The sequence below is a fragment of the Peribacillus sp. NPDC097295 genome, assembly GCF_044761665.1.
Classification (GTDB): Bacteria; Bacillota; Bacilli; order Bacillales; family DSM-1321; genus Peribacillus.
Genome location: NZ_JBIWCW010000003.1, coordinates 24974 through 82644 on the forward strand (window position 1 = coordinate 24974; position 57671 = coordinate 82644).

The window sequence follows — 57671 nt, forward strand, 5'->3', positions numbered from 1 at the left end:
CGACAGGCTCAACAGGGGCCACAGGAGCGACAGGTCCAACAGGGGCCACGGGAATCACCGGATCAACAGGAATAACAGGTGCCACGGGAGTCACGGGAGCGACAGGAGTAACAGGGCTAACCGGAGCCACGGGAATTACAGGACCAACGGGTGCAACAGGAGTAACGGGATCAACAGGAGCGACAGGCTCAACAGGGGCCACAGGAGCGACAGGTCCAACAGGGGCCACGGGAATCACCGGATCAACAGGAATAACAGGTGCCACGGGAGTCACGGGCCCAACAGGGTCAACCGGAGCCACGGGAGCGACAGGAGTAACGGGTGCAACAGGAGCAACAGGGCTAACCGGGCTAACGGGAGCGACAGGAGCGACAGGATCAACAGGAGCAACGGGAGCAACAGGAGCAACAGGAGTAACCGGGCTAACGGGAGTAACCGGGCTAACAGGAGTAACGGGATCAACGGGATCAACGGGAGCGACAGGAGCGACAGGTGCAACAGGAGTAACGGGATCAACAGGAATAACGGGAGCGACAGGATCAACAGGATCAACAGGAGCGACAGGTCCAACAGGGGCCACGGGAATCACCGGATCAACAGGAATAACAGGAGCCACGGGGGGAACCGGGTCAACAGGAGTAACGGGAATTACAGGTCCAACAGGGGCCACGGGAATCACCGGATCAACAGGAATAACAGGTGCTACGGGAGTCACGGGGGCAACCGGGTCAACAGGATCAACGGGAGCGACAGGAGCAACAGGAGTAACAGGGCTAACCGGAGCCACGGGAATTACAGGACCAACGGGTGCAACAGGAGTAACGGGATCAACGGGAGTAACAGGAGCGACAGGATCAACGGGAGCGACAGGAGTAACGGGATCAACGGGAGTAACAGGAGCGACAGGATCAACGGGAGCGACAGGAGTAACCGGGCTAACGGGAGCAACAGGAGCAACAGGAGTAACCGGGCTAACAGGAGTAACCGGGCTAACGGGAGTAACAGGGCTAACAGGAGTAACGGGATCAACGGGAGCAACGGGAGCGACAGGAGCGACAGGAGCAACAGGAATAACAGGTGCCACGGGAGTCACGGGTGCAACCGGGTCAACAGGAGTAACGGGAGTAACGGGAGTAACGGGAGTAACGGGAATTACAGGTCCAACAGGAGCGACAGGCTCAACAGGGGCCACGGGAATCACGGGATCAACAGGTGCCACGGGAGTCACGGGTGCAACCGGGTCAACAGGGGCCACGGGTGCAACCGGCCCAACCGGAACGAGCGTAACGGCTAACTCTATGTATGCGTCAAATACGATAGGAAGTACGATTGTCGTTTTACTGACTGGTACAAGTATCCCACTTCCGAGCAACCAAAGTTTAGCCACGTTTACAGCTAATGGTGCGAACACTACTTTTACAGTTCCGGTGACAGGGCGCTATTATTTGACCTATCAAATTAATACAACACTTGCCCTGCTATTGAATTCCCGATTGCTGTTAAACGGCTCGACAGCCATTCCAAGTTCGATCATATCTCCGGTAGCCTCTATCTCTAGTTATAATAATGATGTATTTGCAAATTTAAACGCAGGCGATACGATTACCCTTCAGTTTTTTGGTGTGGTGGGGACTGCAGTCTTAGCTGGGGGAGGATCTTTAGGGGCTTCATTAACAATCATTCGTTTAAATTGATTGAAGTTTTAACTGACTATTTTAAAAACCACCGGATGAATATCACTAAACAATTTTAAGACTTTTGTTATTCAATGGATTTTTCATTATTGAATATAAATAATAATTGAATTGCATTAAAAAATATGTGGAGTATTATCGGATTGATAATACTCTCGGTTTTTATATAACAAAAACCTAATAGTAAACCATAAAAGAATATTAAAATAAAATCGAAAAAATTGAATTGGAAATGAAGAATAGCAAATATAAATGTACTTACAAATAGGGCTATCCAAATGCTTCCTAAGTTCATATCCCCCAGAATGATTTTCCTACATACAATCTCTTCGATAATCGGAGCAAAGAGAAGAATATTAACAATTTGAGAGATGGGGTATTGTTTAAGTATATCAAACAATTCACTTTCCGAAGAAGTGAATTTGCTTAAGAAAAGGTTCTCTATAATCAGCAAGGATAAAACTAATATTATGAAAAAGAACATCCATGAATAACTAATAGTAAAGTCAGTAGAATCAAGATTATTGCTATAAAATAGATAAATTATAAATATTAGGATAGCCGTGCTATCTCTTATGAACCTTAACCAATCTTCAGGTAAGTTTGCATCTTTCAGACTAAACCCGATAGTTCTAAACATTATTCGAACGATTATTTGTATGAATAAAAAAACAACCAGGAGAATTAAACCAGACTTTATATTCAAAGTATCCATTGAAAAGGCTCCTAAAACTGTTTGAGATTATTTGCGTTTAAAACACTGCGAAAAAAATGATAGTTTCATCAAATATATTACTTAAAACGAATAATGAAAATCATTAAAATGCCTATACTATAAACTTTATCTTCTATATTATAACATATTTTGTTAAATATGTTATAATATAGAAGATAAGTAGTTAGTGAGAAAATACCCACAATTGATTTGGAGGGATTATATGAAGAAACTTAGCTTGTTTGGTTTGCTTTTTATTCTTACTCTTTTAATCTCTGCTTGTGGAACCAATACCACAACAGAAGAAAAAGAGAAAGGGAACAGTTCTGGAACGGAAGAAAAAGATGAAAAGGTTTACAAGGTGGGTGTGGACACAACCTATCCCCCATTTGAATTTAAAGAAGGAAACGATTATAAGGGCATTGATATAGATTTGATCAATGCGATTGCGAAAGATCAAGGATTTACCATTGTACTTTCCCCAATGGACTTTGGCGGAATCATCCCGGCGCTGCAAGCGAATCAGCTTGATGTGGCCATAGCTGGAATGAGCATTACCGATGAAAGAAAAAAGGTAGTGGATTTCTCGGAACCATATTTTGATGCCGGATTGACGGTGGTCGTCAATAAGGATAATACGACCGTTAAATCTGTTGATGACCTTAAAGGAAAGACTGTAGCCGTGAAAAAAGGAACGACGGGTGCCAAATATGCACAAGATAACGCTAAGAAACTAGGAATCAAAGTCGTTCAATTCAATGATAGTCCAGCTATGTTTCAAGAAGTGTCTAACGGAAATGCAGAGGCCCTTATCGAAGATTACCCGGTTATCTCCTATGCAATCACTCAGAAGGAATTAGGCCTACAAATAGTGGGAGATCGTTTGAATGGGGATCAGTATGGCATTGCCGTATTGAAAGGAAAGAACCAGGAGTTGCTGGAACAAATTAATAAAGGACTTGCCAACCTGAAAGAAAATGGAACATACGATGAAATCTTAAAAACGTATCTTGGTGAATAAAGGAAGGGAAGGCGCGCTTATAGCGCGCCTTCTTTTTGAAAGGGGACGAAAATCAGAGTGGATATCATTGTTTCAGCATTGCCCTATTTATTAGAAGGACTGCAAGTAACGCTTTATATATTTGTGTGCGCCATTATACTAGGTTTCTTAATCGGTTTAGTCGTGGCGATGTTGCGCCTGGCACCTTTCAAGATATTGAATTGGATTGCAAAGATTTATGTGGATGCGATTCGAGGGACTCCGTTTATCGTCCAGTTGTTTTTTATCTACTTCGGAATAAATTCCCTACAGTTCATTTCCCTGAACAATACAACCGCTGGAATCATCACCGTTGCAATCAATGCCGGGGCATACTTTGCCGAAATCATAAGGGCGGGCATTCAATCCATTGATAAGGGACAAACGGAGGCAGCGAGATCAATCGGTTTTACAAGTGCCCAAACGATGCGCTTCATCATTCTCCCACAGGCGTTTAGAAGAATGCTCCCGACGATTACCAATCAATCGATCATCAGTTTAAAAGATACCTCCCTTTTATCGATCATAGGCATAGCGGATTTGACCCAGCAAGGTCAGATACAGGCATCGGCAACATTTGAAGCCTTCAAGATTTGGCTGACTGTCGGCGTGGTCTATTTTATCGTCATCTATCTGTTGACCTTGCTCGCTAATTTCATAGAAAGGAGGGTTCAGTTACGATGAGCATGATCACGGTGAAAAACTTGAAAAAATCCTTCGGCCACGTGGAAGTCCTGAAAGATATCAATGCTGTTGTGAAGGAAAAGGAAGTGATTTGCGTAATCGGTCCGTCTGGTTCCGGGAAGAGTACGTTTCTGCGTTGTTTAAATCTTCTCGAGGATGTCACAGGTGGTGACGTCATCATAAATGGACACGAGATAACAAATAAAAAAACAAAAATCAATATTAATAAAGTCAGGCAAGAGGTTGGGATGGTATTTCAACATTTTAACCTCTTCCCGCATAAAACCGTTTTGGAGAACATTACATTGGGGCCCATTAAAATAAAGGATATCGAGAAAGGAAAGGCGGAAGAATTCGCCTATGCATTACTGGATAAGGTAGGGCTTAGAGAGAAAGCGAAAAGTTATCCCGGAGAGCTATCAGGCGGGCAAAAACAACGGGTGGCCATTGCGAGGGCACTGGCCATGAATCCCATAATCATGTTATTCGACGAACCGACCTCCGCACTTGACCCTGAAATGGTGGGGGATGTTTTAGAAGTGATGAAACAGCTGGCCAAAGAAGGGATGACCATGGTTGTGGTCACCCACGAAATGGGCTTTGCCCGGGAAGTGGGGGACCGGGTCCTATTCATGGACGGTGGGTATATCGTCGAAGAGAATGCACCAGAAGAACTTTTTGGTAACCCTCAACATGAGCGAACCCAGTCATTCTTAAGTAAAGTGCTTTAAAGAATATCGTCTAGGCGTTGATTATTTTTAAAAAGGCAACTCACCATTATAGGGAGTTGTCTGTTTTGCGTTTGAGCAAGAAATCAAAATCAGTTAGATCCCGCATGACCAGACAGATTATGAGGTTTTTCCCCTTATTATTTTAGATTTTCATTATTTTAAGCTATACTTTATAGTAGAAAAGTAAAAAATGATGAAGGAAAAAAGTCCATTGCAAGATGAAGAGGAGAATGAAAACTACATAGGAACGATGAAATTAGTTTGAAATGAGGGAAGTACATGTATGAACCAAAGAAAAAAAGTAAAAAAATGAAGGTCTTTTCGAAAGTATTATTTATAGTGATCGGGGCGCTTATCGCCGCATATGGACTAGAAGCCGTATTGATTCCAAATAATGTGTCGGACGGAGGGGTAACGGGTATAAGCATCGTCGGTTCGCAAGTGTTTGAACTACCGTTGGGACTTCTTATCGGAATCCTCAACATCCCATTTGTTTGGTTGGGCTATAAGCAAATTGGTAAAAGCTTCGCTATGTATTCCGTTATCGGTATTGTCTCATTAGCGGTAGGCACGGTCCTTATGCACCGTGTACCGACAATCATTGAAGGGGATACATTGCTCGTTACCGTTGTCGGGGGTATTATCTTAGGACTTGGTATGGGTTTAGCATTGCGTAACGGTGGGGCATTGGATGGCATCGATATGTTAGCCGTCTTACTTTCTAAAAAATTGCCTTTCGGGACGAGTGACCTCATTCTATTCTTGAATTCATTCGTGTTTATCATAGTTTCAACGGTATTCGGGCTACAAGGGGCCATTCTATCGGCAATCGCATACTTTATTGCGTCCAAAGTCATCCATATCGTCGAAGAAGGTTTGAGTGGTTCCAAAACTTTTAAAATCATTACAAAACAACCAGAATTAATGGTTGAGACCATCCGCGATCGCTTAGGTCGTGGCGCAACATATAATGATGCCTACGGCGGTTATTCGAATGAACTATTCAAGGAAATCACTTGCATCATTAACCGTTTGGAAGAAAGTAAAATGAAAGAAATCATTCATGAAATCGATCCTAATGCTTTCGTGACTGTATATGACGTAGCGGAAGTTAAAGGTGGCAGTTTCAAGAAGAAAGATATTCATTAAGGTTCATGGCTGTCAAGAAAAGTTATGAAATGCGTTAAGAAAGATGACCTCCGTATATGGGGTGTCATCTTTTTTTATTCTATCTTTGTGGAAAAACAAGATTAAATCTCTTTGATAGTGTTAAAACGATGTTTCAAATCATACACTCTTCTTAATTAGATAGTTTACTTAAGAGGGGTGAGAAAGTATGAACTTCGAGATGCAAATGGCGAGAATGTTGGCTGAAAATATAGATGACTTTGTAAAGTTTGTTCATAGACAGTATGACGATATAAATAGTTGCTTTACGCTAAATCGCGATAAATTGTATCAGTTGAAGCTACTCATCGAAGAATACAAGTTTCAAATGGTAGCCGATGAGCTTCAAAGAATAAACCGTTTTACCTGGGATGAAACGTACACATATTTATTGGTTGATAGATTTAGGGAAGGGATGGCCATTATCGATGAATATGTAGAAAACAACTATCACGATTTATTCATTTTTACGGCTAGAATATATACATTAAATAACTTCAGCTTATCAATTAATAGGAAGGAATCATTCAAGACTGAAGAATCATCTGGATAGGGAATGGGGATCAAGGTATGAGCATGTTAGTCAAGTAAACAGTGATCCCAATCAATCATTAAGAAAGGACCGAAAGCTCCATAGCATTCGGTCCTTTCTTAATTAAGTGTTTTGGGTAAAGTGATTTTCACTTCCGTTCCTTTGCCTACTTCACTTTTAAAATCTATGATACCTTGGTGCAGCTGGATAATTCGTCTGTTGATCATTAGGCCTAAACCTGTTCCTTTTTCTTTAGTCGTATAAAAAGGTTCAAATATTTTTTTTAATCTCTCGTTTGTCATTCCTGAACCTTTATCCGTGATTTGGATTAAATAGTGTTTTTCAGAAATGTCTTTCAGGGAGATTTTTATGTCTTCACTATTTTGTTCGGTTGCTTCTAAGGCGTTTTGAATAAGGTTTTGCAAAACCTTCGTGATGAGGCTTCGATCGCACTCCGCCCTAATCAATGTATCATCATCAAACTCAATGCTAATACCCTTTAAAGCAAACTCTTTTTCCATGCTTTCTATAACATTAGAGATGATAGAGTTTATAGAATATACCTTAATTTCCACCGTTTTATCAGGTTGTGCTATAAACATGAATTTATCGATAATATCATTGATTCGATCTAATTCATCCATCATGATACCCAGATAACTTTGCATTGGATCATCATTTGCACGTTCCTTAAGGATTTGGGTGAACCCGATTAGGGAAGTTAATGGATTCCTGATTTCATGAGCGATTCCAGCAGCCAACTCACCTACTACCGATAATTTCTCTAATTCTTGAATTTTTGCTTCGTTTCTTTTTTGATCCGTAATATCAAAGGCTGTCCCAATCACCTCTACGACTTCACCGTCATGTTCGATCGGATTAAGCGAGGCAACATAGTGAACGTCATCGATATTCCCTTCGTACGTAACATTGTCCCCATCCCAAGCCCTTTCATAATAGACAAGCTTCTGTAGGGCTTGTTTTTTGGGTAAAAAGTCAAGTAAGGTATGACCGACTACCATGGCGGTAGGGGTGAGAGTATCTGTAATGAACGAACCTTCAACGAAAGTATGAATGTAGTCGTTATCCTTTTTTATAAATCTAAATACAAATCCATTCCTGGGGATAAGTTCGTGGTAGTTAACAATATTAAAACCATGTAGGTCCTTATTTTCCATGTCTATTCATCCTTAAAGGTGTTTTGGATTAAATTCCACATAATTTATTATAATCCTTTATTAGTAAGTATTTTAATTTGATTTTAACAAACTAGTAAAGGAACTGGGAGAAAAAAATGAATCCTTATAGAGGTTGTAGGCTTTCAATCCGCTAACTGTTCTTTCGGATTCAAGATGAAAACTTGACAATAATAAGCCGGATTAAACAAAAACCCCTGACATTGCAACGTTGTCAGGGGTTTTTGTCGAAGGTATCTATACTCTGCTTATGAAATTAAAATGGATATTCGCGATATTTAGTTTGTAGGGAAATCCATTTTGTGACAGTGAATTCTTCGACAATCCATGGATTACCGAACCTTCCTAATCCACTCATTTTGTTTCCGCCAAAAGGTACATTCGTTCCATCGTTCACCGTTTGGTCATTGATGTGTGTCATACCGCTATCGATTTGAAGACCTAACCGTTCCGCTTTCTCCATGTCGGAAGAGAAGATGGCTGAGCTTAGACCATACATCGTATCATTGGCAATCTCGATTGCGTCTTCATCCGTTTCTGCTTCAATGATGGAAACGACAGGAGAGAACAATTCCGTTTGAGCAATGGCATCTGTATTTTTAACATCACGGAAAATGGTTGGAGTCAGTACATTGCCAACGCGTTCTCCTTCTAATGCCAGATTCACACCTGCAGCTTTGGCGTCTGCGATGATTTGTTGGACCTTTTCTAATTGGCGTTCGTTCACAAGTGGTCCAATCACGGTTTTCGGATCTAATTGATCACCATACGGAAGTGACTTTGCCCGCTCTACGAATTTGGTGGTGAATTCTTCGTAAAGATCTTTGTGGACAATCAGGCGGTTGATGGCCATGCAAATTTGCCCTTGATGGATGTATTTGCCGAAAATCGCAGCATCAACGGCACGATCCACATCTGCGTCAGATAAGACGACGAAGGGATTGTTCCCGCCAAGTTCCAGTGCAACTCGTTTCAGGTTTTGTCCCGCAATGGCGCCGATATGTTTTCCGACAGGAGTCGATCCTGTAAAACTGATTAGTCTAGGAATCGGATTGGTCAGCATGCCGTCACCGATTTCCTCTAAATCCGTAAGAATCATATTGAAAATCCCTTTTGGTAGTCCAGCATATTCGAAGGCTGCAGCAATGAAGATTCCGCCGGCAAACGCAACTTGAACATCGGGTTTATGAACGATTGCATTTCCTAATGCGATGGCTGGAGCAATGGTTCTCATCGAAAGATTCATAGGGAAGTTAAATGGTGAAATGGAAGAAATGACTCCCAAAGGCAGACGATGAATATGATTGACCTTTCCATCGATTGCTGATGGCACTTCATGCATTTGATGAATTTCATCGACCATATTAGCCGAAGCTTCTACTATTTCCATGGTCAGTTGGAATTCAACAGTCGCTTTGATAAGAGACCCACCGGTTTCGCGAGCGATCATTTCAATGATTTCCTCACGGTTATTCTCTAAAAATTCCCCGACTTTTATCATAACCTGGCGACGTGTGTCGGCAGATGTTTTTGCCCAGTCTTTTTGAGCTTGTTTTGCTTTTTCAAAAGTATCTTCCAGTTGCTTTGCCGTAGCCAAGCTAACGTTTGAGATTACTGTATTGTCATATGGATTTAGGATATCGTATCTACGTGTACTTAAACCCTCGACCCATTCCCCGTTAATGAAGCTTTTGTTTAAATCTTTGATTGTTTTCATTCAATCCACCCCTTTTTATTGAAACGCCTTGAGTTTACCATGGTTTGCACCTAATTAAAAATACCTATATTATTACATATATATATGCTCAGCATATATATATCATTTTGAGGTGGAAATATGGATATTAGACAGTTACGCTATTTCCTTGCTCTTTCAGAAGAGGGGCAAGTTTCTCGTGCAGCCAAAAAGTTGAATATGTCGCAGCCACCTTTAAGTCAGCAACTTAATCTCATGGAGGAAGAATTGGGCGTTACGTTGCTTGATCGGAAAAGGAATGGCAAGAGTATGGAGTTAACCGAGGCTGGAAGAGTGCTTTATGAGAAGTCTAAGGTGCTGCTGGATTTATTCGATGACTCCATGCTCGAAGTGAAAGAAACAGGTGAGGGGATACAAGGTACTTTAGCCATAGGGGCAGTACTTGCATATATGTCTTACTTACCAAGCAAAATTAAACAGTTCAATGAAAAATACCCTTCCGTTACTTTTAAATTATTTGCAGGAGATCCATATGAAATCCATAACTATATGGAGAATCAGGATATCGAGCTCGCCATTGTTTATTTACCTGTAGACATGGATTATGTTTCAATCAAGAATATAGGGGAGGTACCGAATGTTTTTGTCGTGCCTGAAGATTGGGAGGAGTTTCGTTCCAAGGATGAAATTTCGATAAGTGAAGTGGAAAATACTCCATTGCTTTTAGTGCATAGAGAAAAAGGATCCGGAATCTATGAAGAGATTATGGAGGAGTTTAAAAAGAGGGGATTGAAGCCCAATGTCCTGTGTGAGTGCCATGATGTGAACGTTCTTCTTTCTATGGTTTCAGCAGGAATAGGCGCAAGTATCGTCCCGAAATCCGCTGTCTCTCCACGCGGCAACAAAGGTGTAAGGGTGCTTGATATCATTGATTCTTCGTTTCAATCGAATATAGCACTGATCTGGCGCAATGACCGCTACCTTTCTAAAACGGCGCAACATTTCATAGAGTTGTTTTAATACTAAGTAGTAGGAGTTCCTCACAATGCTAACCTTGACTCGATAAATCTAGGGGAAGGATTTATCAAATCATATAGGACAGAAGCAAACTCTAAATGGGTTTGCTTTTTTTGTTTTTTCTTGTATAGGACAATCTCGGATCAGTAAATGCTGAAGCAAAGGAGGCGATGCAGGAATGGGTACTTTTGAAGTTCTATCTCTCATGCTTGGTTTTGGCATGTTTGTCATTGCGATTCTTGATTTTAAAAATCATGATAGGAATTCTTGAATGTTTGGTTTTAGATTGGAATTAATTAGGTAATTTTTGATCTAGCGAGATAGGCGTTTCATAACAGCCATTCTGGATTGACAAAATATTGAGCTACCCTTATTGTACTAATAGACCGGTTGTTATAATTTTCTAGGAGTGATTCAGTAATGGGTGATAAACGAACATCTAAAGAAATCCTTATTGAAGCTGCTTCTCGACTTTTTAGAATCCGTGGATATTATGGTGTAGGACTAAAGGGAATCATTGAGGAAAGCAACATTCCAAAAGGTTCGCTTTATCATTATTTCCCTAAGGGCAAAGAGGAACTCGCCATCGAGGCGATTAATCATGCTAAAGAGGTTGTCTTACGGGATATAAAACATGTATTCGAGAGTAATGAGGACCCTGTCAAGGCACTTCAGGATCATGTCTATGAAGTATCTAAGTTGTTCGGTGAAAAGGGAGAGCTCATTGGTTTGCCAATTGGTACGATAGCGGCAGAAACATATTCAACGAGTGAACCAATCAGAATGGCCTGTCAGGATGCTTTTGCTCAGTGGCAATCCATTTATGTGAATAAATTTCTGGATGCGGGATACAGTGTAGAGCGGTCGAAAGATTTGAGCATTGTTATCAATGCTTTAATCGAAGGAGGTATCCTGTTATCGTTAACGGCGAAAAATGCGGAACCTCTAGAAGCGATTGCCAAACTTATCCCGTCATTATTTATAGGTAAATAAGACTTACCAGAAAAACTATGAATAGCTAGGTCAATTCAAGTAATAATTGGAGGGAATTAATTTTATGTCAGATGCAACACAGCAACAAAGTCCAAATCCGGCTATTCGAACGACCCCTATATTGATCGCTTTTCTAATAGCAGGGTTCATCGGACTATTTAGTGAAACAGCTTTAAATATGGCACTGGGCGATTTAATCGAAGAATTCAGTGTCAGCCCTTCCACGATACAGTGGTTAACGACAGGATATCTATTGACTCTGGGGATTTTAGTCCCGGTTTCAGGGCTCTTGATTCAGTGGTTCAGTACTCGTCAATTATTCTTTGCTTCATTGATATTTTCCATCATTGGGACGCTTGTAGCCGCAATAGCTCCAGGTTTTGGCCTGTTGCTGGTAGCTCGTGTCATTCAGGCGATTGGAACAGCATTGTTGTTACCACTTATGTTCAATACGATATTATTGATTTTCCCGGTTCATAAACGTGGGGCAACGATGGGGCTAATGGGCCTTGTCATCATGTTCGCACCAGCGATCGGACCAACGGTTTCTGGCCTGATTCTTGAACACCTCACATGGAATTGGATTTTCTGGATTTCCTTGCCTTTCCTTGTTTTTGCCTTATTATTTGGATTGGTTTACATGCAAAATGTCTCACCTATTACTAAACCTAAAATCGACATTCCATCGATTATCTTATCGACGATCGGTTTTGGCGGAATCGTGTATGGCTTCAGCATGGCCGGGGATAAAGGATGGGGTAGTGCCATCGTCTTAATTACCCTTATTATCGGTTTGATTGGCTTACTTTCATTCTCATTAAGACAATTGAAGATGGAAAAGCCGATGATTGATTTGAGAGTCATGAAATACCCAATGTTTACATTAGGATTAATCACGGTTTTCCTTGCCTTCATGGTCATACTGTCTTCCATGATCCTATTGCCACTGTACTTGCAAACGGGAATGGCATTAGCTGCTTTCACGGCTGGTCTTGTGCTATTGCCGGGTGGAATCCTGAACGGGATCATGTCTCCGATAACTGGTCGCATTTTTGACAAGTATGGTCCAAGAGGGTTAGTCACTCCAGGATTCATCATCGTGATTATCGTGTTATGGTTCTTATCGAATGTCACGACGGAAACGACGATCACCACGATCATCGTCCTGCATTCGTTATTGATGGTCGGTGTCTCCTTAGTGATGATGCCTGCACAGACAAATGGCCTTAATCAGCTCCCGAAAGATCTATATCCCGATGGAACTGCTTTAATGAATACATTGCAACAAGTGTCGGGTGCAATTGGTACGACAGTAGCGATTACGATCATGTCAGCTTCGCAAAAATCGTATATGATGGAAGTGGAGAATCCTTTAGACCCAACCGTTCTAGGCGCAGCGTTGACCGCAGGTGTTCAAGACGCCTTTATTTTTGGTTTGCTTCTTGCAGTCGTTGGTCTGGTTGTTTCCCTTTTCATTAAAAACGCACGCGAAAAACAAGCATAAAAAAAGTAGCCAGAAAGAGATCATGATCTCTTCTGGCTACTTTTTTATTTAAATCTTATATCAAGCCAATCCGGATTTCTTAAGCTCTTGCATTGATGCACGTTCTTTTTTTCCATGCAAGAAATAGTAAAGAACAGTAGTGACAAGGACGAGGATACCCAAGATGATGTACAAATTGCTGTATCCCGTTTTTGGAATGATGAATCCTAGAAGGTAAGGTCCAAAACCAAGTCCCGCGTCAAGTGCGATAAAGAAAGTGGAAGTGGCCAGCCCCATACGGTGAGGCGGCGTCAATTTGACAGCGATGGCTTGGGTGCTCGATTGCATATTGCCAAAGCCAAGGCCGATCAGGATCCCGGCTAAAAGCAGGGTAAAACTTGTGGTTGCTGTACTTAGAAGTAACATACCTCCAGCGAAGATAATGAAGGTAGGGTACATAATGTAGTTCGCACCTTTGGAGTCCATTAAGCGGCCTGTGAAAGGACGCGATACCAATACGGCGACCGCATAGACAAGGAAGAAGAAGCTTGCCGTGCTGACCAGGTTAATTTCAATCGCATAAAAATTAATATAGGACAGGACGCTGGAGTAACAGAAAGCGACTAGTAGCGTAATGATTGCAATTGGAACGGCGTTTGGCTCAATAAAGCTAGAGAGCTTAAAGCCTTTAACCTCAGATGCCTTGGTTGAGGTCTCTAATTTAGGAACAAATACGAAAAGGGATGTAATCACCGCGATTATGCCTAAGGCCACGGAGAATCCTAATATCACTTGAAATGAAGCATGCTGACTTAAGGAAAGGCCGATGAAGGGACCGATTGCTGTAGCCAATGTTGCACTCATGCTGAAGTAGCCGATGCCTTCCGCTTTTCTCGTGACCGGGATGATCTGGGCCACGATCGTTCCTGAGGCAGTGCCGGCCATTCCCATCGTAAAACCATGAATTAAGCGGTTAAAGAGGAGAAAGGAAACTCCGAAATCCACAAAGTATAAGATGGTCGCCAATGTGAAGAGAACCAATCCCATGATTAATGTTTTCTTCCGGCCGATTGAATTGATGAAGCGACCGATCATGAGTCGGCCAATTAATGAACCGATAATGAAAATTCCGGTTATAAGTCCTGCCTGGCTCGTTGTGGCACCGTATTCTTCTACCGCATAGACCCCGATAGTGACCATTAATAAATAAAAGATTAACGTGATGAAAAAGTTGACGGAAGAAACGATGGTAAAGTCCTTCGTCCACAATTTTTGTTTAGATTGTTGCAATTTTCTTGTCTCCTCACTTTATAAGTTTTTGTCGTATGTCTTGCATAATGCGAATGGCCTCTTGTTGTTCAGTTTCCGTAATGCCCTTCAAGATATCCTGCTCGAATTGATCGATGGTCACACGTACTTCCAGATAGATATTTCTACCCAAGTCAGTAAGTTGCATGATTTTTTCACGCTTATCCTTACCTGGGATTTGTTCCACATAACCGAGTTCTTCCAATCGGTTAATGGTCCGTGTGACCGTCGGTTTTTCCACACCTTGATAATTGGATAGCTCTACAAGCGTTGAAGGACCGTCATTAAATAAACGGTACAAAATCGTCCATTGCGCTCTGTATAGATTGTGTTTACCAAGCTCGATATTAAGGTTATTTTCAAAAGGCCTGTATAATAGCACTAATTGATGGAAGAATTTGCGATACGTCTCGATTTTCATTGCCCCCTCGTCCATTATAGTTACCCTTGGTAACTATAATAGTGTACCAGATATATGAAAGGTCTGTATAGGGAAAACATGATTAGTGGTGTAAGGAGAGAGGAATGGTGATGGAACGTTTAGGATTTACCATAAGGGCTACATAATAGAATAGTATGGAAGGAAAGTAAGCATAAATTTTGACCGAAGTTATTAGATAATGCTACGCTTACTTTTATATATTATGTAGTAAATATCAAGGAGGAATACACATGACACAATCAAAACAACAAACAATCACTTTGGCAAACCGACCAAAAGGGATGCCTTCAAAAGAAGACTTCAAATTTGTGGAGCGTGAAGTTCCTACACCAGAAGATAATCAAGTGCTAGTACGGACACTTTATTTATCCGTTGATCCTTATATGCGTGGAAGAATGCAAGACACTAAATCATATATTGCCCCATTTGAATTGAACAAGGTCATCACGGGCGGCGTAGTGGCTGAAGTGGTAGAATCCAAATCTGATTCCTTCAAGCAGGGAGATGTCGTTGTGGGGAACATTGACTGGGCAGAATATACGATCGTCAATGAAAAGCAAGTCCGAGTGATTGATCCTAAAGTTGCGCCAATCACGACTCATTTAGGGATACTGGGAATGACGGGATTAACAGCATACTTTGGATTATTGGATATCGGTAAACCACAAGAAGGCGAAACGGTCGTTGTGTCCGGAGCAGCTGGAGCTGTTGGTTCGGTAGTTGGACAAATCGCTAAAATCAAAGGGGCCAAGGTAGTAGGCATTGCCGGTACGGATGAAAAAATTGAGTACTTAACTAAAGAATTGGGCTTTGATGGAGCGGTGAATTATAAGAAAGATAGTTTTGAAACAGACTTGAAAAATGCTGTTCCTAATGGCGTGGATGTTTATTTTGATAATGTTGGCGGAGAAGTAACAGATGCTGTTTTCAAATTATTAAATACGAATGCACGTATTCCATTATGTGGTGCGATTTCTTCTTATAATGCAGAAGGAAAAGATCTTGGACCGCGTCTGCAATCCGCGATGATTAAAACGAGTGCGCTTATGAAAGGTTTCACAGTCGGCAATTATGCGGATCGTTTCCAAGAAGGCGCTTCAGCCTTGGGCCAATGGCTGCAAGAAGGTAAACTGAAATATGAAGAAACGATTGTGGAAGGGTTCGAGAACACGCCTGGAGCATTTTTAGACTTATTCGAAGGTAAAAATCTTGGCAAGCAACTTGTAAAAGTTGCCGATCCAAAATATGCAACGTTATAATTTTTCATCACAGGCATAGTAGAGAGAGACCTTTACTATGCCTTTTTCTTTGGTCTCATGATGGCTATCTAAATTTTTTGTCTTTTTTTATTGAAATATGTGTAAATAATCCAAACTTCCATATAAAATGTAAATACAGACAGAAAGGTGATGGACTATGTCAAACGTTGCGAAATTCCGCGATTTCTTAAACCGGGAAAAAATCTTTATGAATGAGCTGAAGAAGGATGGTATCACCTTTTTCAGGGCCGAACAGAAGTTAAAGGATGGGTGGAAGGTCTTTTTGGTCTTTTCTTTTAATCAAGATGAAAAGGTGGCGGACTTATTTTGTTTCAATGTAGCGGAACTAAAGAATCCTGATAAGAAAATGGATGTACATAGGTTGTTGAATGAATATAATGCAAATTTCCGATATTCGAAGTTGTACGAGGAGAATGGGACGATTTCCATCCGCTATGCATATTCCCTAGATGGAGAATTTCAACCGGATTTAGGATTCCGAAAGTTGATCATGCTCTTTGAGACGGCAGATCAAGTTTATCCACGGCTTATGGAAGTCATCTGGTCCTAATCACCTCGATGATTGGAAAGTTCTCTTTTTAGGGAACTTTTTAACATTTTTTATAGGCCAAAGCATAGAATAGTCATATCTCAGTAAATTATAATTTTTTTCTTAAAAGACTATTGCATTTCTTTAGAATTAGCTATATAATTATTTTTGTTGTTAGTCATTCGACAAAGTTCTACAAAAACCTGCGGGTGTAGTTTAGTGGTAAAACCTCAGCCTTCCAAGCTGATGATGAGGGTTCGATTCCCTTCACCCGCTCCAATCATACATACTCATAACGCAGGGTTTCGTTACCTGGAGAACGGGGCCTTGGGTTTTTTATATTTACTAGAATGCTAAACATTCATGGATGAGTGGTAAAAAAGACTTGTGAAAAAAAGTTCAATTAACCATTGCATTTTATTCTATTAACCTTTATAATAATTTTATTAGTTTATTCGACAAAATTCTACAAAAGCCATGCGGGTGTAGTTTAGTGGTAAAACCTCAGCCTTCCAAGCTGATGATGAGGGTTCGATTCCCTTCACCCGCTCCAATTTTACATACTCATAACGCAGGGTTTCGTTACTTGGAGAACGAAGCTTTGCGTTTTTTATATGCTCGATTAAGAAATCCCGCTGTTACAGCTGGGTTTTTTTAATGCCTATATTTGTAAGTATCTGTTCTTTTGCCTATAATCTAGGTAATTGTATATGGAGAGAAGAGGTTGTTCATGGATAAGAAGTTGAATATCAAATCATTTTTTTCCTTGTTAAGATCGGAAAAGATACCAATGGGAATGGTCACCTTTGTAATGGTGTTGAGTTTGGTGGAAACGGTGGCGAGCCTTGTGGTGCCATTGGTCACGAAGAATCTGGTCGATATGGTGTCAGGAAGCGGGATTGAGAGGACGACGATCTTCCTGTTACTTGGTGCATTCATCGTCCAGACCGTTGCGGGAGGATTTTCTTATTACTTTTTGAGCTATATCGGTGAAAATGTTGTGGCCGGTATCCGTCGGAAACTGTGGGACCATACGTTGAAACTGCCGATATCCTTTTTCGATTCCCACCAGTCCGGTGAGACGCTAAGCCGGATAACCCAGGATACGAATACAATCAAGACGATCATCACCAATCATTTCGTGACATTCATTTCAGGCATCATTTCGATAGTCGGGTCGGTCATCATTTTATTCATGTTGGATTGGCGGATGACGACCATCATGCTGAGCATCGTGCCATTGTCTATGTTGATCCTGATTCCGCTTGGTCGGAAGATGTATAAAGTCTCTAAGCAGACACAAGATGAGATGGCTACCTTCAGTGGAAACCTAGGGAGGGTCCTGAGTGAGGTCCGCCTAGTGAAATCTCATAATGCAGAGGCGATAGAACGGGAAAAAGGCCATGGTGGCGTTAGTGAGCTCTTTCGTTTCGGCCTGAAGGAGGCGCGCATCCAGGCCATCATTTCCCCCTTCATGACGACGGTCATGATGGTGATCCTTGTGATCCTGATCGGATATGGGGGAGTACGGGTGGCTTCCGGTGCCTTGACCGCAGGGACGCTAGTGGCCATCATCATCTACATGATTCAAATCATCGTTCCATTCAGTCAGCTAGCCTCGTTCTTTACGGCCTTTCAAAAGGCAATGGGGGCAACGGAACGGATTCAGAACGTCCTTTCGATACCCGGTGAAACATATGAGGGGAAGCATGATACGTTGGTTACGGCGGATTTTATATTCAAGAATGTTTCATTTTCCTATCAAACGGCCAAGCCAATCTTACATGACATATCGTTTACGGTTCCAGCTAATAAGACCGTTGCCCTTGTGGGACCGAGCGGTGGTGGAAAGACGACGATATTCTCGTTGATTGAACGGTTTTATGAACAGACAAATGGGCAAATCATGTTGGGACCGGTGCCAATCAAGGATATTGACCTTTCGCTATGGCGGTCGCAAATTGGATATGTATCACAGGAAAGTCCGATCATGACCGGTTCGATAAAAGAGAATATAGCGTATGGATTGGGCCGCCCTGTGGAATTGGAAGAAATCATGGGTGCGGCAAAAATGGCCAATGCCGATCGATTTATCGAAAAGCTGCCGGATGGTTTCGATACCGAGGTAGGGGAAAGGGGCGTGAAGTTGTCAGGTGGTCAACGGCAGCGGATTGCCATTGCCCGCGCTGTGCTGCGTAATCCAAAAATCCTGTTGCTGGACGAGGCGACCTCGAATCTGGATAGTGAATCGGAGCTGCTTGTTCAGCAGGCCATCAAAAACCTGATGGCTGGACGGACGACACTGATTATTGCCCATAGGCTTTCGACCGTGATCGAAGCGGACCAATTGCTCGTAGTGGAAGAAGGTCGGATTACTGGAGCAGGAACCCATGAAGAGTTGCTTACCACTCACGACTTGTATCGAAAGCTTGCTACGCAGCAACTGCAACTGCAAAACTGATTACAAGAATAAAACATGGGTCATGTAATACGCGACCCATGTTTTATTTGTTTTAACCTTCTAGGACAGAATACGTTCCTTCCCCGCCGTGAATCTCGAGGAACATGTCCATCAATGACTTCGTTAGCTGTTCCGCTTCTTTGATTGGCGTCTTCGCTTGTAAATAAATGATTTGGATGGAATTTTTCGTTTCTTCGGTGACCTTCGTCCGTTCTGAATCGACATAGGGGCTCCCAAACGCGCCGTGATCATCAATGGAAACAATCATGTTTTCCATCGAGTTCAACCGGCCGTTCAAGCCGTTATACTTGTCTGTACTTCCGCCGATATCAATCGAGATATCTCCTGTTAATTTGTCGGTATCATAAATACCGATCGGAACTTCGTATAGAAGCGAGAAGAAATTATTCAAGTCGATGGCCGAATGGATGGGCGTTAAGTAATTCTGCTTTTTGACCCGGCGATAGAGGGCCTCGACGGAAGGTCGGTAGCGTGATGGGTTTGTTCCAGCTGTTTTGAAAATTTCGCGCCATTCCTTGATACCTGGAAAATCCGTGAGTTCCTTTTCTTCCAGGTCGAAAAATAGAGCTTCCTGGAATAATTGAAGTCTCCCTTTTACCATTTGCGGTGAGGGGCCGACTTCAATCTTTTTGTATGTAATGACCCCCACCTTGAAATCGGGGATTTTGCTGCCGAGATTAGAGGAAATCTTAATTTCCAAGTGATACACCTCCAAAAATGATTGAAATTAGTTTATCATAGATACCAATGGTTTGATATGTTACAAGCATCATTGGGTAGAATGAAGAGAACGAAGGTGATAGAAATGGATATGCATGCATTCAAGCAAGAAGTGATTTTATATAGCAAGGAAATCGGGATCGATAAAATTGGATTTACGTCGGCCACGACTTTCACTGAATTGAAAAGCAGGCTCATCCGGCAGCAGGAGCTGGATTATCAGTCCGGTTTTGAAGAAAAAGATATCGAAAAAAGGGTCAGGCCCGAATTGATCTTCGATAAACCGCAATCGATTATTTCGATCGCGCTTGCGTACCCGTCGAAGTTGAAGAACGCCCCTCAAAGTAAGAAAGGCGAGCGGCGCGGGATTTTTTGCCGGGCTTCCTGGGGAACGGATTATCATACGGTTTTACGTAAGAAATTGCAACTCCTGGAGGATTTTATCAAAGAGAAAGTCCCAGGGGCCATGGCGAAATCTATGGTCGACACGGGTGAGCTTTCGGACAGGGCCGTTGCTGAGCGGGCAGGAATCGGTTGGAGTGCTAAGAATAGCATGATCATCACACCGGAATTTGGTTCGTATGTATATTTAGGTGACATGATCACCAACTTGCCGTTTGAGCCGGATCAGCCGATGGAGGATCAATGCGGCACATGCAATAAGTGTGTGGATGTGTGCCCTACAGGTGCACTTGTGCAGGGGGGGCAATTGAATGCCAAGCGCTGTATTGCCTTTTTAACGCAGACCAAAGACTTTCTTCCGGATGAGTTCAGGACGAAAATCGGCAACCGGTTGTATGGATGTGATACGTGCCAGACGGTCTGTCCAAAAAACAAAGGGATGGATTTTCATTTCCATGAGGAAATGGAGCCGGACCCCGAGCTTGCCAAACCGCTGCTGAAACCTTTGCTCACCATCTCCAATCGTGATTTTAAAGAGACATATGGTCATGTTTCCGGATCGTGGCGTGGTAAAAAGCCGATTCAACGGAATGCCATTCTGGCACTGGCTCATTTTAAGGACGAAACGGCATTGCCGGAATTGATCCAGATCATGAAGGAAGACCCGCGTCCCGTACTGCGTGGAACCGCCGCATGGGCGATTGGAAAGATTGGTCAGGAACAATCGGCATCCATCTTGGAAGAAGCCAGGTTGAAGGAACGTGATGAAGAAGTATTAGCTGAAATTGAAAAAGGACTGCAATTCACGATTACACAGCAATAGTTCGAAGAAAAGACCCCGAATAGAAAATTCGGGGTCATTTCCATTTGGGTGGTTGACTGATAAAAAGGCAGAATAGACCGATAAAAGTACCCTTTTGACCGATAAAATTCCGAAATGGACCGATAAAACTGACAAACAGACCGATAAATGTCCCCGCTCCCGGCAAAGTAGGCATTTTTCATCCTTAATGTAATTGTGTTTTTGTCCATGCCCTCCTTCATACACATTAAAAGAGGTGTTTATGAAGGAGGGTTTGATTTTGAGGGAACAGTTGAAACAGCTTTTACAGGAAAGGGTGGAACTTTACACTTCCGATGAGCATGTACGGGGGGAGGGTAAAATCTATTTGAAAAAGGAAGCGTTGAAGAAACATTCTACGGAAATTGTACGTGTGAATGCTGCTGGAAAGGTTCACTCGGAGCGGCATGAAGGAGATGTTCAGATCCTTGGCTATCAAGTGCAACTGCAATACTTGATGAAACAGGAGGATGGATTTTATATAGAAGAGGAAATGGAAGAAAGGGAAGCAAGGTTCCGGGATGGATATCTAATAGAAGAGCGGGAACTTGAGCCGGGTCTTGACTCTATTGAAATCCCGCAAAATTTGGAAGTGGGTTTGGAGCGGCTTTCTTATAGATATGACCGGATGAAGGCGGTTCAGTATGCCGAGCGATGGTGGAATGAATTTAACCCGGATTATCACAAGTTCACCGATGATTGCACCAATTATATTTCCCAGTGTTTGCATGCAGGGGGCATCCCGATGTGGGGGGCGCCGAACAAAAATAAAGGGTGGTGGATCAGGGGCAAGAACTGGAGCTATACCTGGACGACTGCTCATTCTTTATATCATTTGCTCAAGGGTGGTAAAGGGATCAGGACAAAAGAAGTGGGGACGGCACAAGAATTGAACCTCGGTGACATCCTGTGCATCGACTTTGAAGGGAATGGGCGGTTCGACCATAACTTGATTGTGACGTCAAAGGATCAAAATGGAATGCCACTGGTGAACGCCCATACGATGAATAGTCGTCACCGGTACTGGACGTATGAGGATTCGTCCAGATATACCCCGAATATCGTCTATAAGTTTTTCATGATATTAGATGGAGTGTGATTGTTTTTAGTCTGTTTGTTTAATGCTATAATTAGTTGAAGTTTAAACTAGAGGTGAAAATGAAGTGGCTATACATGTAGTTTTATATCAACCACAGATTCCAGCAAATACAGGCAACATCGCAAGAACGTGCGCAGGAACGGATACACACCTGCACCTTATCCGTCCGCTTGGATTTTCAACGGATGACAAACAGCTTAAGCGGGCTGGGCTCGATTATTGGGAACATGTTAAGATTCATTATTATGATTCATTGGAAGAGTTTTTTGAGAAGAATGCCGGCGGAGAGTTTTATTACTTAACGAAATTTGGTGAGCAACCACATACAACCTTCGATTACAGTGATAAAGAAAGTGAAGTGTTCTTCATTTTCGGACGCGAAACGACAGGACTGCCAAAAGAATTGATCAATGAAAATATGGACCGCTGTCTCCGGATTCCGATGACGGATAAAATCCGGTCATTGAACCTTTCCAATACGGCCGCCATTTTGATATATGAAGCTTTAAGACAACAGGATTACCGCGATTTGGAATTAAAAAGAGAATATTGATGAGGAATTCGTCAGCGTGGAGGGGATGCTTCGCTGACGGATATTTCTCCATACATATATTTAGGGGGAAAAGAAATGAATAACATGATCGAGAAAATATTAGACCACCGTTCCGTTCGTTCATTTGAGGACAAGTTATTGTCCAAAGAACAGATTTCCACTATTGTCGAGTGTGCTCAGGCAGCTTCGACTTCAAGCTATATCCAAGCATATTCCATCATCGGGGTGACGGATCCGGAAAAGAAAGCCAAACTTGCAGATTTGGCGGGACCTCAATCATATGTAGAGAATAATGGACATTTATTCGTATTCTGCGCAGATTTACATCGTATGGACATGGTTGCAGAGATAGAAGATCAGGATCTTACGGCACCAATTGAAAGTACGGAAAAATTCATGGTGGCCTGCATCGATGCCGCACTCGCTGCTCAAAATGCGGCGCTTGCTGCTGAATCGATGGACCTTGGCATTTGCTACATCGGTGGCATCCGTAACGATCTTCAGCAAGTTTCGGAAATCCTGGACATCCCACATCGTGTCGTCCCTTTATTCGGCCTTGTTGTCGGGTATCCTAAAAAACGTTCAGATAAGAAGCCAAGGCTTCCTATGTCCAATGTATATCATGAAAATGGCTATCAAACGGATAAACAGACCTTCATCGGTCAGCTTGAAGCATACAATGAAACGATTTCCAATTATTACGAGATTCGTACTAAAGGAAAGCGTAAAGAGACATGGACGCAACAAATGGCTGATATGGCGGGCAAGAAGAGCCGTATGTATATGAAGGAATACGTGGAAAAACAAGGAATGAAAAAACAATAATAAGTGGAATGGACATCCATTTCTCACTATCTAACGACCTTGGAAATAATTCCCGGGTCGTTTTTTGTATACCTCTTTACGTCCCATAATAAATGGAAAAAGTTATTGACAATCTTAACCAATGGAATTATATTATGAAAGTAATAGATAATGATAATCATTTTCAATCAATTGAACTGAATTGCTTAATTTAAGTAAATGGAGGTTAATCATGGTATCCCTATATACATATCATTTGAAATTTGGTTATGGTGAACGATTTATCGTCAAGAATCTCAGTGTAAGAGATTCTTGATGAAATTTTATCATTATCGGTACAAATGGAGTGGAAAATCTAAATGACTTAAAGCAATCATCGGATTATACCGCATCAATCAAGGGGAGTCTCTTTAAAAGAAGTGGAGACTAGAAAGAAAGCAAGAATGAGAAAATGGATTCGAGATCGAAGCCCAAATCGGATGTGATTCTTGAACACATAAGCCCAAGGATACCTATAATCTATTAAAAGGAGAAAAGGCAAATGAAGAAAATATTCATTCCATTTATACTGCTGTTTGTGTTAATTATTAGTGCTTGTGGTAACGAGACAAAAGAAAAAGGTAAGGGTTCTGAACCAAAAGAAGATAAATCAGGAACCATCACCTACCAATCTGAAGAAGGACCTGTTGAAGTTCCGGCAGACCCAAAACGTGTGATTGTGCTTTCTACATATGTTGGTAATGTAATGGCTTTGGATGTAAACCTTGTTGGTGTTGATTCATGGTCTAAAATGAATCCACGTTTCGAGAAGGAATTAAGTGGTGTTGAAGAAGTATCGGACGAAACTTTAGAAAAAATCATCGAGTTGGATCCGGATTTAATCATAGGCCCATCCACGATGAAGAATGTAGATAAGATGAAGGAAATTGCACCAACCATCGCTTATACTTATGGAAAAGTAGATTATTTAACTCAGCACGTAGAAATTGGTAAACTGTTAAACAAAGAAAAAGAAGCACAAGCTTGGGTTGATGATTTTAAGAAACGTTCGCATGCAGCTGGCGAAAAGATTAAAGCAAAAATCGGGGAAGATGCTACAGTTACAGTAATCGAAAACTATGAAAAGCAACTATATGTCTTGGCAAATAACTTAGGCCGTGGTACGGAAATCCTTTATCAAGAAATGAAGCTGAAGATGCCGGAAAAGGTAAAAGAGATGGCATTAAAGGAAGGGTACTATTCATTATCGACAGAAGTGCTTTCTGAATATGCAGGGGATTATATAATCTTCAGCAAAGACTCTGAAGCGGATACTTCCTTCCAAGGGACAGATACGTATAAAAACATACCAGCCGTTAAAAACAAACGGGTCTTTGAAGCAAACGCAAAAGAGTTCTACTTTAACGATCCAGTAACATTAGATTTCCAATTGGACTTCTTCGTTGACAGTTTTCTAGGTAAGTAATGGTCATGGGAGCACGCTTAAGAAGCAGGCATTCCTTTGCTCAATAAAAGAAAAGATATGGAACAGATGACAAAAAAACTCAACGTTCTACCCTTTATTATTTAAACGGATGGGGAAGTGCCCCCCCTTCGAAAGAAGATGAAAAATCATATAAAAAAAGGATCGGCTTAAAGCCGTTCCTTTTTTAATGTTTTATTATTTATTTTTCACACCGGGTTTGTCGGCATAACCACCAGTGAAGATGGCGGCTAAAAATGCGATGGCAACTGCAATGATAATAACTGTGCCCATGATGTAACCTCCCTTTATCCATATTGTCCCACTTAAGTATAGGCTTAGTATACCCCAATTTTTGGTGGGTGTGCACGTAATTTTTCTTGTCAGGCGATTTGTCCTCAAATATTCAAGACTTTACAACAAATCTGTAAATAGAAAAGCCGGACTAAGAACGACCTCTTAGGAAAGTCTGACATGTTTGTCAAACTCGGCGCATAGATTTAAGTATTCTCTGAAAGTGATAGGGGGAGGTTCCTAGATGGATATTTTAAAGAAAATCGAAAAATTTAGAGAAGATGAACAGAAGCTGAAGTGGGAAGGCACCTTCGCAGAATACTTAGAGATACTGAAAGAAAAGCCATTAGTTGCACAATCTGCTCATTCACGTGTATACAACATGATCAGAGATGCTGGGATAGAGGAAGTGGATGGAACGAAGAAGTACAACTTTTTCAGTGGTCAGCTGTTTGGACTTGAGGATTCATTGGAAAGGCTGATCGAGGAGTATTTTCATCCGGCCGCTAAGCGGTTAGATGTCCGAAAGAGGATCTTGCTTTTGATGGGACCGGTATCAGGCGGGAAGTCTACATTGGTTTCACTCTTGAAGAGGGGGCTTGAAAGTTATTCGTTAAATGACTCAGGGGCGATTTATGCGATAAAAGGATGTCCGATGCATGAAGATCCACTGCATCTCATTCCCCAAAATTTGCGGCAGGATTTCTTTGAGGAATATGGCATTCGAGTTGAAGGAAACTTGTCACCGCTGAATGTGATGAGGCTAGAACAGGAGTATGGAAGCCGGATTGAAGATGTGATGGTGGAACGTATCTTCCTTTCTGAAGATAAACGTGTGGGGATTGGAACATTTAGTCCATCCGACCCTAAATCACAGGATATTGCCGACTTGACCGGCAGTATCGATTTCTCGACGATTGCCGAATTCGGTTCAGAGTCAGATCCGCGGGCTTATCGCTTTGATGGTGAACTCAATAAAGCAAACCGCGGAATGATGGAGTTCCAGGAGATGCTGAAATGTGATGAGAAGTTTTTATGGCATTTGCTCTCGCTGACCCAGGAAGGGAATTTCAAAGCGGGAAGGTTTGCATTGATCAGTGCCGATGAACTGATCGTGGCCCATACGAATGAAACGGAATACAAAGCATTCATTTCCAACAAAAAGAATGAAGCCCTGCATTCCCGGATCATCGTCATGCCGATTCCGTATAATTTAAAGGTGAGCGAGGAAGAAAAGATTTATGAAAAGATGATTCATGAAAGTGATGTGTCCGATGTCCATATTGCTCCGCATACACTACGGGTGGCGGCCATTTTCAGTATCATGACGCGTTTGAAGGATCCCAAAAAAGGCGACATCGATTTATTGAAGAAAATGAGATTGTATGACGGGGAAAATGTCGAAGGCTTCAACTCCGCGGACATCAACGAGTTGAAGAAGGAATATCAGGATGAAGGCATGAGCGGAATCGATCCGCGTTATGTCATCAACAGGATTTCCTCCACAATCATTCGAAAGGAAAATCCTTCTATAAATGCACTTGACGTATTGATGTCGCTTAAGGCAGGCCTTGACCAACATCCGTCTATTACGAACGAGCTTAGGGAACGGTATTTGAATTTCATCTCGCTTGCGCGTAAAGAATATGACTCGATTGCCAAGAATGAAGTGCAAAAGGCATTTGTATATTCCTATGAAGAGTCAGCGAAAATCCTTATGGATAATTATCTTGATAATGTCGAAGCGTACTGCAATAAATCTCGACTGCGCGATCCATTGACTGGGGAAGAAATTAATCCAGACGAGAAATTAATGCGTTCCATTGAAGAACAAATCGGCATTTCCGAGAATGCGAAAAAAGCATTCCGTGAGGAAATCCTGATCCGAATCTCTGCTTATGCACGAAAAGGAAAACGATTTGATTACAATTCGCATGACCGCTTGCGTGAAGCCATTCAGAAGAAGCTGTTCGCTGATCTGAAGGATGTGGTCAAAATTACGACTTCAACCAAGACGCCGGACGAAAGACAGCTGAAGAAAGTGAATGAAGTCATCAAGAGACTGATTGATGAACATGGGTATAATTCGACCTCGGCCAATGACTTGCTGCGCTACGTAGGAAGCTTGCTAAATCGCTAAAAAAACGAAGACCCCTGCCATAAAATGGTGGGGGTATTTACTATATAAAAAGAAAATATTGTAAATGATTATCCTTCTTGATATATTTTAGCTGAAGCAGTTATTCTCCGACATTCATGCCTATGAACATACTTCGAGCTTCATATAATCAGATGGCGATTAGAAAACGAGAATCCTATAAATGCGGGTTCTGGTAGGTGTAATCATTTCAAGGAATTGATGGAGGGGTTTCAAATGAGTGTAATGCTTGAATTAAATGATTTGGTTGGTAAAATCAACAATAATCCGGAGCATATTCAACATGAAAAAAATCGGGTTTATCAATTTAACATTGAAGATATAGGAGAAGTTCAACTGCTAATTAACAATGGACAGGTCGAAGTGGTCGAAGGGGCGTCAAACGAACCGGAAGTGACATTGAAATTATCAGAGAAAAATTTCTCCAAGTTATTAAGAGATGATTTAAATACAACACTCGCCTTTATGACAGGTGGCTTAAAAGTAGATGGAAACATCGGCCTGGCCTTGAAACTACAGGAGATTGTAAAACGTTATCAATGAAAATACCGAACTCTGCCCTTCATGGGAGAGTTCGGTGTTTTTTTGCATTTTCTATTCAGTGACATTCAATCCATATTGTTCGATTAGCGTGACGAGTTGACCTGGTGATAATTTGTCTTCACTATATTCGATCTTAATCTCGCCGTCATCCACGTCGATGATGGCACGTTCGACGCCGTCCGTATTCAATAGGATAGACTCGAGGTTTAAAATAGGGCCTTCTGTTGTTGCTTCTCTCACATAAAGTGTAGTGGTTGACATGTTTGATGCACCTCCTGACAGTGTTCCATATAGCTTATCTATACCCTTAATTCGCAAGACATATGTACGGTTTGGAACTTGGAAATTTTGGGTATCAATAAGGAAGAGGTGATTTCAAATGAGTAAAGAAGAATTGAAACGGGAGCACGTTCCAGAAAACAGTTCGATGGCCAAGGATTTAGACGAGATGAAAGAACTCGGCAAGCAAATGGAACGGCAGAGAACGAATGAAGAACTGAAGGAATGGGACAAACGTCCAGGTACCGTCCAACATGAAGTCGAGGAAAAAAAGAGTGAATGAGTGTTCCATTGAAACCGTTCGAATAATGTAAAAGAGGGTATCCAAGTCAGTTCAAAGGATACCCTTTTATTTATGCCGTGGTACAGTTTAAGTGGACTCTTGTCTGGATGCAGCAAAGATACCAAATTCTCTTCTGCAGTTCGCCGTTAGCTTAATAACCTCAAATGGTTCCCTCACCTAAATGAGCCGGCACCTTTTCTCTCTATATCCCTTGTAAAACTGACTCCTTATATTGTCACTATCCTATTTCACCCAGCTTGAACTCCCTTATATCGGGTAAGTGCTTGTCTTATTTCATAGGCAAAACAACCATTATTGAATTTTTATGTAAATTATCCTTCGACGCTGCATAGGATAGAGTAATACTTTTATTTTAACCGATTTTTTTCGATTCGTATTTTTGACTAGCTAATCCTGTGATGATGTGGACTTCTCACACTAATTTATTATATGAAGGAATGATGAAAAGGGTGCAAACATTTTTAAGGGGGGAAGAGAATGTCAGAAGAGAATAATAAACAATACGTAATCTCAGAGGAAAATTGGTCCCTCCATCGGAAAGGCTATGACGATCAACAGCGTCATCAGGAAAAGGTGCAGGAGGCCATCAAGAATAATTTGCCTGATTTGATTTCCGAAGAAAGCATCGTGATGTCCAATGGAAAGGACGTTATCAAGATCCCGATTCGTTCCTTGGATGAATATAAGATTCGTTATAACTATGATAAAAACAAACATGTCGGTCAAGGTGATGGTGATAGTAAAGTCGGGGACGTAATCGCAAGAGATGGATCGCCATCGAATGCCGGTTCCGGCAAAGGGCAGGGTGCAGGGGACAAGGCGGGCGAGGATTATTATGAAGCTGAAGTGTCGATGATGGAGTTGGAGGAAGCGTTGTTTAGCCAATTGGAATTGCCGAATCTTCAGAAAAAGGAACATGCAGAGCATACGCTTGAGCACATTGAATTCAACGATATCCGGAAAACCGGCTTGATGGGGAATATCGACAAAAAGAAAACGATGATATCTGCCTTTAAACGGAATGCCTTAAGCGGCGATCCAGGCTTTCATCCCATTTATAAGGAAGACTTTAAATTCAAGACGTGGAATGAGGTCGAGAAGCCAGATTCGAAAGCGGTCGTATTGGCAATGATGGATACTTCAGGAAGCATGGGTTTGTGGGAAAAGTATATGGCCCGGAGCTTCTTCTTTTGGATGAATCGCTTTTTACGGACAAAATATGAAACGGTCGAGATAGAATTCATTGCCCATCATACGGAAGCCAAAGTTGTGCCTGAAGAGGATTTCTTTTCAAAAGGGGAAAGCGGTGGGACGATTTGTTCGTCCGTCTACCGTAAAGCATTAGAACTTATCGATCATAAATATGACCCTGTTAAATTCAATATCTATCCGTTCCATTTCTCCGACGGTGACAACCTCACGTCCGATAATGTCAGGTGCGTCAAGCTGGTGGAAGAATTGATGAAGGTGTCCAATATGTTTGGTTACGGCGAAGTCAATCAATACAATCGCCATTCGACCCTCATGACTGCCTATAAGAATATTGACAATGAAAAATTCAGGCACTATATCCTTAAGCAAAAGGCTGATGTATTCCATGCGATGAAGAGCTTTTTTAAAGAAGAGGAACCAGCAAAATATGCTTGAAAACTAAGGGTGCTCCACTCATATAAAAAAACGAGGCTGTCCCAGAAGTCATGGAAATGACTAGGCAGCCTCGTTTTTTGATTCTATTAAATTTAAACCATTCGTTTCGTTATTTCGACGACGCGCGCTCCGAGTGCCATCCCAAGTGCTTTATCTTGCTCGGTGATAAGTACGTCACTTTCTACTGGGCAGGAAATACCAACACCATAATAGGAACCATATAGCGCATTTTCTGGAATGTTCCCGGGTAAACCGGCAATAATCATCCCTTGATGAAGCATGGGGGTAATCAGGTTTAATAAGGTGGCTTCCAATCCGCCATGTGTGGTTGCAGTTGTACAGAAAACAGCCCCCACCTTATTGATCAATTGCCCTTTAGCCCATAGATAGCCCAGTTTATCAATCCATGCTTTTAAACCTGAACTAATGGTTCCAAAATGACCGGGGCATCCCCAGATGATCGCATCCATATTTGGGAGCTCGCGGACATCCGCTTCGTTCACATGCTGGATAAACACGGTTGCTTCTTCCGTTTTTTCTGCACCGAGGGCAATAGCCTTTGCTAAGGCTTCTGTATGTCCGCCTTCACTATCATATACAACTAAAATATTCACATACATACCTCCATTACTTCCAATTTCACGCTTTTTAAAAGGGACATTAATTTTGTTTATTAATCATGATTAAGGCCTGACGAAAGACATCATCATCCATGTCATTTTGAGGGGTATCGTTCGTTTCCTTTACTGTAAAGTTGAGAAGCGCTTTCCGATACCAATCATCATCTGTGCCATTGTGATCTTTGGATAAAGTTATCATGGTTGCTTTAACAGATTGAGTGGAAGGTGCCTTTTTCATTAATTCTCCCGAAACAGGGGTACTTGTTTGAAGTACTGTGTTCGGTTGTTCTTCAGTTTCTGCTTCACTAAATTGCGTGACTGAAGGTGATGGTTCATTTTGTGTGGCCTTTTCTTTTTTATGTGCACGATAAGTAAAGCTGAGGCAGATAACGATAAACACCACTAAGTAGCTAAAAAGGACCCAAAGAGCTGTGCCAAGACCCGCTTCCAAATTTCCGTTGAAATATAGTAATGATTTCATTCCATCTTCTATGTAACGAGTAGGTAAGACGGTACTGATAAAACGGTGGAATGCTGGTAATCCTGTTAATGGGACTGCGCCACCGCTTCCGAATATTCCCAAAATGTTAAGTGGGAACATCACCAGAATACCCCAGTTCCCAAAGAATAGACCAAGCATTTTGAAGAGGAAATACATGGTGAGAGTACCTAAGATCATGAATAACCAAATCGGCCAGACACTTATCGAATGGGTGCTACTGAAAAATCCGAATACAACAACCATTAATGCGGATGACGTTACGACCATCAAAATTACCCCTAGAAGCATTTCGGTAAGTTGAACGGTTGAGTGACGAAGGGCCAAGCCTCTCTCTCTCATTTTCTCACTTATATTAGTAATGTACCCACTGATCATTTGCGTTCCCATAAATCCAGTAATCGATGCCATAAGGACCAACATGAATGGAGTCATTCCTTTATTTAAGTCTCCAGGAAGACCAAGAACATTTGAGGTTGTAGTTGTAATGGGCTGATCTAATAAATAGGTGGCTTGTGGAGAAACTTTTTTATTTGCTTTAATCAGTTCTTGCTTTAGCTCACCGCTAATATCGGCTGAAGCTGAAGCGACCAATGACTTGAGAATCGAAGGAGCGATCGACGTGGTAAGCTGTCCGCCACCTTCATTAAGTAGGATTTTAACCTCCACTGCTTTCGGTACCTTTTTCCCGGACAACAAGGCATCGTGAATCTTGGTGATTTGGCTAGTATAATTGGCCGGAATGATCAAGGCCCCATTTGCCTTATTCTCTTTAATAGCCTGTCTTGCTTTTTGCTCGCTTGTTTCCGTCATCCATTTCAACGAATGTTCGTCTTGAGTTTGAGGAAGGGTAGCAAACACCTTTTTTCCGTCTATTTGTTCGGAGAAATCTTTATCTTCATTGACAATAATCAATGGGAAATCGGTTAATTTTTGTTCGGCTCCTTTAAATACTGGTAAATATACGCTAACCATGGCTAACATGAGCAGCGCAACGATCCAGATAGGTCTCCAGACTATTTTTAATTTTAATAATGTCTTCATATGTATCATTCTCCTTAAAAAAAATTGAAGCAAGTGGGGGTATCAATCGTCATGTTGGTTCTCTACTTTGCGGAAAATTTTCTTGTTCATCATACGCGCCATAACATATAGCATTTCCCGATCATCTTGGTCCATTTCTTCAAAGAATCTCGAAGCATGGGAGTTATCTATAGAGTAAGAAACGACGCTATAACCATCCTCAGTTAATTGGATGAGCTGACTCCTTCTATCCTCAGGATTTTCTACGCGTCTAATCAATTCTTTTTTCTCGAGAGAATCGACTAAATAAGTGATCGATGCTGCTTTTAAGTTTAAATGCTGTGCCAATTGAATCGATAAGCATGCGTTATTCCGTTCAATATAACTGAGAATGGAAAATTGATTGAGCGTCAAATCATGTTTCCTCAAATGGCTGGCGAATGCCTTAAACCAATCTTTAGCCATTTTCTTAGCTAAATCATTATAAACACTTACTAACATGTCGATTGTAATCCCTGTATTTTCCTCCAAAAAAACACAACTCCTTAAAAGCGATAAATTCAATATTACTTTAAATGTTCTAAGCTGTAAAGAGATTAATCCCTCAATTACGACAATTTTTCGCATGATTTATTTCGAAACATCAAAGTTTATTGTGTAATCGTTCACAAATTTTTGATAAAAATAATGGATAGAGGTTTTACTTAGGATTAATCGTAGATGAGTTTTTTTATGTGAGTGTGCTAGTTGCATTAACTAATTTCTTGAAGTGCCGATATAAGCAGTGGAAGAAGAAGGGAATATATTCAGAGCTATAAATAAAGAAAGGTCTAGGAATGAACTTTTGCAAAAGAAAGAAAACATATAATGTGGAGGTACGTCGATGAAGAAGTATATGAATTTGAAGATAAAAACAAAATTGATTTCAGCGTTTTTGTTAATGGTCCTGTTTCTGGCTGTTGTAGGAATGGATGGAGTAAAGAATCTAAGAAATTCGAATGAAGATCTTGAGGCAATGTATGATGATCAGCTTGTACCCCAACAATACTTGAACGATATTGAGGTGGCGTATCAAAATATTCGCATCGGTGTCCGTAATTTGACATTTGTCGCACAAACGCCTGCGGAAAAGGAAGCGGCTGAGCAGGGAATAAATGAACAAATAGATACGATCAATACTCTAACGACGAAATTTGAAAGCAGTAATATGAAAGCTACAGAAAGAAGGCTTGTTGAAGAATACAAAATAGCCCTGGCGGATTTTTATGTTCTGACAGATAAGAATATTGCCTTAGGAAAAGCCAATGACGTAGAAGGTTTCCTCAGAACATTAAAAGAAAACAAAGGGAAGGGCGATCAATTAGAAATTAAGCTTCAACAGCTGAATGATACGACCGATGAAATGGCTCAGGATGCTTATAAACGTGCAAATGAATCATTTAACCATACGAAGAACAATACATATATCTTTATCATTTTGTCCGTGTTGATCAGTATTGCTTTAGGATATATCATTTCTCTGGTAATCTCGAGACCGCTGCAAAGGGTGGTGAATTTGGTCGGGGATATATCAAAAGGAGATTTAACACAAACATCAGATATCGACACCAAGGATGAGGTCGGAGCTCTTGCCAAATCGATGAATGAAATGGTAAGCAACCTTAGAAACATGATGAAAGGTGCTTTCCATACATCAGATCAGGTGGCTGCCTCATCAGAAGAGATGACTGCAAGTGCTGAACAATCAAGTAAGGCAACAGCTGACATTTCCGGTGCCATCCAAATGATAGCGGATGGATCGGTCCATTCTGCAGCGAGCCTTGAGGAAAGTTCGGCGGAATTAGGGGAAGTGTCGGTTTCCATTCAACAGATGGCCGAAAGTTCCAGTGCCATTGCAAAGGCTGGAGCACATGTAGCTGAGCAAGCGAAATTGGGAGGCGAGTTCGTAGATAAGACCGCCCAACAAATTCAAACCATTTCCCATTCGGTTGATAAAAGCGGGGAAGCAATACTTTCACTGGATAAAAGATCGCAAGAAATAGGAGAAATAACGAAAGCCATTACGGAAATTGCGAATCAGACGAACTTATTAGCATTGAATGCGGCCATTGAGGCAGCAAGGGCAGGAGAACATGGGAAAGGGTTTGCGGTAGTCGCTGATGAGGTCCGTAAGCTTGCTGAGCAATCCCAGCAATCCTCGACTCAAATAGCTGAACTTATTCAAGAGATTCAAGATGACATGATGAAATCCAATCAATCCATCAATCAAGTCAAATTGGACGTGAAAGAGGGACTTGGTATCGTTTCGAAAACAGAGGAAAGTTTCAAAGTCATTTTGGATTCAATTGGGGAATCGAGTGATCGAATCGAAGAAATGGCCGCAACTGCCGAGCAAATGTCAGCGAGCGCCCAAGAGGTACTGACAAATTTAACGAGCATTACGACAGTCGCAAGAGATTCAACGGCACATAGCCAAAATGTTGCAGCTTCCACTCAAGAGCAATTGGCTTCCATGGAAGAAATAGCGTCTGCATCAAACAACCTTTCAAGAATGGCTAGTGAATTACAGGAGTTGTTAGGGGCATTCAAGTTATAAACAGAACCAGATTAGCCATCCCTTCTCTCTTTAGATGGGATGGCATTTTTCTTACTGCTTTGTATTTCCGGCAAGATGAGATACAAACAGGGATATGATTTGTAGAAAATGAAGCAATGGTGTTACATAGGCGTGAAAAATCCCAGTAGCGTGGAGACTACTGGGGTTTTTAAATGAAATTAACGATTATACTGTTGATACCAAGCGATGAAGTTTTCGACGACCATATCTAAGAACTGTACAGTCGGTTCATGGGTAAGATTTCCTTGTTGATCGATTTTTTCATGAACGGCCCCTACATATACTTCATTTCCAGGAAGAAGTGGAGAGGAGACGCCTGCAGCAAACAAGATATCCCGTAAATGAAGTTGAGCTTTTACTGTCCCTAAATTCCCCATGGAAGCACCGACAATCCACGATGGCTTACCAATCAAGACTTTATCTACACGAGATAACCAATCGATCGCGTTGACTAACACACCTGGTACCGTTCCGTTGTATTCAGGGGTTACCCACAAGACGGCATCGGCATTGGCCACTTTGTCTTTAAATTCTTTAACAACGACAGGAGGATCGTTTTCGATATCCTGGTCGAAAAATGGTAGATTCCTAATGTTCAAGATTTCAAGATCGAACTTTTCATGATATTTCATTTGAATATATGTAGCTAGTTTTAGATTATAAGATTCCTTGCGTATACTACCCACAATGGCAACAATTTTCATCAAAAAAACCTCCTATTGTTTTTTTTGCACGAGCAATTTTACCTTTATAGTATACTTGGTATTTTATTGAAATGGAAAAGAGACGCATCGGATGTTGGATAAAGGGATCATGTTCACCCTTCGTTTATACGTTGATGGTAATGCCTATCCAGGGAATAGCCGAAAAGGGAGGCTAGCATTTGTTGAAATAGCATACCGAGTATCACCGGCACGGCAACGGCCGCAGGGAAATAGGTGGTGGCAAGGACGGCCCCGGCGCTGATATTGCGCATCCCCCCGGTAAAGGTCAAGGTGATGACGTCTTCCTTCTCCCAATTCAATAGTTTTCCAACCCACCAGGAAAAAGCATAGCCTGAAGCGGCGATGAACAGCACCAAGAGAGCCATGATCAATAATTTCTTATTGAAATGGGTGAGGTAGGGTGCGATTTTTGAACTGTTCAAAATTACGACGATCCCGACGCTTAATTTGGAAAATGGAGCTAGTCGGGGGGCGAGCCCTTCTTTTATTTTCCCTTTTGTGACCTGATTCAACAACATCGCAAGCACGGATGGAAGAACGACCATGCCAATCAAGCCTTTCACCATGGGCCATGTGTCCATTTCGATTGTGCCCCCACCGAATAGTGAGACACTGTATGGAACAATGAAGGGCGAAAGTAGGGTATCAATCAGGATAATCGTTAAAGCTAGCGCTGCATTGCCTTTATAAATGGTTATCCAGATGATACTGGTGACACCGGTTGGAATGACAACACTTAGGACCAGCCCAGTAATCGTGAAGGCATCCCCGTGAAAAACTAAGTGACCGAGGGCCCAGGCCCAAATCGGCATAAGGATATGTAGGATGATTAACACAACGAAAACGGGTAACGGGTGATAGACTGCCCGCTTTAATGACTTGAAATTGGAGCCAAGGCTCCCTGTAAAGGTAATGAAGGCAAAAATCCATGGAACCAGGAATGTGTAATCGGTTAGCCGTTCGGAAAGCAAGACACCGATAACAACGCTTATGGGGGTGATAAATGGCATCGCCCTATTTAAATATGTATTGATCGATTGCAGCAATATCCATCCACTTCCTACCGTTTATTTCTTCATTTTTAGTGTACCATATTCCAAACCATGTATATCGAAACGAAAACCCTACGTTGTCGTATACAAGATAAATACAATTTAGTAAAATATATATAAATAGAGCGTGAAGGGAGATTATATGAAAAAAGAAATAGTATCTTGGATGAAATCCATACTCATTGCGTTAATCGTCGTTTTCATCTGTCGTCAGTTCTTGTTTGTTCCCGTCACTGTAAAAGGGGAGTCCATGGAGCCGACTTTTGAAAATAGTGACCGTATTGTCGTTACGAAAGTCGGAAACATCGAGCATTCTGATATGGTGGTTTTTCATGCTCCGGATGCAGAAAAAGAGTATATCAAAAGAGTCATCGGACTTGAGGGCGATCGTGTGAAAATGAAGGATGACATGCTATATATCAATGGGAAACCGTATAAAGAACCATACGTGAAATCAAATAAAGAGCAGATTCCCCCTGATGAAAACCTGACTGAGAATTTCGACGTGAAAGTACCTGAGGGATCGTTATTCGTAATGGGAGATAATCGCAGGCATAGCTGGGATAGCAGAAGGTTCGGTGTCATCTCGGAGGATTCACTTGTCGGAAAAGTGGAATTTCGTTTCTTTCCTTTGAACGAACTGGGATCCCCTCAATAAATATTCATATGGTATAGACTAAGTCGGACTTTTAGAAGATGATAGGTAAGGACCTTTTCCATTGGTTAAGGTCTTTTATTTTATACGTGGAGGTTTTTTTGATGAGGAAGAATGGGTTGGCCACTCTATCCATCCCAGAGCTGGATGAAGAGATGGGAAGACAAGTAAAAAAATACGTGGATTCACTGACTGTTCCGCAGGGGAGTTTGGGGAGGCTAGAGGAATTGGCCATCGACCTTGCGAAGATGACAGGTGAGGCATTTCCGGAAGTTTCGAGACCGGGAGTGATCGTTTTTGCGGCAGATCATGGCATTACGGATGAAGGGGTTTCCGCTTATCCAAAAGAAGTGACGGAACAAATGGCCCTCAATTTCCTGAATGACGGAGCGGCGATCAATGTATTCAGCCGAGCGATTTCCGCTTACTTTGACATTGTTGATATCGGGATTGACGCAGAAATTGAAGCGGCGGAATTGACTGCAAGGAAAGTGCGCCGTGGAACTCGAAACTTTTATAAAGAAGACGCGATGACACGGGAAGAAGTGAACCAAGCTCTTGAAGTCGGGTATGAACGGGCGGAGGTCATGATCGACAAGGGGGCTAAATGTCTGATCCTTGGTGAAATGGGAATTGGAAATACGACAACCAGTTCGGCCATCATATCGGTGGTTAGTGGAAAAAGCGTGGAGTCGCTGGTAGGTCAGGGAACCGGCCTGAAAAGCGAAGGGATCATACATAAACAAAGGATCATTGAAGAGGCCCTTTCCTTAAGGAATCCTAACCCAAAAGATCCAATCGATATTTTGATGAAGATCGGCGGACTCGAAATTGCCGGTATGGCAGGGGCCATGCTTGCGGCAGCCAGCAAACGAATACCGATTTTGCTTGATGGGTTCATTACGACCACGGCTGGTGTGATTGCCACCTTGATTTCGGCTCGTGCCGCGGATTATATGTTCGTTGGGCATCAATCTGCAGAACCTGGGCATCGAACGGCAATAGAATGGCTTGGTAAAGAGCCGATCCTTCAGTTGGGCATGCGAATAGGAGAAGGCACAGGTGCCGCGGTTGCTTTTCCCATTCTTCAGGCAGCGACCCTGGTCGTAAAGGAAATGGCAACGTTTGAATCCGCAGGTGTATCGAATAAATAAGGAAAAGAGAGGGGTCTTCTCGATGAAGGCCTCTTTTTTATGTGAAAAGACCCGCTAAGATAAGCGTAAGCCGGATAATCAGGGGGTAGGAAAGAAGGCTTCCGGTAAGCGTTATACACAAACTCCATACTCGGACTACCTTATTTTTTAATACGTATGCAAGCAGAATCATAGAAAAGAGACAGATGAAAAAGGCTGTAATAGCTCCTGGATTATACGAGCCAAAGTAAAAGAATAAAGCAAGATGCTGTACCGCATTGAAGAAAATAGCACCCTGTGTGAAGATGACCCAATGAATGGATGATAAGACCTGAATCTGATAAAGACAAATGATGAGGAAAACTAGAACAGTCAAGATAGAAGCGGCCAGGATGAATTGAGTCTGACTGATAAAGGCTATGTGGAATTGGCTTTTTAAATATGCGGTCATACCTAATGATTCTTCCGCATTATGGAGGAGAAATAATAAAGGGATTAGCCATAACGTCTTGTTAATAGGAGCACCTCCTGTTGGGTTAGGGAAATGGATAAGAAGAAACCCAGATAATGAACGCATGAATGTCCATTATCCGGGTCAGTTTGTTTGATCACTTATAGATTATAAGCGTCGACGTCGAATCCTTTTGCTCTGTAATAATCAAGTGTTCCTTGATAGATGGCTTTTGCAGCCTGTTGTTTGTAATAGGTTTGTTTCAGTTTCGCTGCATCGCTTGCATTATCGATGAATCCTGCTTCCACAAGCGTTGCTGGCATGGAATTGTATTTAAGAACATAGAAGTTAGCTTCTTTTGTCCCTCTATTTTTAAAGTCCATATAATCTATTAATCTAGCTTGGATTTTTTGGGCTAGAAGTTTGCTATCGGCATTGTATGGATTAACCGCAGCTCTGCTGTACGAACTATAATAGTACGTTTCGCCGCCAGTGCCGCCGCCGGCATTAATATGGACGCTGACAAAGATATCATCATCTGATTTCTTGTTCGCTGCTGCGAAGTCCATACGCTTTTGCAGGGATTGACTGGTGGAAATTTTGCTTCCACTCGCTGTAACACTGCTAGTTTTTGAGGTTCTGGTCATGCTTGTATTAATGGGTGTCTTATCAAATAAATCTTGGGCTCTCTTGCTGATATCCAGGGTGAGCGTGGCCTCTTGCAGACCATTTCCGACTGCACCAGGGTCCGTTCCACCATGACCGGGATCAATAATGATGTTCAGTCCACTTAATGGGGAAACGGTCGAGAGGGAATTATCCCAAACCCAGCCTTGAAGATCACCAGCCTGGATGTATCTCCAACCATTTTTCTCCTCTAAATAGCTCACGGTAGATCCTTTTGGAATGATACCAATCGATCCCAATGATTTTGTGGCAGATAAATATACGTTTACGTTATATATGGATTGAGATACACCCTCAGCTTTGGATGAAATCTTCATCGTTTCATTTATATACTTATCTTCGATCCAACCCGTAGTATTGCTGCTTCTCACGGAGCGCCATCCGTTTTTCATTTCTGAAATGGCAACCATTTTATTTTTTGCAAAGGCCGAGCCTAGTGTACCACCGCTCTTATTAGGAGATTTATAGATTTTGGCGGAGCTCGTACCAGTGATTTTTGCGGTGGAAGTCGAGTCTACTAGAGAGTCTGACCAAACCCAGCCTTCATTTGATGAGGTCTGGATATATGTCCAACTTCCCATCGTCGCTAACGAAACAAGCGGTGTGCCGTTGTTCACTTTTGTTTTAGTACCAGAACTTTTGGCTGGTCCATTATATAGGTTGGCATAATTTTTGGCAATGACGCTTTGGTGTGAGACGGTATCATAGTCGGTGTTAGTCAAGTGAGCGTTCCAAATCCAATAGCTCTTTCCATTGACAAACACATGACGCCAACTATTTTTCACTTCTGCATAAGCGACAGTACGACCGTTGTTCAATTTTCCAGAGGTACCGTATTTCTTTCCGGCCCCATTGTACAGATTGACATTACTAGCTTTGACTTTTCCTATGCCATATGTAGGCTGAATGTATTTCTCAGCTACCCATGCTTCTTGGCCATTTACGTAAATATGACGCCAAGATCCAGACTTTTCGAACAGGATTGTGGTTGCTCCAGCTTTTACAGAACCATCTTTTCCATAACTCTTACCTGGGCCTGTATATAGATTATAGGAAGATAATCCGTTTGTCAGTACAGCTTCACCAAGAGAAGACTGTACATACTTTGAAGCAATCCAGCCATAATCATCGTTGCTTTGGAAATAAGTCCAGTTTCCAGAGGTTTTGATGATTGTAATCAATTCCCCTTTTAGTACTTTTCCGCCGGTTGTTCCGTAAGCCTTACCTGGCCCTTTATAGACATTGGCACTTTTTATATTATGAATGATTCCCGTGTCGTTGGATTCTGCAGCATGGACCTTAAGCGAAGGGCTAAGTGAAGTGGTCGTTATAAAGAAAACGGCCAATGTAAGTAGTAGAATTTTTTTAAACAAAATAGGTGACCTCCTTAGTTATAAGGACGCACAAAGAAAATGACTAATAATAACAGTCAGTTATGGATTGATCGTTATTATAAAAATGGCAACAAAGATTTAGATTGTTTACGAAAAGCACCTCCATTTATTTCAGCCGATATTTTTTCCATTTAAAGCACGTCACGACATAATATAACATATTTCTGAGGATGTGTTCAAAAAAATGTTAAATTACACCTTCAAAAGTTTCATTGATTTAAAAGGATGATAGTCTAAAAGACTCCTGTTTCTTACAGGATATCCCGTCTCTAGAATTAATGAAAGTAACCGGTAAACTGATCATTCTGATTCGATTGGGTATCATTTGTGAAAATTTGTTAGGTAGTGAGAGAGAAGTTCCCAGTTGAAGTGAAGGAGATGACAATGGGAAGCTATAGTTTTAGTGCTTGCGGAGGGGTGGATGTTTTGGTTTAAGTGAAGGGTAAAAGCCTAAAAATATGGGGTGGGAAGGCGGCAGAGTATAGGTAACTCATTGTTGCTGCATGCCTTTTGCTCTGCCTAATGCTTGCCAATTGCCATCACGTTAACGGGAAATAAAAGGACTGCCGGTCACCCAAAAGCGCCATGGATAGTCTTTTGCTTCCCCCGAGTTCCCGATGCCGATACGGGGTCCGCTTGAGATGTGTTCAGGCTGTTTGCCCGACGTAAGGTATAAGGGAGGTTCAGTGAAAAAATGTCCGTAATCTGCCATTGTAATGCCCAGTGCTTTAGATAATTTTCCTGGTCCGTTCGTCAGCTTGCGAATATCAGGAAGTCCACGCCTTTCATGCATTAAATCCAGTCCCACATAGGGTTCCACTGCCCGAATCAAGATGGCTTCAGGTATATCGGGGCCACCACTCACGACATTAACCAGTGTATGGGTGTGCATGGAGTATGTATAAATCATGCCGGACTCACCGAACATGACTTCCGTGCGCTTCGTCCTTCTATTTCCAAAACTATGAGCAGCCCTGTCCATGGCACCCATATAGGCTTCGGTCTCGACAATAAAACCGGCAGCCGTTCCTTCGGGGGTTTCTTTCACAAGCAGACAGCCCAAAAGAGATTGCGCCAGTTCGAGTGTAGGCTGGTTGTAAAATTCCTGTGGCAAGATGGATGGGATGGTAGGTTCGTTTTGCATCGTATCACTCCAAAAATGTATGTTACAGTTAAATTTCCCTTTAGGACGAAAAAGAAACCTCAGGCAACAATGAAAAAATCGGCTACAATGAGCCGACCACGATTCTTATATGCTCCTATCATTTTTTACGTCTTGATCCCGCTTGATTTGACCGGAACCTACGGATAGAGCGACTAAAATACCTACGGAAACAAAAAAGATACCAGTGATGAATACGCTTGAAAAAGCATGAATCCAGGCATGTTCAATCGCTTTTATCAAGGCATTGCTGACTTCAGTCGGCATTTTCAGGTTTTCGGGATAAAGCATGACGTTGAATAGTTTATCTGTTTGATCGGCTAGCGCACCCAATGCTTCATGCAGTACAGGATCTTTTTCGTTCACCACTGCATCATCCATATTCTTTTGAAGATGATGATTCATGACGGCGTTCAAAATCGTAATGCCCATCGTTCCGCCTATTGAACGAAAGAAGGTCGAGGCTGCGGTGACCGAGCCAAGCTGAGACTTGGGGAATTCATTTTGAACGGCTATCATCAAAGTCGGCATGACTTGCCCCATTCCCACTCCAAGAACCGCCATGAAAATATAGGCAGTCAATGTGTTAGTGTCACTATCCATCGTACTCATAAGGATAAATCCAAGGGTAGTAAAAACCATTCCCGAGGTAAGGACCGTGCGAAAACGGAATGTTAAAAGCAGCCGTCCTCCGACGACGCTTGCCAGAATCATTCCAATCATCATCGGGGTCATGGTCGAACCTGCTTTAGTCGGTGATACGCCAAGCACTCCTTGCATGAAAAGCGGAACGAACATGATGGCCCCGAACATGCCGAGCCCCAATAAAAAACCTAGCGCATTCGTGGTGGCAAAGACCCTATTCTTAAAGAGGGATAAATCAAGAATCGGTTCAATGGCCCTTCTTTCAAACAAGACAAATAAAACGAGAAAAACCAGGGTACTGCCAAAAATGGTAAAGGAGGTAAGCGAACTCCATTCAAACTTATCACCACCAAAGGTTAAACCGAGCAATAGCAATACAATGCCGGGTATCAAGGTGATAATGCCTAAATAGTCAATGTTCACTTTCTCCTTTTTCAAAATCGTTTCATGCTTTAATCCGACATATATCATGCCTGCGGATAATAAACCGGTAGGTACATTGATGAGAAAAATCCAGTGCCAACTGATATGGTCCACGATCAGTCCACCCAAAAAAGGGCCGATGACCGCACTTAACCCAAAGATGGCCCCGAAAACACCTTGCCATTTAGCTCTCTGTTCAGCCGTGAAAATATCACCAATGATGGTCTGGGATAAGGGCATAATCATCCCGCCCCCGACTCCTTGCAGTCCTCGGTAAATGATGAGCTGTTCCATTGAAGTGGCGGTGGCACATAAAAACGAACCAATCGTAAAAATGATCGTTCCAAGCAGGTAAAGAGACCGCCTGCCATATAAATCTGATAACTTCCCCACGATAGGTACGACGGTGGTGGAAGCAATCAAATAAGCGGTCGTAACCCAGGCGAAAATGGTGAAGCCATTCAATTCTCCGATAATCGTCGGCATCGCTGTCCCGACAATCGTCTGTTCTAATGAGCTGAAAAACATCCCAATGATCAATCCGGTCAAGACAAGTGTGGTATTGATTGAATTTTTCTTCATGTCCATTTCGTGTCTCCATTCCTGTAAGGTAATTCTCATTTCGGGAACATCGATTGTCTAAGTGGAAAAATTATAAACGTTTCCTGACTATGCAGTCAATCCATATTTTTCGCTAAAAAATTCACTTTCTAGATGGGGTATTTTTAGGAATACGAAGGAAATATTCGTCCTAGAAACCCACTAATCTGCACGCTAGGAACTCTTGGGCATGTTTCTCTTAGCCGTATCCGCTATAATAAGATACTAGATGAAGATATGATTGGAAGTGTAAAATATGAGTAAAAAAATCGGATTCATTGGGTGCGGAAAAATGGGAGAGGCGATGCTTGCAGGCATACTGCGATCAGGCAACGTTTCACCTGAAATGATCATGGTCAGTACGGCAAGTGTAGCGACCCTAACAAAAATCACCTCTAAATATGCGGTGCAAGGGTGCTTAGATAATAAGGAAGTGGCTGGATTTGCCGATATGCTTTTCCTGGCTATCCAACCAGCCTTGCATGAGCAGGTCCTTTCAGAAGTGAAGGCTCATCTAAAAGAGGATGTTGTGATCATTACGATGGCAGCAGGAATTGCCACTTCACAAATTGAAACGGGCCTTGGAAAGAGGGTAAAGGTCGCAAGGACGATGCCGAACACCCCATCTCTCGTTGGGGAAGGCATGACGGCAATCAGCATGAATGATGAAATCACTGCAGCCGACATATTGGATGTCACAACTTTGTTGAATAGCTTTGGAAAGACGGAGCTCATACAAGAACATCAGATGGACGCAGTGCCGGCGATCAGCGGGTCTTCACCGGCGTATGTATACATGTTCATTGAAGCACTCGCCGACGGTGGTGTCCGTGACGGGATTCCGAGGACCCAAGCATATCGCTTGGCAGCACAAGCGGTATTGGGAGCTGCTAAAATGGTGCTAGAAACGGAAAAACACCCGGGAGCATTGAAGGATGACGTTTGTACACCAGGGGGTTCAACGATAGCAGCTGTTGCCACGTTAGAAGAGAATCGGTTCAGGGCGAGCATTTTGGAGGCAATGAAGGCCTGCACAGATAAAACAAAGGGAATCAATCAGTGATAAGAAGGGATGCCTTGCATAAAGGCAATTTTTCTTGGGGTTTTAACACAATGTTTCGTTAGAAAATCTGATGGTGTAGGAAAGAGATGAAAGCAAAAAAAGGAAAGGGCTCCAAAACGTCTTAACCGTTTTGGAGCCTTTCCTTTTTATTAGGCGTTAATATTATTTTGATTCAATGCACTCACTACATTTACATAGTTATAACCAAGGTCCTTCGCAACAGCTTCGAATGTGATTTCGCCGTTTGCTACGTTTACCCCTTTTTCCAAGGCTTCATTCTCAAGAATCGCTTGAACGGCGCCTTTGTTGGCAATTTGCAAAGCGTAAGGAACGGTTACGTTCGTTAAGGCAATGGTCGATGTTTGTGGGACCGCTCCAGGCATGTTTGCCACTGCATAATGAACGACTCCATGTTTTACATAAGTAGGGTTATCATGTGTTGTGATATGATCAACCGTTTCGAAGATTCCACCCTGGTCGATGGCGACATCGACAATGACAGATCCTGGAGACATGGATTTGACCATTTCTTCCGTGACGAGTTTAGGAGCTTTTGCACCAGGAATCAGAACCGCACCAATGACTAGATCCGCTTCTTTAACGGCTTCCGCAACATTAAATGGATTGGAAATGAGAGTGGTCAACTGATTGCCGAAAATATCATCCAATTGGCGTAGACGGTCAGGACTCAAATCAAGAATGGTCACATCCGCGCCTAGACCGATGGCGATTTTGGCTGCATTCGTACCAACCATTCCACCGCCGATGACTGCTACTTTCCCACGTTTCACACCAGGGACACCACTTAGTAGGATGCCTTTACCACCGTTATTTTTTTCAAGGAACTGAGCGCCGATTTGTGAGGCCATGCGTCCGGCCACTTCGCTCATAGGTGTTAACAAAGGCAACGTACGGTTTACAGATACCGTTTCATAGGCAATGGCTAGTACACCATTGTCCTTCAATGATTTCGCCAATTCAGGTTCAGCGGCAAGGTGAAGATATGTGAAAAGAATCAAGTCCTTGCGGAAATATTTATATTCAGATGGGATAGGCTCCTTAACCTTCATGATCATATCCGTGCTTTCCCAAACGCTTGCAGCATCTTCAACCATGATGGCGCCAGCTTCTTGATAGGATTCATTGGTGAAACTGCTTCCTAACCCAGCGTTCATTTCTATTAAAACTTCATGTCCGGCATTGGCCAAGGCCATAACGCCAGCTGGAGTGATAGCTACACGGTTCTCGTTGTTTTTAATTTCTTTCGGAATACCTATTCTCATCTAAAATCCCTCCAAGAGTTTCTTTTTAAGTATTATCTAAAGTATAAACGGGATTGGAAAAGGTTAGTATGTTGAAATCAGAAAAGTTAAAAAGATGCCTTTGTGGAATTCCACAAAGGCAGAGTCGAACGTTAGGGGTAACTATTGGATTGGAGCTTGGATGATCAAGATGAGCGTAAGAAAATGTAACATGAAACTAATCGACGGGAACGTTGTCCATCATACGTTCTTCAATCCGTCTTTTCTTATAAAGCATCATGCCTGTATCCGCGATGTCGGAAATCATGGAACGGTTGGTGAAAGCTCCAAAGATGATGCCTGCGACTGGCACCATCTGCAACAGTTTCTTCCAACCGAATTGATCCCGGTATGTATAGACGACTTCCCGCCACCCTTGCAACTCGGAAGCGATTTCCCTTTTTGATTCTGATCCGGGAAGACTCATATTCTCCAGTTCTTTTAAAAGCGTCTTTTTCCCGACGATATCCGATGTGGTGAATTGCAGGCATTTGACGATGAAAATCCGTTCCTGCTTGTCCCGGGGATTGTATCCGTACGCAACCGCGATATCCTGCAGGGTTTTAATGGACATGCCGAGAAGGAGGGGGATATCAATCGCCAGGGTGAAAATCCCACCTATTCCGGTACTAGCCCCTTGGACTGTCGCTAAGTTGCTGCCGGACTTTTTAATATCTTGACTGACACGGTCCATAGTTTGGAGCGGGACTTTCTTTGAAACATCTTCTAAATTAGTGATCTTCAATTCAGCTTTTTGAGCCTGCAACTTCTCTATGATGGTGGACTCTTTCGTTAAGTATTTCCCGCCGGTCTGTATGTAGCTACCTATTTCATCGAGCACAATGCCCAGCTTCTTTTGAATGAAGGCAGGGGTCACCTTGTCTAGTATCTTAAACGGGAGACGGCCAATTCGGTCCCAGAACCATAATCCTTTCTGTTCCTTTTCCCATTCTTTTACGATCAGCAGCTCTTTTTCGAGGTATTCTCTTGATTCCAGGTTCAATTATGTAATGCTCCTTTCCGTATCCCTATCTTTACCGTATTTTTCAGAATTCATCGTGTGTTTTTGAGAAACGCATTATATTGTTCGATCTTGATGTCCAGAAAGAGGGACATCTTTTGAATCGGATCTTTTAAGCGGATATCGCCAATCTCGCTAATTCGTTTTAAGCGGTAGTTTAACGTATTCACATGGATATGGAGAGTTCTTGAAGCCTCATTTGGATTGTTGTCTTTTTCGAGATAGACGGTCAATGTGTGCAATAGTTCCGTTTGATTTTTCGAATCGTAGGCTTTTAGCTTTAGTATGGAAGGATGGACCGTTCGCTGTTTATTGCTTGCAAAGACTTCAAGCATTTGAAACATGCCGAGCTCCTCATAATGGAGGATGTGCTTCATATCAATGGGAAAGATCGTTTTCATTTTCAGGGTATACTGCGCTTCCTCATAACTTGATTTCACATCGGTCAGGGATTTATACATGTTGCCGGACACCCCAAGGATATGTTCGACACCGAAACGTCGTTGCATCTCCAAAATGAAGTAAGGAATGAATTCATAAGTGGAGAAAGCGGAAGCATTCTCCTGATTAGATCCTGTAAAAAGGATGAGCCTGTTCTGATCAATGGCAAACAGGAAGCAATGAATCTTTTGGGTGGTCGTGAGCATATAGGATATGAAGCGCTCGACTTCCCGGTTGATTTCTTCAGGGAAGTCGAATACCAATATGGAAAAAACGACAGGGACAGGGATGGATAGCTTCGTGAAGTTTTCAATGATTTCTGATTCTTCTTGATAATGCCCCGTTAACATGCGCCAAAGAAACTCCTGGTGCCCCGCTTCTTTCCTTTTCTTTTTCAATTGTAGCTGTTGTAATTGATTTTTGGCTTCCTTGGCAGAAAAATGGAGAAAATCCATAGCCTCTTCAGAGAAGGGTTCGTTTACTTCCAAGGCCCAAATGAAGCCTAGGACTTCATTGTTTTTCCGAATGGATACGGCTGCGCGATTGCCGAGCCCGACGTCATGCTTGGCATCAATTTTTATCGGGACTTCATCTTTTAATAAAGAGGGGATGATACCGTCTTTCCATAAGCTATTGATGACTTTTTCGGGTACCCGCCTGCCAATGATGGTCATGATGCGGGCTTGGTCTGTAGTATCGTCATGTGTACTATAGGCAAGGAGACGATGGTTTCCATCTTCTATTGTGATGGGACAGCCCAATACGGAACTGATTCTATCCGCAAATTCCATCATGTCCCCATAAAGGTCTTTAAAAATATCCCTATTTTTCGTGAAATCCTTCATATAACTAAGACCCCTCGCTTTGAAAATTTGCTTCTTCATACAAATTCTAAACGATTATCCTTATTTAACATAGTAATAGCATAAAAGAAATCGAAGGAATTAAAAAAATCCCTGCTGATAGAAGTCGGCAGGGATTTGAGTCAATTAAAGGAAGAAATTTATAACCAAGTAGATCAATCCTGCCAATGTGGCGGAAATAGGCAAGGTAATGAACCAAGTAATGAGCATTCTTTGTGCCGTTCCCCATTTTACTCCCTTAACTCGGTGGGCTGAACCAACCCCGAGGATCGAAGAGGAAATAACATGGGTTGTACTTACAGGCATATGAATCAAAGTGGCTCCGAAGATGATGAAAGCACCCGTTAAATCAGCAGCAACACCATTGATCGGACGGATTTTCATGATCTTCCCACCAACGGTTTTGATGATTTTCCATCCACCGATCGATGTTCCAAGACCCATTGCCAAGGCACAACTGAATTGAACCCATAAAGCGATATCCGTGCTTGTAGCATACCCATTGGCAATCAGTGCCAGTGTGATGATCCCCATCGCTTTTTGAGCATCATTCGTTCCATGTGTATACGATTGGATGGCGGCAGTGGCAATTTGGATCGTACGGAACCTTTGATTCGTTTTCGTCAGGTTATTGTGTTTGAATACAACTTTAAAGATGCTGTACACGATATACCCAATTAAGAAAGCGATGATAGGGGAGAAAATCAACGCCTGAATGATTTTCAAGAATCCTTCCCACTTAATGGATCCGAAGCCGGCTGCAGCAATTGCGGCACCTGCAATAGAACCGATCAATGCATGGGAAGAACTGCTTGGTATTCCGTAATACCAAGTAAGAAGATTCCATATGATTGCGGCAAGTAAAGCGGCCATGATTACATAAGAGCCATTCGGAATGGTGAACGGATCCACGATATCCTTCGTAATCGTCTTCGCTACTCCCGTAAAGGTCATAGCTCCGACAAAGTTCATGATAGCAGCCAAGATAATAGCATGCCTAGGTTTTAACGCTTTTGTCGAAACAGATGTGGCAATGGCATTCGCGGTATCATGGAACCCATTGATGAAGTCGAATGCAAGTGCAAGAAAGACAATTATAATCGTTAAAAGTAACAAAGTATCCATTTAGGGGGTACTCCTTAGGCGTTTTTCATTATTATTGTTTCAAGTGTATTGGCAACGGCTTGACAGTTATCAGCAATTTCTTCAAGACTTTCGTAAATCTCTTTATATTGAATGATTCTGATTGGATCTTTTTCAACGGTGAACAAGTTTTTGATCGATTGACGTTGAATGCCGTCACAAACAGATTCAAGTTCTTTAATCTTAATCGCGTTTTCACGAATCATTGGTAATTTTTTCGTTGATAGCGTATCGACAGCATGTTCGATTTCATACGTACATTCCTTAATGGCATCGACAAATTTAATCATATACTCATCGGCATTAACGATAGAATACATCTCGAACAAAGCGGAACAATGCTCTAAACCGTCTATGACGTCATCCATTCTCATGGTCAATTCAAGAATATCTTCACGTTCAATAGGAGTGATGAAGGCGTTGTTTAACTCTTTGATGATAGTGTGAACCATTTCATCGCCCTTGTGCTCGTAATCTTTCATCTTATCTGAAAAAACTTTTAAGTCGCTGATATTTTTAAGCTTATAATCTGCGAAATAGTCTGCACTTTCTTTGATGTTTTGAGCAATGTTTAAAAGCATTACTGCGAATTTGTCTTTTTTAGATTTAAAAGCCATGGTTAATGCCTCCCAATTAGTCGAGCGTACTTATCGAAAAGATGTGTACGCTTTAGTATTAACAATTTGATTGTAACGAATTCATCTAGTAATAGGGAAGGTATTTCGACGAAAATTTACAAAATCTTAATATAACTTTACAAAAAGATAGGAGGAAAGGCTCCTTGTGGGAATTTCTGGTTCATTGATGGTTGTAAGCAAAAGAAAAACCTTTCCATATTGGAAAGGTTCACTGTCGTTATACAAATAAAGAAATTATATAGTAAATTGTTGCTGCCAAGGCAGCAGAAATTGGTAACGTGATAAACCATGTGACCAGCATGCTTTTTGCTGTGGTCCATTTTACCCCTTTAATCCGATGTGCCGAGCCTACGCCGAGTATCGAAGAAGAGATGACATGGGTTGTACTGACAGGCATATGAATGATGGTAGCCCCTAAGATGATGGCGGCACCCGACATATCGGCAGCCACACCGTTTATCGGACGGATTTTCATGATTTTGCCACCGACTGTTTTGATGATTTTCCATCCCCCGATAGAAGTACCAAGAGCCATGGCTATCGCACAGGAAAGCTGTACCCAAAATGGTATGGCTGAGCTTTGGGCATACCCGTTAGCCATTAGGGCCAATGTGATGATCCCCATCGACTTTTGGGCATCGTTTGTTCCATGTGTATAGGATTGAATCGCGGCCGTAACAATTTGAATTCTCCGGAAACGTTTATTGGTCTTACCTAAATTATTATTTTTAAACACGATCTTGAAGATACTATACACGATAAAACCGACTGCAAATGCAATGATCGGAGATAAGATCAAAGCTTGGACAATTTTAGAGAAACCACCCCACTTAATGGAGTCAAAACCACCTGCTATTATGGCAGCCCCTGCTATGGATCCGATGATGGCATGGGATGAACTACTTGGGATTCCAAAGTACCATGTGATCAAATTCCATATGATTGCCGAAATTAAAGCAGCAAGAATGACATACGAACCATTGGCTAACGTAAATGGATCGACGATGTCTTTCGTTATGGTTTGTGCAACGCCCGTAAAAGTCAATGCCCCTAATAAATTCATGATCGCGGCCATGATAATGGCGTGCCGTGGCTGAAGCGCCTTGGTTGAAACGGCAGTAGCGATTGCATTGGCCGTATCATGGAACCCATTGATAAAGTCAAAGACTAAAGCAAAGAAAATAATTGCAACGGTTAAAATGAATATACTACTCATGCATGGAAGACTCCTTAATATTCAAGTATGTAAATGAAAAACCTAGTTTGCGTCCGAAGAGTGGATGAAAGACTATCTTAAAACTCCTTCTTATTTAGAATGGGAGTTAGAGTAATTGATTATTCTTTTAAAAAAGATGACACCTACTTTTAACATTTTTTGTCCAACTATTCAATTGTAACGAATTTCTTATCTATAAGGATAGATATTTCGTCATTTTTTTACAAAATATTTTTTATTTTAGGATAAAAATCCCTAAAAATTCTACTTTTTAATAATAATGGATTGTCTGAACGGATATTCGAGTGCAATCCCGAGGCGTAAGTTTCGAAATGCCCTGATGCAAATGATATAATTGGAAAATAAAAACTATGGAGGTATGCCTTATGATTTCAAGTGTTGGGGAGAAAATCACTTTACATAATGGAGTGCAAATGCCACAGCTAGGTTTTGGCGTTTTCAAGGTGAAAAACGGCGAGGAAACGGTTGAATCCGTCAAGAAGGCCATTGAGATAGGATACCGGGCAATTGATACGGCAGCTATATATGAAAACGAAGAAGGTGTGGGGCAAGCAATAAGGGAAAGTGGAATCCCACGCGAAGAATTGTTCATCACATCGAAAGTATGGAATACGGAACAAGGATATGATACGACGCTTCAAGCTTTTGAGGATAGCTTAAAACGGCTGGGCTTGGACTATTTGGACTTATATTTGATTCACTGGCCAGGCCAAGATAAGTACCTGGACACATGGAAGGCGCTAGAGAAACTTTATAAAGATGGAAAAGTTAAATCAATCGGTGTAAGTAACTTCCATGTTCACCATTTAGAAAATCTATTGGCTAATAGTGAGATCAAACCTGTCGTCAATCAAATCGAGCTCCACCCATTATTGACTCAAACCGAAATTCGCGATTATTGCAAGAAACATGATATCAAGGTTGAAGCTTGGAGCCCACTTGGACGCGGACATTTAATCGATGAACCCACCATCAATCACATTGCCAAGAAGCATGGTAAAAGCTCTGCACAGGTGTTGATCCGTTGGCACCTGCAACATGATATCATCGTTATTCCAAAATCCATCACACCTTCACGCATTGAGGAAAACGCTCAAGTATTTGATTTTTCATTGAGCCTTAATGAGATGAATCAAATCGATGCCCTGAACAAAAATGAACGATTCGGCAGCAATCCGGATGAGCTCATTTTTTAAGTGATGATTTACATGGATGACCAAAAGAGTGCCCTGGAGAAATCCGGGCGCTTTTTTTTGTGCGCCTATCATAATATAGAAAGAAACGGCTTATTCTATATCAGAAGACAAAATGAAAAAGTATTATACCCTGTTCTTTATTGAGATAATCTCTTTTTTACCTATTAAAAAATAAAATTAAATTAAGGTTTTAGATTTAGAATATGGGGAAAATACTTAGTACAACAGCAAACAAGAAGAAAGACACACACCAACATTAAGCAGTGTCCAATCAAATCCATTTGGACAAAAGTTAACTTTTAATTAACCAGTAACATTCGCAATTTTAAGATATGCGTACTAGGCATTATACCTTTTGAGTGTAAAGGTTAGTATTGATCGGGCACGAATAATGAAAGTGATTGGATTTTTTCTAGTCTGCTGAATAAAATTATTTTACTCAAGGAGGAAATATATTATGGGATTCTTATGGTCATTAATTATCGGAGGTATCATCGGTTGGTTAGCAGGTATGATTATCGGACGTGACGTACCATTCGGTATCGTTGGTAACATCATTGCAGGTTTTGTAGGTGCATGGTTAGGTTCATTAATTCTTGGAACTTGGGGACCTTCAGTAGCAGATTTCGCTATTATTCCAGCATTGATTGGTGCCATCGTATTTGTCTTCATCTTAAGCTTGATCTTAAGAGGAACAAGAAGAGCTTCATAATAAACAATAATGCAGCTGGCCCTAAGAGGCCAGCTTATTTATTTGGGGAAAATTCCTGACCAGATATGGGTCAGAAAAGGCAGTTGCTTATACAGCGACTGCCTTTTTTCGCTCCGTTAGTATTGAAAAAAGCAATATTTATTATAGTTGAATAAATAAAAAATCCATTACCCACTTTAAAATAAGCTCGAATGTGAAAATTTGATGTTTTTAAAATAATAATTGTATACTGAAAAATGGGGAGGGAGATTAATTATGACAAAAAAAATGATGGGGATGCTTCTTGCCATAACTGGTTTGATTTTATTGGCAGGTTGCGGCAGTGAAGAGCAAGTTCAAGAAAAAACGATTAAAGTGGGGGTATCCGCTGGTCCTTTTGAAGAGGTGGCGAAGAAGGTGAAAGAGGTGGCCAAGGATGAGGGCATCAAGATGGAAATTGTACCATTCAACGATTTCGTCACCCCTAACCGTGCTCTTGAAAATGGAGATATAGATGTAAATGTGTTCCAAACAAAACCGTATTTAGAACAATACAATGAGAATCATAAAGCCAATATCGCAACGGTAGGAAAAGTTTTCACTACGAACATGGCTTTTTATTCGAAAAAATACAAAACGATTGAGGAAATTCCTGAAGGCGCCACTCTAGGAATCATGAACGATCCTCTTAATCTGTGGCGCGGGCTTTTGTTATATGAAGAAGCGGGCTTGATCAAGTTGAAACCAGGTCTGAAAAATCATGCAACGATTCAAGATATTACTGAAAACCCAAAGAAATTGAAATTCAAGGAGCTTGAAGGTGGGATGCTTGCGCCAGCAATGAACAGCTTGGACGTCGCGATTATCCCTAGTAACTTTGCGATCCAAAATGGATACGATCCTAAGGAAGATCCATTATATATCGAACAGGGAGACAAGTTCCCGATTTACTTGGCAACGGCAGAAGAAAATAAAGATAATGCAGACTATAAAAGATTAACCGAATTATATAGCTCAAAAGAAGTGCAAGCATTCATCATGGAAAACTATGAGGGTGTGTTTAAAACGGTTGATCAACCTTTTGAATAAAAGTTGGCTGACCATACCTGAAAATAAAATGTCCGGATTAGGGGGTATAGGATGATTCAGCTGACTGATATACACAAGACGTATAAAGTGGGGAAAAATAGCGTCCAGGCTTTAAAAGGGGTGTCCCTTTCCGTGAAAAGGGGCGAGATCTTCGGTGTCATTGGCTTTAGCGGTGCCGGGAAAAGCACGCTTCTACGGACGGTGAATTTACTTGAAAAACCGACCAGTGGCAAAGTCATCGTGAATGGCGTCGACTTATTGCAGTTGAGCGAAAGGGAGCTGAGATCATCACGTAAGAAAATCGGTATGATCTTTCAGCATTTTAACTTATTACACTCCTGTAATGTGTATGATAATGTGGCAGAAATTCTAAGAATGAATAAAGTTTCCAAACAAGATATCAAGCGAAAAGTGGACGGTTTGCTTACGTTAGTGGGTCTACAGGATAAAGCCGGGGAGTATCCATCCCAACTGTCAGGCGGGCAGAAGCAAAGGGTAGGCATTGCACGCGCATTGGCCATGGACCCTGAACTTCTTTTATGTGATGAAGCGACTTCTGCACTTGATCCGCACACGACAGAGTCGATTCTTGAACTTTTGCTTGATATTAATGAAAAGCTTGGATTGACGATCATGCTGATCACTCATGAAATGGACGTGATTAAAAAGATTTGTGACCGCGTTGCTGTCATGGAGCAGGGGGAAATAATCGAACAGGGTTCCGTACTTGATATGTTCAGTAAGCCGCAAGCAACAACGACGAAGAACTTCATCCGTACGATTTTCGATGATGCGATTCCTAATACGATGTTGGACAGATTCGTGGTTGGGAGCCCGGACTCCAAAGTAGTCAGGATATCATTCAGGGGAGACGCTGCGCTTAATCCGGTACTACATTCCCTTGCAAACCGTTTTTCTGTTGTTACTAACGTGTTAAGCGGTTCGATGATAACGGTCAAAGGAGTGCCGCTTGGTATGATGCTGCTTCATATTTCGGGTGAGGAAGAAACGATTATGCAGGCAATAGGTTATCTCGAACAGGCGGTTCACCATGTGGAAGTCAAACAGGATCATGGGGGGGTGAAGTCATGATGGAAAGATTGGTAGAGATGTCACCGTTGTTTACCCAGTCTTTATACGAAACGTTATTGATGGTCGGAATCGCCCTTTTCATTGCGACCATCATTGGCATCCCAATTGGGGTGCTACTGGTAATAACGAGAAAAGACCATCTTGCACCGAATAAAGGGGTCTTTCTTATATTGAATGTACTTGTTAACATCATACGCTCAGTCCCGTTCATCATCTTGATCGTGGCCATCATCCCTTTCACTGAATGGGTGGCCGGCACGGCAATCGGTGTTAAGGGGGCGATTGTTCCACTGATCGTGTTTACGGCACCGTATATTGCCCGCTTGATAGAAACGGCCTTGCTGGAAGTGGATCGTGGCATAATTGAAGCCTATTCGGCAATGGGGGCGACACGATCTCAAATCATTTTTCGAATCATGTTGCGTGAAGCCAGGCCGGGGATTGTCCTCTGTCTGACGATAGCGACAATTGGCCTGATTGGGGCAACGGCAATGGCAGGGGCAGTAGGAGCGGGAGGACTGGGGGATTTAGCGCTACGCTATGGTTACCAGCAATGGGATCTTCCAGTCATGTTCATCACGGTCCTTCTGTTAATCTGCCTCGTACAGCTAATTCAGTCATTCGGCAATTGGACAGCGGCTAAATTGAAAAAAGGATCATGAACATAAAAAAGCTGGCTCATCTTCTTCGAGCCAGTTTTTTTATGTTGTTATAACGTTTCAAAGATACTGGGATTATCCAGGAAAGGCGCCACGATGGCAATTTTTTCTTCAGAAATGGGATGAGTGAATTCCATTTTTCTAGCATGTAGTGCCTGACGTGGAAAGGTCTTCTTTCCTCCATAAAGCGTGTCTCCGGCCAAGGGATGATTCAAGTGGCTGAAATGCACCCGGATTTGATGGGTTCTTCCACTTTCCAACGTACAGCTGACGAGTGTCCTATTTTCCTTCGGGTATCGTTCAAGCACTTGATAGTGGGTGATAGCCGTCTGTCCGGTGGGGGAAACTCTTCGTCTCGTCGCATGATGTCGGTCCCGTCCAATTTTTTCATCGATTTTCCCTGCATTTTTTTGTAGGTTTCCTTCCACTAAAGCGAAATAGGTCCTCTTGATGTCCCGTTCTTCCAACATTCTATCGAGCATGGAGCCGATTAGCCGGTCTTTAGCAAAAAGGACGGCTCCGGTGGTATCTTTATCAAGTCTATGAATATGCTTAATTATACAGGTCTGCCCCGTTTCCTGAAGGTGGTATGCTACGCCATTGATCAGTGAATTCCTATCACCGGGATGGGAGGGATGAGTATCCAGGCCAGCCGGTTTATTCGCGATTAATAACAAATCATCCTCATAAATGATGGTTATGCCTAAATCAGTAGCAATTACGGGGTCATTTTCACCGCTAAGCAAGGGGATGCTAATCCTGTCTCCTTCGGAAATCTTGCTGGACCACGGAGTTAAAACATCATTCACTTTTACTTCCTTACTCATTCTCCATTCATGTACAAGTTTCTTCGGGGCCTTCCAATGATCTCTAAAAAGCCCTTCTAAAGTGAAATGCTCCCAGTTTTCAGGAACGTAAATTGATAGGGTTTGGCCTTTTACCATAAAACGTTTCAAATTTATTCCTACTTTCGTTGGATTTATTTTGTATTTTTATTAAAAATATATATAATAAGTACAGCTAATTAATAAAAAAAGAACCATTAGACCTATTGAAAATAATTCAGTGGGTAAAATTACCACATTATATTTACAAAAATTATGTTATTCTATTAAAAAAAGGTTGATTATCTAATATTACACAAGCGTTAATAGGGCTAAAGTATTTGAAAAAGGTGGTTTTATGCGTGAAGGTTGTCTCTTCATCAACGGCAGAACAAGAGCAAGAAATTGCTAATCTTGTTGGACGTTTCTACGAATCTGTATTTCCGAATTACTTCACAGAAGATGAAATCCTTCATTTTAAAGAGCTAGGCGTTTTACAGCCGAATAAAAGTACGTTCACTTACACCGGAACACTTAGAGACGCCTATCAGGTGATGACATGTCTTCAAGTCCTCCTAACTATTATGGACAAAAAGGACAGGGTGAATTCCAATGCACCTGAGTGTCATTCCG

General features: G+C 41.9%; 55 protein-coding genes and 2 tRNA genes (1 of these 57 cut by a window edge). 34 read left to right on the plus strand and 23 right to left on the minus strand.

Annotated elements, in window-relative coordinates; translation table 11 throughout:
* On the plus strand, positions 1–1694 hold a 1694-nt coding region (locus ACIQXN_RS06380; protein WP_402963448.1), incomplete at its 5' end, for a beta strand repeat-containing protein.
* Positions 1695–1761: 67 nt separating this feature from the next.
* On the opposite strand, the gene ACIQXN_RS06385 is transcribed toward ACIQXN_RS06380, so the two are convergent.
* Complete coding sequence (locus ACIQXN_RS06385; RefSeq protein WP_402963451.1) at positions 1762–2409, minus strand: CPBP family intramembrane glutamic endopeptidase; 648 nt, start codon at positions 2407–2409, stop codon at positions 1762–1764.
* 223 nt (positions 2410–2632) lie between these two features.
* On the opposite strand from ACIQXN_RS06385, the gene ACIQXN_RS06390 reads away from it, so the two are divergent.
* The 5 genes from ACIQXN_RS06390 (at position 2633) to ACIQXN_RS06410 (ending at position 6583) form a co-directional block, all read left to right on the plus strand.
* Positions 2633–3430: a transporter substrate-binding domain-containing protein gene (locus ACIQXN_RS06390; RefSeq protein ID WP_402963454.1), complete on the plus strand. Its 798-nt coding sequence runs from the start codon at positions 2633–2635 to the stop codon at positions 3428–3430.
* Positions 3431–3487: 57 nt separating this feature from the next.
* Positions 3488–4132: an amino acid ABC transporter permease gene (locus ACIQXN_RS06395; protein ID WP_402963457.1), complete on the plus strand. Its 645-nt coding sequence runs from the start codon at positions 3488–3490 to the stop codon at positions 4130–4132.
* Positions 4129–4863 (plus strand): amino acid ABC transporter ATP-binding protein, encoded by a 735-nt coding sequence (locus ACIQXN_RS06400; protein WP_402963460.1) that lies wholly within the window; start codon positions 4129–4131, stop codon positions 4861–4863. Before ACIQXN_RS06395 ends, ACIQXN_RS06400 begins: the two co-directional genes overlap by 4 nt.
* 279 nt (positions 4864–5142) lie before the next feature.
* Positions 5143–6012: a YitT family protein gene (locus ACIQXN_RS06405; RefSeq protein ID WP_402963463.1), complete on the plus strand. Its 870-nt coding sequence runs from the start codon at positions 5143–5145 to the stop codon at positions 6010–6012.
* Positions 6013–6199: 187 nt separating this feature from the next.
* On the plus strand, positions 6200–6583 hold the full coding sequence (locus tag ACIQXN_RS06410) for a hypothetical protein (protein WP_402963466.1): 384 nt from the start codon (positions 6200–6202) through the stop codon (positions 6581–6583).
* A gap of 98 nt (positions 6584–6681) precedes the next feature.
* Here the strand turns inward: ACIQXN_RS06410 and ACIQXN_RS06415 are convergent, their stop codons facing one another.
* Positions 6682–7740, minus strand: coding sequence for a two-component system sensor histidine kinase NtrB (locus ACIQXN_RS06415; protein ID WP_402963469.1), 1059 nt, complete (start codon positions 7738–7740; stop codon positions 6682–6684).
* Positions 7741–8014: 274 nt separating this feature from the next.
* Positions 8015–9475: an aldehyde dehydrogenase family protein gene (locus tag ACIQXN_RS06420; protein WP_402963472.1), complete on the minus strand. Its 1461-nt coding sequence runs from the start codon at positions 9473–9475 to the stop codon at positions 8015–8017.
* A gap of 120 nt (positions 9476–9595) precedes the next feature.
* On the opposite strand from ACIQXN_RS06420, the gene ACIQXN_RS06425 reads away from it, so the two are divergent.
* The 4 genes from ACIQXN_RS06425 (at position 9596) to ACIQXN_RS06440 (ending at position 12968) form a co-directional block, all read left to right on the plus strand.
* Positions 9596–10474, plus strand: a complete 879-nt coding sequence (locus ACIQXN_RS06425) for a LysR family transcriptional regulator (protein ID WP_402963475.1) — start codon at positions 9596–9598, stop codon at positions 10472–10474.
* 175 nt (positions 10475–10649) lie between these two features.
* Positions 10650–10742, plus strand: a complete 93-nt coding sequence (locus tag ACIQXN_RS06430; protein ID WP_402963478.1) for a putative holin-like toxin — start codon at positions 10650–10652, stop codon at positions 10740–10742.
* Between the two features lie 149 nt (positions 10743–10891).
* Positions 10892–11464, plus strand: coding sequence for a TetR/AcrR family transcriptional regulator (locus ACIQXN_RS06435; RefSeq protein ID WP_402963481.1), 573 nt, complete (start codon positions 10892–10894; stop codon positions 11462–11464).
* A 64-nt stretch (positions 11465–11528) separates the two neighbouring features.
* A complete protein-coding gene (locus tag ACIQXN_RS06440) occupies positions 11529–12968 on the plus strand; it encodes a DHA2 family efflux MFS transporter permease subunit (protein ID WP_402963484.1) in 1440 nt (479 codons plus the stop codon).
* Positions 12969–13028: 60 nt separating this feature from the next.
* Here the strand turns inward: ACIQXN_RS06440 and ACIQXN_RS06445 are convergent, their stop codons facing one another.
* Together ACIQXN_RS06445 and ACIQXN_RS06450 are read right to left on the minus strand one after the other, a co-directional pair.
* Positions 13029–14237 (minus strand): MFS transporter, encoded by a 1209-nt coding sequence (locus tag ACIQXN_RS06445; RefSeq protein ID WP_402963487.1) that lies wholly within the window; start codon positions 14235–14237, stop codon positions 13029–13031.
* 13 nt (positions 14238–14250) lie between these two features.
* Positions 14251–14676, minus strand: coding sequence for a MarR family winged helix-turn-helix transcriptional regulator (locus tag ACIQXN_RS06450; protein ID WP_402963490.1), 426 nt, complete (start codon positions 14674–14676; stop codon positions 14251–14253).
* A gap of 251 nt (positions 14677–14927) precedes the next feature.
* Between ACIQXN_RS06450 and ACIQXN_RS06455 the strand changes: the two genes are divergently transcribed.
* From ACIQXN_RS06455 to ACIQXN_RS06475, 5 genes are all read left to right on the plus strand, one after another.
* On the plus strand, positions 14928–15956 hold the full coding sequence (locus ACIQXN_RS06455; protein WP_402963493.1) for an NADP-dependent oxidoreductase: 1029 nt from the start codon (positions 14928–14930) through the stop codon (positions 15954–15956).
* Positions 15957–16113: 157 nt separating this feature from the next.
* The gene (locus ACIQXN_RS06460) at positions 16114–16527 is read left to right on the plus strand and encodes a YbjN domain-containing protein (RefSeq protein ID WP_402963496.1); all 414 of its coding nucleotides are present in this window, start codon (positions 16114–16116) and stop codon (positions 16525–16527) included.
* Positions 16528–16711: 184 nt separating this feature from the next.
* A tRNA-Gly gene (locus ACIQXN_RS06465) sits at positions 16712–16785 on the plus strand.
* Positions 16786–16985: 200 nt separating this feature from the next.
* Positions 16986–17059: transfer RNA gene (locus tag ACIQXN_RS06470), tRNA-Gly, on the plus strand.
* 177 nt (positions 17060–17236) lie between these two features.
* On the plus strand, positions 17237–18967 hold the full coding sequence (locus ACIQXN_RS06475; RefSeq protein ID WP_402963499.1) for an ABC transporter ATP-binding protein: 1731 nt from the start codon (positions 17237–17239) through the stop codon (positions 18965–18967).
* Positions 18968–19019: 52 nt separating this feature from the next.
* On the opposite strand, the gene ACIQXN_RS06480 is transcribed toward ACIQXN_RS06475, so the two are convergent.
* Entirely contained in the window at positions 19020–19688 is a 669-nt protein-coding gene (locus ACIQXN_RS06480) for a B3/B4 domain-containing protein (protein WP_402963502.1), read from the minus strand.
* A gap of 105 nt (positions 19689–19793) precedes the next feature.
* Between ACIQXN_RS06480 and queG the strand changes: the two genes are divergently transcribed.
* The 7 genes from queG (at position 19794) to ACIQXN_RS06515 (ending at position 27864) form a co-directional block, all read left to right on the plus strand.
* Positions 19794–20933 carry a tRNA epoxyqueuosine(34) reductase QueG gene (gene queG, locus ACIQXN_RS06485; protein WP_402963505.1) on the plus strand — a complete coding sequence of 380 codons (1140 nt, stop codon included), beginning with the start codon at positions 19794–19796 and terminating at the stop codon, positions 20931–20933.
* A gap of 259 nt (positions 20934–21192) precedes the next feature.
* The gene (locus ACIQXN_RS06490) at positions 21193–22050 is read left to right on the plus strand and encodes an amidase domain-containing protein (protein WP_402963508.1); all 858 of its coding nucleotides are present in this window, start codon (positions 21193–21195) and stop codon (positions 22048–22050) included.
* A gap of 64 nt (positions 22051–22114) precedes the next feature.
* Positions 22115–22603: a tRNA (uridine(34)/cytosine(34)/5-carboxymethylaminomethyluridine(34)-2'-O)-methyltransferase TrmL gene (gene trmL, locus ACIQXN_RS06495; protein ID WP_402963511.1), complete on the plus strand. Its 489-nt coding sequence runs from the start codon at positions 22115–22117 to the stop codon at positions 22601–22603.
* Between the two features lie 75 nt (positions 22604–22678).
* Entirely contained in the window at positions 22679–23428 is a 750-nt protein-coding gene (gene nfsA / locus ACIQXN_RS06500) for an oxygen-insensitive NADPH nitroreductase (protein WP_402963514.1), read from the plus strand.
* Positions 23429–23948: 520 nt separating this feature from the next.
* Complete coding sequence (locus ACIQXN_RS06505; RefSeq protein WP_402963517.1) at positions 23949–24872, plus strand: iron-hydroxamate ABC transporter substrate-binding protein; 924 nt, start codon at positions 23949–23951, stop codon at positions 24870–24872.
* Between the two features lie 535 nt (positions 24873–25407).
* The gene (locus ACIQXN_RS06510; RefSeq protein WP_402963520.1) at positions 25408–27303 is read left to right on the plus strand and encodes a PrkA family serine protein kinase; all 1896 of its coding nucleotides are present in this window, start codon (positions 25408–25410) and stop codon (positions 27301–27303) included.
* A gap of 234 nt (positions 27304–27537) precedes the next feature.
* Entirely contained in the window at positions 27538–27864 is a 327-nt protein-coding gene (locus ACIQXN_RS06515) for an SCP2 sterol-binding domain-containing protein (protein WP_402963523.1), read from the plus strand.
* A gap of 51 nt (positions 27865–27915) precedes the next feature.
* Here the strand turns inward: ACIQXN_RS06515 and ACIQXN_RS06520 are convergent, their stop codons facing one another.
* On the minus strand, positions 27916–28125 hold the full coding sequence (locus ACIQXN_RS06520) for a heavy-metal-associated domain-containing protein (RefSeq protein ID WP_402963526.1): 210 nt from the start codon (positions 28123–28125) through the stop codon (positions 27916–27918).
* A gap of 118 nt (positions 28126–28243) precedes the next feature.
* Here ACIQXN_RS06520 and ACIQXN_RS06525 point away from each other — a divergent pair, with 118 nt between their 5' ends.
* A complete protein-coding gene (locus tag ACIQXN_RS06525) occupies positions 28244–28426 on the plus strand; it encodes a hypothetical protein (protein WP_402963529.1) in 183 nt (60 codons plus the stop codon).
* Between the two features lie 498 nt (positions 28427–28924).
* On the plus strand, positions 28925–30094 hold the full coding sequence (yhbH, locus tag ACIQXN_RS06530; RefSeq protein WP_402963532.1) for a sporulation protein YhbH: 1170 nt from the start codon (positions 28925–28927) through the stop codon (positions 30092–30094).
* A 92-nt stretch (positions 30095–30186) separates the two neighbouring features.
* On the opposite strand, the gene ACIQXN_RS06535 is transcribed toward yhbH, so the two are convergent.
* From ACIQXN_RS06535 to ACIQXN_RS06545, 3 genes are read right to left on the minus strand one after another with little or no spacing between them, the layout of a single operon-like run.
* Positions 30187–30708: an NAD(P)H-dependent oxidoreductase gene (locus ACIQXN_RS06535; protein ID WP_402963535.1), complete on the minus strand. Its 522-nt coding sequence runs from the start codon at positions 30706–30708 to the stop codon at positions 30187–30189.
* Between the two features lie 46 nt (positions 30709–30754).
* On the minus strand, positions 30755–32257 hold the full coding sequence (locus tag ACIQXN_RS06540) for a YhgE/Pip domain-containing protein (protein ID WP_402963538.1): 1503 nt from the start codon (positions 32255–32257) through the stop codon (positions 30755–30757).
* A gap of 42 nt (positions 32258–32299) precedes the next feature.
* Positions 32300–32767 (minus strand): MarR family winged helix-turn-helix transcriptional regulator, encoded by a 468-nt coding sequence (locus ACIQXN_RS06545; RefSeq protein WP_402963541.1) that lies wholly within the window; start codon positions 32765–32767, stop codon positions 32300–32302.
* Between the two features lie 352 nt (positions 32768–33119).
* On the opposite strand from ACIQXN_RS06545, the gene ACIQXN_RS06550 reads away from it, so the two are divergent.
* Positions 33120–34832 carry a methyl-accepting chemotaxis protein gene (locus ACIQXN_RS06550; protein WP_402963544.1) on the plus strand — a complete coding sequence of 571 codons (1713 nt, stop codon included), beginning with the start codon at positions 33120–33122 and terminating at the stop codon, positions 34830–34832.
* Positions 34833–35011: 179 nt separating this feature from the next.
* Here ACIQXN_RS06550 and ACIQXN_RS06555 read toward each other — a convergent pair whose 3' ends face one another.
* Together ACIQXN_RS06555 and ACIQXN_RS06560 are read right to left on the minus strand one after the other, a co-directional pair.
* Complete coding sequence (locus ACIQXN_RS06555; RefSeq protein ID WP_402963547.1) at positions 35012–35557, minus strand: NADPH-dependent FMN reductase; 546 nt, start codon at positions 35555–35557, stop codon at positions 35012–35014.
* Between the two features lie 113 nt (positions 35558–35670).
* The gene (locus tag ACIQXN_RS06560; protein WP_402964645.1) at positions 35671–36627 is read right to left on the minus strand and encodes a bile acid:sodium symporter family protein; all 957 of its coding nucleotides are present in this window, start codon (positions 36625–36627) and stop codon (positions 35671–35673) included.
* A gap of 145 nt (positions 36628–36772) precedes the next feature.
* Between ACIQXN_RS06560 and lepB the strand changes: the two genes are divergently transcribed.
* Together lepB and cobT are read left to right on the plus strand one after the other, a co-directional pair.
* Positions 36773–37288, plus strand: coding sequence for a signal peptidase I (lepB, locus tag ACIQXN_RS06565; RefSeq protein WP_402963550.1), 516 nt, complete (start codon positions 36773–36775; stop codon positions 37286–37288).
* A gap of 101 nt (positions 37289–37389) precedes the next feature.
* Positions 37390–38439 carry a nicotinate-nucleotide--dimethylbenzimidazole phosphoribosyltransferase gene (gene cobT / locus ACIQXN_RS06570; protein WP_402963553.1) on the plus strand — a complete coding sequence of 350 codons (1050 nt, stop codon included), beginning with the start codon at positions 37390–37392 and terminating at the stop codon, positions 38437–38439.
* Positions 38440–38476: 37 nt separating this feature from the next.
* Here the strand turns inward: cobT and ACIQXN_RS06575 are convergent, their stop codons facing one another.
* The 4 genes from ACIQXN_RS06575 to ACIQXN_RS06590 form a co-directional block, all read right to left on the minus strand.
* Positions 38477–38995 carry an HXXEE domain-containing protein gene (locus tag ACIQXN_RS06575; protein ID WP_402963556.1) on the minus strand — a complete coding sequence of 173 codons (519 nt, stop codon included), beginning with the start codon at positions 38993–38995 and terminating at the stop codon, positions 38477–38479.
* A 35-nt stretch (positions 38996–39030) separates the two neighbouring features.
* Entirely contained in the window at positions 39031–40929 is a 1899-nt protein-coding gene (locus ACIQXN_RS06580; protein ID WP_402963559.1) for an N-acetylmuramoyl-L-alanine amidase family protein, read from the minus strand.
* Between the two features lie 565 nt (positions 40930–41494).
* Positions 41495–42094 (minus strand): DNA-3-methyladenine glycosylase, encoded by a 600-nt coding sequence (locus tag ACIQXN_RS06585; protein WP_402963562.1) that lies wholly within the window; start codon positions 42092–42094, stop codon positions 41495–41497.
* Between the two features lie 105 nt (positions 42095–42199).
* Positions 42200–43768 carry an MDR family MFS transporter gene (locus tag ACIQXN_RS06590; RefSeq protein WP_402963564.1) on the minus strand — a complete coding sequence of 523 codons (1569 nt, stop codon included), beginning with the start codon at positions 43766–43768 and terminating at the stop codon, positions 42200–42202.
* 268 nt (positions 43769–44036) lie between these two features.
* On the opposite strand from ACIQXN_RS06590, the gene proC reads away from it, so the two are divergent.
* Entirely contained in the window at positions 44037–44843 is an 807-nt protein-coding gene (gene proC / locus ACIQXN_RS06595; RefSeq protein WP_402963567.1) for a pyrroline-5-carboxylate reductase, read from the plus strand.
* Between the two features lie 149 nt (positions 44844–44992).
* On the opposite strand, the gene ald is transcribed toward proC, so the two are convergent.
* The 6 genes from ald to ACIQXN_RS06625 all read right to left on the minus strand — a co-directional run bounded on the left by ald (position 44993) and on the right by ACIQXN_RS06625 (position 51466).
* Positions 44993–46126: an alanine dehydrogenase gene (gene ald / locus ACIQXN_RS06600; RefSeq protein ID WP_402963570.1), complete on the minus strand. Its 1134-nt coding sequence runs from the start codon at positions 46124–46126 to the stop codon at positions 44993–44995.
* A 196-nt stretch (positions 46127–46322) separates the two neighbouring features.
* A complete protein-coding gene (locus tag ACIQXN_RS06605) occupies positions 46323–47141 on the minus strand; it encodes an EcsC family protein (protein WP_402964648.1) in 819 nt (272 codons plus the stop codon).
* A gap of 56 nt (positions 47142–47197) precedes the next feature.
* Positions 47198–48451 carry a PucR family transcriptional regulator gene (locus ACIQXN_RS06610; RefSeq protein ID WP_402963573.1) on the minus strand — a complete coding sequence of 418 codons (1254 nt, stop codon included), beginning with the start codon at positions 48449–48451 and terminating at the stop codon, positions 47198–47200.
* Between the two features lie 144 nt (positions 48452–48595).
* Complete coding sequence (locus tag ACIQXN_RS06615; protein WP_402963576.1) at positions 48596–49594, minus strand: inorganic phosphate transporter; 999 nt, start codon at positions 49592–49594, stop codon at positions 48596–48598.
* A gap of 14 nt (positions 49595–49608) precedes the next feature.
* The gene (locus tag ACIQXN_RS06620; RefSeq protein WP_402963579.1) at positions 49609–50229 is read right to left on the minus strand and encodes a DUF47 domain-containing protein; all 621 of its coding nucleotides are present in this window, start codon (positions 50227–50229) and stop codon (positions 49609–49611) included.
* Positions 50230–50467: 238 nt separating this feature from the next.
* Positions 50468–51466, minus strand: coding sequence for an inorganic phosphate transporter (locus tag ACIQXN_RS06625; RefSeq protein WP_402963582.1), 999 nt, complete (start codon positions 51464–51466; stop codon positions 50468–50470).
* Between the two features lie 386 nt (positions 51467–51852).
* On the opposite strand from ACIQXN_RS06625, the gene ACIQXN_RS06630 reads away from it, so the two are divergent.
* The 5 genes from ACIQXN_RS06630 (at position 51853) to ACIQXN_RS06650 (ending at position 56217) form a co-directional block, all read left to right on the plus strand.
* Positions 51853–52683 (plus strand): aldo/keto reductase, encoded by an 831-nt coding sequence (locus ACIQXN_RS06630; RefSeq protein WP_402963585.1) that lies wholly within the window; start codon positions 51853–51855, stop codon positions 52681–52683.
* Between the two features lie 457 nt (positions 52684–53140).
* Complete coding sequence (locus ACIQXN_RS06635) at positions 53141–53395, plus strand: GlsB/YeaQ/YmgE family stress response membrane protein (RefSeq protein ID WP_402963588.1); 255 nt, start codon at positions 53141–53143, stop codon at positions 53393–53395.
* Between the two features lie 255 nt (positions 53396–53650).
* Positions 53651–54463 (plus strand): MetQ/NlpA family ABC transporter substrate-binding protein, encoded by an 813-nt coding sequence (locus tag ACIQXN_RS06640; RefSeq protein WP_402963591.1) that lies wholly within the window; start codon positions 53651–53653, stop codon positions 54461–54463.
* A gap of 51 nt (positions 54464–54514) precedes the next feature.
* Positions 54515–55555 carry a methionine ABC transporter ATP-binding protein gene (locus tag ACIQXN_RS06645; protein WP_402963594.1) on the plus strand — a complete coding sequence of 347 codons (1041 nt, stop codon included), beginning with the start codon at positions 54515–54517 and terminating at the stop codon, positions 55553–55555.
* Positions 55555–56217: a methionine ABC transporter permease gene (locus ACIQXN_RS06650; RefSeq protein ID WP_402964651.1), complete on the plus strand. Its 663-nt coding sequence runs from the start codon at positions 55555–55557 to the stop codon at positions 56215–56217. The genes ACIQXN_RS06645 and ACIQXN_RS06650 overlap by 1 nt, the downstream gene beginning before the upstream one ends.
* A gap of 47 nt (positions 56218–56264) precedes the next feature.
* Here ACIQXN_RS06650 and ACIQXN_RS06655 read toward each other — a convergent pair whose 3' ends face one another.
* Positions 56265–57170 (minus strand): RluA family pseudouridine synthase, encoded by a 906-nt coding sequence (locus ACIQXN_RS06655; RefSeq protein ID WP_402963597.1) that lies wholly within the window; start codon positions 57168–57170, stop codon positions 56265–56267.
* A 230-nt stretch (positions 57171–57400) separates the two neighbouring features.
* On the opposite strand from ACIQXN_RS06655, the gene ACIQXN_RS06660 reads away from it, so the two are divergent.
* Positions 57401–57671 carry the 5' portion of a DUF5365 family protein gene (locus ACIQXN_RS06660; protein ID WP_402963600.1) on the plus strand. It continues 152 nt past the right edge of the window, so 271 of the gene's 423 nt are visible here — the first part of the coding sequence; it begins with the start codon at positions 57401–57403; the stop codon falls past the right edge of the window.

What these genes read in the sequence shown, in the direction of transcription:
- ACIQXN_RS06575 (WP_402963556.1), bottom strand. Translation starts at nt 38,995, where the DNA reads ATGCGTTCATTATCTGGGTTTCTTCTTATCCATTTCCCTAACCCAACA.
- ald (WP_402963570.1), bottom strand. Translation starts at nt 46,126, where the DNA reads ATGAGAATAGGTATTCCGAAAGAAATTAAAAACAACGAGAACCGTGTA.
- ACIQXN_RS06510 (WP_402963520.1), top strand. Translation starts at nt 25,408, where the DNA reads ATGGATATTTTAAAGAAAATCGAAAAATTTAGAGAAGATGAACAGAAG.
- cobT (WP_402963553.1), top strand. Translation starts at nt 37,390, where the DNA reads ATGAGGAAGAATGGGTTGGCCACTCTATCCATCCCAGAGCTGGATGAA.
- ACIQXN_RS06550 (WP_402963544.1), top strand. Translation starts at nt 33,120, where the DNA reads ATGAAGAAGTATATGAATTTGAAGATAAAAACAAAATTGATTTCAGCG.
- ACIQXN_RS06440 (WP_402963484.1), top strand. Translation starts at nt 11,529, where the DNA reads ATGTCAGATGCAACACAGCAACAAAGTCCAAATCCGGCTATTCGAACG.
- ACIQXN_RS06390 (WP_402963454.1), top strand. Translation starts at nt 2,633, where the DNA reads ATGAAGAAACTTAGCTTGTTTGGTTTGCTTTTTATTCTTACTCTTTTA.
- queG (WP_402963505.1), top strand. Translation starts at nt 19,794, where the DNA reads ATGGATATGCATGCATTCAAGCAAGAAGTGATTTTATATAGCAAGGAA.
- ACIQXN_RS06425 (WP_402963475.1), top strand. Translation starts at nt 9,596, where the DNA reads ATGGATATTAGACAGTTACGCTATTTCCTTGCTCTTTCAGAAGAGGGG.
- ACIQXN_RS06435 (WP_402963481.1), top strand. Translation starts at nt 10,892, where the DNA reads ATGGGTGATAAACGAACATCTAAAGAAATCCTTATTGAAGCTGCTTCT.
- ACIQXN_RS06620 (WP_402963579.1), bottom strand. Translation starts at nt 50,229, where the DNA reads ATGGCTTTTAAATCTAAAAAAGACAAATTCGCAGTAATGCTTTTAAAC.
- ACIQXN_RS06455 (WP_402963493.1), top strand. Translation starts at nt 14,928, where the DNA reads ATGACACAATCAAAACAACAAACAATCACTTTGGCAAACCGACCAAAA.
- ACIQXN_RS06430 (WP_402963478.1), top strand. Translation starts at nt 10,650, where the DNA reads ATGGGTACTTTTGAAGTTCTATCTCTCATGCTTGGTTTTGGCATGTTT.
- ACIQXN_RS06625 (WP_402963582.1), bottom strand. Translation starts at nt 51,466, where the DNA reads ATGAGTAGTATATTCATTTTAACCGTTGCAATTATTTTCTTTGCTTTA.
- ACIQXN_RS06635 (WP_402963588.1), top strand. Translation starts at nt 53,141, where the DNA reads ATGGGATTCTTATGGTCATTAATTATCGGAGGTATCATCGGTTGGTTA.
- ACIQXN_RS06410 (WP_402963466.1), top strand. Translation starts at nt 6,200, where the DNA reads ATGAACTTCGAGATGCAAATGGCGAGAATGTTGGCTGAAAATATAGAT.
- ACIQXN_RS06640 (WP_402963591.1), top strand. Translation starts at nt 53,651, where the DNA reads ATGACAAAAAAAATGATGGGGATGCTTCTTGCCATAACTGGTTTGATT.
- ACIQXN_RS06555 (WP_402963547.1), bottom strand. Translation starts at nt 35,557, where the DNA reads ATGAAAATTGTTGCCATTGTGGGTAGTATACGCAAGGAATCTTATAAT.
- ACIQXN_RS06590 (WP_402963564.1), bottom strand. Translation starts at nt 43,768, where the DNA reads ATGGACATGAAGAAAAATTCAATCAATACCACACTTGTCTTGACCGGA.
- ACIQXN_RS06585 (WP_402963562.1), bottom strand. Translation starts at nt 42,094, where the DNA reads ATGCAAAACGAACCTACCATCCCATCCATCTTGCCACAGGAATTTTAC.
- proC (WP_402963567.1), top strand. Translation starts at nt 44,037, where the DNA reads ATGAGTAAAAAAATCGGATTCATTGGGTGCGGAAAAATGGGAGAGGCG.
- ACIQXN_RS06525 (WP_402963529.1), top strand. Translation starts at nt 28,244, where the DNA reads ATGAGTAAAGAAGAATTGAAACGGGAGCACGTTCCAGAAAACAGTTCG.
- ACIQXN_RS06615 (WP_402963576.1), bottom strand. Translation starts at nt 49,594, where the DNA reads ATGGATACTTTGTTACTTTTAACGATTATAATTGTCTTTCTTGCACTT.
- lepB (WP_402963550.1), top strand. Translation starts at nt 36,773, where the DNA reads ATGAAAAAAGAAATAGTATCTTGGATGAAATCCATACTCATTGCGTTA.
- ACIQXN_RS06385 (WP_402963451.1), bottom strand. Translation starts at nt 2,409, where the DNA reads ATGGATACTTTGAATATAAAGTCTGGTTTAATTCTCCTGGTTGTTTTT.
- ACIQXN_RS06520 (WP_402963526.1), bottom strand. Translation starts at nt 28,125, where the DNA reads ATGTCAACCACTACACTTTATGTGAGAGAAGCAACAACAGAAGGCCCT.
- ACIQXN_RS06610 (WP_402963573.1), bottom strand. Translation starts at nt 48,451, where the DNA reads ATGAAGGATTTCACGAAAAATAGGGATATTTTTAAAGACCTTTATGGG.
- ACIQXN_RS06460 (WP_402963496.1), top strand. Translation starts at nt 16,114, where the DNA reads ATGTCAAACGTTGCGAAATTCCGCGATTTCTTAAACCGGGAAAAAATC.
- ACIQXN_RS06400 (WP_402963460.1), top strand. Translation starts at nt 4,129, where the DNA reads ATGAGCATGATCACGGTGAAAAACTTGAAAAAATCCTTCGGCCACGTG.
- ACIQXN_RS06420 (WP_402963472.1), bottom strand. Translation starts at nt 9,475, where the DNA reads ATGAAAACAATCAAAGATTTAAACAAAAGCTTCATTAACGGGGAATGG.
- ACIQXN_RS06645 (WP_402963594.1), top strand. Translation starts at nt 54,515, where the DNA reads ATGATTCAGCTGACTGATATACACAAGACGTATAAAGTGGGGAAAAAT.
- ACIQXN_RS06405 (WP_402963463.1), top strand. Translation starts at nt 5,143, where the DNA reads ATGTATGAACCAAAGAAAAAAAGTAAAAAAATGAAGGTCTTTTCGAAA.
- ACIQXN_RS06475 (WP_402963499.1), top strand. Translation starts at nt 17,237, where the DNA reads ATGGATAAGAAGTTGAATATCAAATCATTTTTTTCCTTGTTAAGATCG.
- nfsA (WP_402963514.1), top strand. Translation starts at nt 22,679, where the DNA reads ATGAATAACATGATCGAGAAAATATTAGACCACCGTTCCGTTCGTTCA.
- ACIQXN_RS06415 (WP_402963469.1), bottom strand. Translation starts at nt 7,740, where the DNA reads ATGGAAAATAAGGACCTACATGGTTTTAATATTGTTAACTACCACGAA.
- ACIQXN_RS06505 (WP_402963517.1), top strand. Translation starts at nt 23,949, where the DNA reads ATGAAGAAAATATTCATTCCATTTATACTGCTGTTTGTGTTAATTATT.
- ACIQXN_RS06630 (WP_402963585.1), top strand. Translation starts at nt 51,853, where the DNA reads ATGATTTCAAGTGTTGGGGAGAAAATCACTTTACATAATGGAGTGCAA.
- ACIQXN_RS06540 (WP_402963538.1), bottom strand. Translation starts at nt 32,257, where the DNA reads ATGAAGACATTATTAAAATTAAAAATAGTCTGGAGACCTATCTGGATC.
- yhbH (WP_402963532.1), top strand. Translation starts at nt 28,925, where the DNA reads ATGTCAGAAGAGAATAATAAACAATACGTAATCTCAGAGGAAAATTGG.
- ACIQXN_RS06515 (WP_402963523.1), top strand. Translation starts at nt 27,538, where the DNA reads ATGAGTGTAATGCTTGAATTAAATGATTTGGTTGGTAAAATCAACAAT.
- ACIQXN_RS06450 (WP_402963490.1), bottom strand. Translation starts at nt 14,676, where the DNA reads ATGAAAATCGAGACGTATCGCAAATTCTTCCATCAATTAGTGCTATTA.
- ACIQXN_RS06650 (WP_402964651.1), top strand. Translation starts at nt 55,555, where the DNA reads ATGGAAAGATTGGTAGAGATGTCACCGTTGTTTACCCAGTCTTTATAC.